This is a genomic window from Paenibacillus sp. Soil787, from assembly GCF_001429545.1.
Taxonomy (GTDB): Bacteria; Bacillota; Bacilli; order Paenibacillales; family NBRC-103111; genus Paenibacillus_E.
On record NZ_LMSP01000004.1, the window covers coordinates 115,344 to 173,014 of the forward strand.

Below are 57,671 nucleotides of genomic sequence, written 5' to 3' on the forward strand. Positions count from 1 at the left end.
ACGAAGGCAGACGTTTTACGGTCCGCATAGTTTTCCCATGGCCCACGGCCATACCATTTGATATTCCTCCAGGCAGCAGAGAAGTTAAAACTTAGACCGATTCTCGGAATGGTATCAATATTGGCATTGTTCACGACAGTGTTGGTAATTTCAATCCCTTTACCGCCAATCGCATAGTCAGTTCGTGTTTCAATGCACCCATGATACAGAGCATGAACCTGAATGATAACAGAGGCAGGCGCAGCATATACACGGATACGCTTGATCTCTTTCTGATTGGAGTCAAGCCCGAGGCTTCTCCATTCATCCGCATAGTTCAGCGTCTCGCCAGGTATACCGGCGTCTATCCCCGTTGGCGGGCGATAGAAATTGTTAGCTCCGCCCGTAAAGTAGTCCCGGTTATTGTATCTCACAGAAATGAATTCTGCCGTTTCTTTCGAGAAGACCACGTTCGTATTTTCATTATAAATATGAATTCGATCAGCGGTTTCTTCATATACCAGGCTTCCACTTTCAATATCTCCGGTATGCATTTCATAAACGGAATCATTCAACTCGATCTGGCATGCATACATACAGGTTCCCTTATTTGCATAATAGGTGTCCTCGTTTAAACAAGCATAGAAATTCAGGAACGCTTCTCCAGAAACCTTGGTTGGATCGTATGGTGCCTGAACACTATCCATTGATCCTGCTGACGTATTCAATTTGGGCAATGTACCGTTTTCGACAACCTTCCCGTCGCAAACAAGCTCCCAACCGATGTCCAGGTGGCTTAAGTCTCGATGCGTATAATGATTATAAATTCGATAACTTTTGTTATCATGAACATAATAAGGCCGTTCAAAGTAATCGATCTGGACGGGAGCTTGAACATATTTGATTTCATAGGCAGCCGGTTTCGGCGTTAAATCCGGAAATACAATGCCGTTCAGGCACATATCAGGGGAAGAATCAATAATCTCTTCTTGGAACCCGCCGCCATAAACATATTTTTTGTTCCCGGATTCATCATGCCTAACAAGCGCTTTATCCTGGAAATCCCAAATAAAACCGCCCTGAAACCGTGGGAATTTATGAATGAGGTCCCAAAATTCCTTGAAATTCCCGTTACTGTTGCTTTTCGCGTACGCATATTCGCACATAATAAACGGCCGCAAGTCTTCGCAGTTCGCCATGCAGTCCAGGATCCAATCCTTCTGAGGATACATGGGCGCCACGATATCGGAGATATTGGCCGGAGGATTCGAGGACTCATACTGGACATATCTTGTTTTATCATATTCCTTAATCCAGCCGTACATTGCAGCATGGTTCGCTCCGTAACCGGATTCATTTCCCAGGGACCAGAGAATGATCGACGGATGATTCTTATCTCTGAGCACCATCCGTGATGCACGTTCCATAAACGCATGGGTCCATTCGGGAGATGCGCTTAACTGGCCGCCGATGCCATGGGTCTCAATATTGGCCTCATCCACTACATAAATGCCCAGTTCATCACAGAGGTCGTACCATTCGATTGCATGCGGATAGTGACTCGTTCTTACCGCATTGATATTTAGCGATTTCATGATCTTGATTTGCTCACGCATATACTCCGTCGACACCACGCGCCCCGTTTCGGGACAAAAAGCATGAAGATTGGTTCCACGGATAATGAGGCGTTTGCCGTTCATTTTCAATATCCCGTTTTTATCGATGCTAACTTCGCGGAAGCCGACATTTGCACTCTCGATGTCAACGACATTTCCGTCAGGGTCGATCATTTCCAATACCAATTTATAGAGGTAAGGAATTTCGTCGCTCCACAGTTGGGGACTCTTAATGGTTTGTTTGACCTTCGCAGCATAGTTGTCTTGCAGGTAGGATCTGCAATCCGCAAACTTCGGCGTTTCAAATTGAGCGACCAATTTTTGATTGTGATCGTATAGAGACAGGCGCGTATGAGCTTCCCCGTAACAGCTTGCTTGATGATTAGGGTAAACCGTTACGGCTAATTCGGCATTGTCGTAATGACCCGAAAAGAGTGTTTCGATTTTATAATCATGAATGCGCATTCGCGGTTTGGCATAAATCAGAACATCTCTATAGATCCCCGATAGATGCCAGTAGTCCTGATCCTCCAGATAAGTACCTGCTCCAAATTGCATCACCTGAACGGCTAAATGGTTCTGTCCCATCTGGATGTAATCCGTAATTTCGAAAGAAGCGTTAAGCTTGCTGTCCTGCGAATAACCGACGAACTTCCCATTTAACCACAGATAAAAGCAAGATTCCACGCCCGCAAAATCAATAAATAGATCCCGGCCGTTAAAATGTTCGGGAATATCGAACGTTCGAACATAGCATCCGGTAAGGTTATCCTCTGGCACATAAGGCGGATTCAAAACAAATTCATCTTTCTTCAGTTGAATTTCGTGATGAGAGTCCGCCCCCTTCCGTGCAAAGGGATACTTGATATTGGTGTATACTGGTTTTCCATATTCGAAAAGCTCCCAGTTGGAAGGAACCGGAATATCATCCCAACGGGACACGTCATATTCAGGATGATAGAACTCATCGGTTACCACGCCTGGAGACGAAAATAATTTAAATTTCCACGAGCCGTTTAAGCCTTTTACATATTTGGACGTTCTGCGATTGCCGCTTAGCGCCTGTTCTACAGTTTCGTATACGCCGTACGGCTCATGCATGGGGTAACGATTCTTTTGAGTGATATGCGGATTCTCCCAGTCTCTGTTCAGCTTCATACGTATTGAATAATCCTCCCATCAATTGTTCTAAATGGTTGTACCATATAATCGATACCTTTATAATATAAGGATTAGTCATCGTATAAAATGTTAAATCTGGTAATTCATTTATCCAATTTGGTAGGTGTAGCGACGATATGAATTACGACGATATAAAGGAAAATGATGTCGTATACCGGTGTATCGGTGACGATTTCGACCAAGGCATTTTGTCATGCGGCTTTATGAGAAAAAGAACGGCCGAGCGTTCCCAATATGACTTTAAGATCGGATATTACAGCTGCTTTTTGATCCTTCAAGGCAGTGGACGATTTATCTCAGAGGACGGTACCGTTATTCCGATGCAAGCTGGGGATCTGGTTCAGCGTTTGCCCGAACGTTTGCACTCCACCGAAATTGAGCCAAATGGGGAATGGATAGAGTTTTATATGAGCGTAGGTTATCCTGTCTATCATTACCTAATAACGCTTGGAATTATCAATTCCGATAAAGAGGTGCAAGCAACGCGGGTTACGAGCGATTTTGTTTTTGATTTTGCTGCCTTGCTAAACAGCCTCAAAGGCGCTGAAGATGAAAGGCTCCCCTACTTGCTTATGAGGGCACAAGAGCTCATTATCCGATTGCACGACAGCGTACATTATACGGAGAGAGATCACAATGATCCTAAAATATCGAAGGCTTGCCAACTCATCGGCGGCTCTAATGATATCCATTATGATATGAAGGAAACTGCAGCAGCCGTAAATATGGGCTATGAGAATTTCAGGAAGCTATTTAAAGCCACGACCGGGGTTTCCCCTCAGCGATACCACATTGAACATTTAATGAAACAGGCAAAAATGATGCTCCTCTCCGGGCTCCCCATCAAACATGTAGCTGCTAGTCTTGGTTATGGAGATATTTACTCCTTTACCAAACAATTTACTAAATCGGAAGGAATGCCTCCAGGACGTTATATTCGTAACCGCCATAGCTGACAAGGCTTCACAGCCAATATGAGAAAAACTCCTATCGGAGTCCTTCGAGGAAGCGCGACCGCGTTTAAGAGGAAGTTTTTATCGCCAATTGGAAAGCCTGTTTTCGGTCACCGAAAACTTATACTTTCCACTGTGGTAACAAAGCCCCGAGAAACCGGGCTTTATGAGCATTTTCATTCCGGAAGTAATGATAAAACAGCAGGCTGATCGTAAAAATTCCGTGAGCCAATAATGCTCACGGAATTTAGATTTCACGAAGCTTAATCGTTTCAAGTAATTTCGATGGAACATTTGATAGAATAATCGCCATTCCATCTTTGTTGATTACTTTTTCAACGCCGCACCGACCGTTTTTTCGTATTGGTCGACTTCCCACTTCACAACATCATCGTAGCCCAGGCCTTTGGCTTTCGCGATCATTTGTTGCTTCAGGCTGCTAAATTCATTGTCGTCCTTCGCGAACATCATCTTCCAGGAGTACTCCTTGATGACTTTGCCCACTTCGCCGTGCTTCTGCTTGATATCGGACGGTTCCGACGCCGGCGGCTGTCCGTTAAAGAACGCTGGTTGCACGAGCGCTTGGTTGTGCTTGACGACGTAGTCTTTCATGGTCAACGAGCCCATTGTATCTCGCCAACTCTTCACGACCGGATCCGGATTGTGGTTTAGGTACGAGGTCCACAAAGTGTAATCATACGGTTCTCCGGTTTCCGGATTGGTCATGGACGTGGAGATCGTCGTGTTGTTGATTTGGTTCGTTCCGTCTTTGTACAGCCCGCCGCCATATTCATCAGGCAAATTGACGGAGTTGGTGATTGCTTTGTATCCGAAATCGGTCAGGGTCGGTTTGCCGTCTTTGATATCCCAAATCAAGCCCTTCGGTCCGTAGTTGGATTCTTCGATGCCCTCTGGCGTATACAACCAGTTAAGGAACTGCATCACGCGGTCCGGATACTTCGTCTTCGCGCCGATTGACCAAATGCGCTGGCCGCCGTAAGGCGAAAATCCGGAGGAGGACATTTGCTCATCGGCGAAAGGTACGAACTGGAAGCCTTTGCCCGCCGACGTATTCTCCGGCGAGTTATAGCTACTGCTTACCCAAGGGAATTGCGCGAAGAGAACTTGTCCGTCCTTGTACTTATTGGCCACGTCGGAGAACTTCTGCGTCAAGGAGTCTGGATCAAGCAGCCCCATCTTGTTAGCTTCAAAGTAGAATTTCAGGCCTCTCATGTAGTAACTGTTGTCGTCGAGCATGCCCTGCCATTTCGCTTCGTTGGCTTTCGTCAGGATCAGGTCGCTGTTGTTGAAGGAGTCTCCTTCTGCATAGCCGAACAATTGAGCCATGACCTTCGCGTTCATCGAATAGTTGCTGTCCCAATCCGACCACAGAGAGAACCCGTACGTCTGCTTGCCGGAATCGCTCTTCGGACTGAGCTGCTGCATTTGCTTGACGACTTTCAGATAGTCTTCCAGCGTCTTGATTTCCGGTTTACCCAGTTTTTGGTATAAATCCCAACGGAGCATCGGGCCGAACGTCATGTCGGCGCCTTCGCTCGGGCCGCTGCCGCTGCCTACGTTATGCCCTATACCGTAAATCCCCGTGCCGCTGCCGAATTGCTTACTGTTGGCGTCGAGCGCCTTACTTGCATATTTCGCGATATCTTTGCCGTATTTGTCAAGCATTCCGTCTTTCTTCCAGTCTAGCAGCATACCGGCTTTGATGGCATCTGTGTAGTCTCTTCCGCCGAGTCCTACAACAATGTCACCCAAATCGCCGGACGCCATCATCGTGCCGACTTTTTGCTGACCGCCGGCCAGGTTGGAGGCGATGATGTTCAATTTGATATTGAACTTGTCCTTGATCAGCTTAGCAAACCATCCTGGCTGATCTCCAGCATAGTTAGCCAGCGTCGAGAATACCGTCAGTGTGACTTCCTGCTGCTTCGAAGGATCGGTACTCCCCTTGTCACCGCTCGTGCTCGTTTGCGGATGCGAACTGTTGTCTGTCGTAGATTTGCCGCTGCCGGCGCTGCATGCCGACAAGAATACCAACATGGCACTCAGTGAAACAGCAATCACTGCCCATTTTTTTCCCCTAATCATGTGTTGGTTAACCTCCTTGTAATGTACGTGCAAAAAGCTTCTTTTTGTGATGTGGCCAAGAAACATGCCGTCTTTCGGCAAAAAAAAACGCTTACAAAACCCGCCCCACCTCCTTCACGGATTTTCGAAAACAATGAAGGGATCAACCCTTAACGGCCCCGATCATAATGCCTTTGACGAAAAAACGTTGGAAGAAAGGATATACGAGCAAAATCGGGATGACGACGATCATCGATACAGTCGTCCGAATCGAAGTAGCCGTCTGCGTGTTGGCCAAGTTGATATTGAGTGCCCCTTGGGTAGATTTCATCAAAGTTGCCAACGACGTCGCTTCGTTCATATACCGATACAGGATGAATTGCAGCGTGAACAGCTTCTGATTCGTGACTAGGAACAACGTGTCCTGAAACGAGTTCCATTGTCCGACGGCCGAGAAGATGGCGATGGTGGCCAGAATCGGCGTAATCAAAGGCATGATGATTTTATAAAAGATTGTGAAATATCCGGCTCCATCGATCTGCGCCGATTCCTGCAAGGCGATAGGCGTCGACTCGACGAAGGTTTTTACAAGAATAATGAAGAACGGCGAGACGATCCCGGGCACGACATAGACCAGGAAATTGTTGGTCAGGCCGAGATTGCGCATGGTCAAGAACCAGGGAATCAAGCCAGCGTTAAAATACATCGTCACGATCAGAAACCGATACCAAAATCTGCGTCCCCACATACCGTTCTTCGTGAACAAGTAGCCAAGAAAACCCGATGCAGCTACGGTCAATACTGTACCGATCAAGGTACGTCCTACTGACACGAGCGTGGCAGTAGCCAATCCGGGAATCTTGAATACTTCCGTGTAGTTGCTCAAATGAAACCCTCTCGGATAGAACATGACGAACCCTCTGCTGCTCAAGTCGTTATTGCTGATCGTATTGATAAACAAGTAATAGAACGGAAAGATACAAGCCAAAGTGAATAAGGCGAACAACGTATAGTTCAGGACGTCAAATATCTCAATCTTCTTCATCTTTTCCATGTCGACTCTCCTCTCTTTTCCCGATGATTTAGATGACGCCCTCGCCGCGAACCAGCTTCGACAAAACGTTGGCAAAGAACAACAGGAACAAGCTTACAATCGATTTCAGAATACTGACCGCCGTCGCGAAACCGAAGTTGGAGTTCGCCACCCCGATGTTGTAAACGTACAGATCGAGAACCTCGATATGGCTCATGTTCATTGCGTTCGAGAACACAAAGTACTGCTCAAGTCCATTATTGATGAAGTTTGCGATACCCAAAATGAGCAACACGAAGTACGTCGGAAGAATTCCCGGCACCGTTACGTGCCACATCAGACGGAAACGGCCTGCTCCGTCCACTCTCGCCGCTTCATATAATTCCGGATCGATCCCGGTAATCGCTGCAATGTACATGATCGCGCCCCAACCGAGTCCTTTCCATACGCCCCACAAAGTCATAACCAACCATGTATGGCTGTCCGAGGCAAGCAGGTTCAACGGACGGTCAATCAAATGCAAGCTCATCAGCAAATTGTTCAAGAAGCCGTTGTCGACGGAAAATAACATGAATGCGAAAGCGTACACCAGCACCCAGCTGATAAAGTTCGGTAGCGTCGTAATCGTCTGCACCATTTTCTTGAACCTCGTGTTCTTGATTTCCGTTAGGAAAATTGCAAAGATGACCGGCAGAACCGAAGTCAAAATGCCCAATGAACTGATCGCGAACGTGTTTTGTAGAACTCGGACGATTTCCTGCAGCTGAATCGGATTCGACACCATTGCGGTAAACCAATGCAAGCCCACGAACTCGGTCTTGGACAGCGGAATGCCGGGCCGGTAATCGTAAAAGGCATAGACCCAGCCGTACAGAGGCAAATAAGAGAACAAAAATACGAGTACAAGAAAAGGAAAAGCCATGAGGAATAATTTATATTTATTTTTAAAATGAAAGCGCTTTCCCACAACTGGGGCATAAGCGTGTTCGGACAGGTTCGTGTTCATCTTTCTCCCCCACTCAAAAATAATGTTTTCTTTCAATTGCTTACTTTTACTTGGATTTTTAAATCAGCTATCTTAGGAGGTCTGGAATTCCTGTTATTATGACATTTCCTCATCAACTCTCTCTCAGCAGTGGAACCTGCTTCAGGTTTTGCTCCACTGCGGGCACACTCTCAACCTCTTTGTCTTCGATTATAACGAAACCGCTTTCATCATAATACCCTTTAAATTTCACTAAAAATCCAGTCATAATTAGTGTTTTTCCGTGCCGGAAAATATTTAATCATGCCGATAGGAGTTTTTCTCAAATATCCTTACCGTTTGGCTATCAAACTCTCGTATTAGGACCTGTAAACGACCTTCCTCCATCTTTTGTTTGAAGTTGAATGAACCGTCAATGGTTAATCACTCTTCCTAATTGTTGCAAAAAAGCGTTCCAACAGGAACGTAAATCCCCCGCCGGAACGCCTTGCCATATTACTGAGCCGTGCCTGTGACGCTCGTGCCGCTTTTTACAATTGTGTACTTGACGATTGCGCCGCTCCAGAAGTGGAAAGTCAGAGTCACCGTTCCGTCAGTCGTTGCATTGAAGAAATTCGAGGTCAGCGTGATTTGACTGTTGGTATAGTCAGGTGAGAAGCAATAGTTAAATTCCTTGTAGGAAGTCCAGTTTTGCGGACCGGCGTTACCGCCTGCAGCGTACACGGCCTCCATCGTGGCAAGCTGGTCGCCGTTAAAGGCTGTGGGAATCGCAAAGCTGCTGGTGGCGCCCGATGCGCTTTGCAACACTGGCGTGTTATAGTAGCGCACATGGATCTTCCAGGCGGGACCCGAGTTGAAGTTGGCGGTCAATACCGCCTTCTCGCCCAGCGCGCCTGAAGCGAGCTTGGAGAGATAGCTTGCCTTGACGGATAAGGTACTGCCGCTTAGCGTATAGTCTCTGCCGGATTTCAATGTGGTGGTGCCGTTCTTGAGCGAGACGAAGCTGTTGCCGTTCAAGTTCAGCGCAAGGGATGCGTCCGTAACAGTTACGCCACTCTTCAGGAAGATCAGGTCCGTGTCCGCAGTGGACGAACGGCCCGTCAAGCTTTGCTTGATGATATTATATATGTCCGGATCGCTCCACTGGTAGGTCGTGCGGTTGAATTGCGAGCCGTTATCCCACAGCATATGGGTTACGCTTTTCGATTTGGCATACTGGAGGAAATACTCGAAGTATTTGAGCATTTCGCCGTGTTCGACTGTACCTGGGCCACTGTCGAAGCCGAGGAGTCCGTATTCGCCGACAACAACTGGAATTCCTTTGGCAACGAATGTATTGTAGACAGCGTCAAGGGAAGTGTTGATATCGTTTATCGTATCTGTGTCAAACTTGGTGTAGCCCGCAATGTTTACGCTGAACGGCCAGAATCCATAGAAGTGGATGGTGGCAATAATATTCGAATCGTTCAGGTTGGCGATTGTGCTGTTAAGCGAATCCAGATATTGTTGACTGGCATTGGTCGACAGCGTCGGCAGTACGAGGGGACGGGTGGCATTCGCGCCTCCGGTGCCCCGCACAATGTTGAAGAAGTCCGTATTCAGTTCATTGAGCAGGGAAAGTTGCGTTGTTGCAGCAAGATTGTTGCCGAAAAACGGCTCGTTGATGCTTTCGAACATCAGCTTGTTGGAATAGTTCTTAAAATTATTGGCGATTTGCGTCCAGATCGCTGAGTATTCGGCTACGACCTGGTCATGATTCGTATCCATGTTGTTGACCCATTGCCACGAGTCGTGGTGTACGTTGATCATGACGTACAGGCCGGCGTTAAGCGACCAGTCGATAATTTGCTGCACTCGGCTCATCCATGCCGGATCCACCGTATAGGACGGAGCAGGTCCCGTGTGCTGTACCCAGGTCACAGGAATACGGATGCTTTTGAAGCCCTGGGCGGCAATTTGTTGAATAAAAGCTTGGGTGACAACCGGATTTCCCCAAGACGTTTCGTCTGGGCCTGTCGCATCGAGGGAATTGCCCAGATTCCAACCGGGCTGCATGGCGTCGACATAGGTCTGCATATTGGTTGCAGCGGAGGCCGATGGAACGTATGCAAATAGAGTCAGCAACAAGAAGACAGACATTATTGCAGATACAATTGATTTTTTTGATTTCATTTTGACACACTCCTTTGATTATTGAATTTGGCACTTCGAATTTACCGAAACCTTTCCCGAAGCTGTAGTTGCTTTGGGAGCTTATATGTGCATCACCTCCTTTATGCATGCCGGATATTGCGCTTTGTCAAGTGGCAATCCTATAACGCATATTTTTCTGCGCGTGGAATTCCGCGCATCCGTCATCGGCCGAAGCTGTCCCTACAGGAGCTCCATCCTGCCCGTATACTACAAGCTTCGCCGCATGCGGAACGCGGAGCTTGCAAATGCCGCCAAGGCTTGTCACGAGCTCGGCTTCCCGCAGGTTCCCATTGCCGAGTGGAAGCACCTCGTTCCATTCGGATGCGGGCATCCTATACCACAAGCTCATCTTATTCATCCCCCACATCTCCTCTCGGAATTACTGAATACCGGATTTCGGAAGGAAACGGAAGCGGCTCAGTCCGATATCCCCGCCCAAACATAAGTAGACAGTGCGAACTCCCGATACTTCGTCCGCCTTGCAGGCAGCCGTCTCCCACATTTGCTGCCCTCCGGTCTCCCGAACGGTACACGTTCCGATAAGAGGGCCGTCCAACCCATCCAGTCTAAGCTCTATGCTACCACCTCCCTGATCGGCCGTATAACTGGCTTCGAAGCCGCTAATCCCTCCGCCGAAATCGACATCGTCAAATCGCAGCCAGCCTGCCTCGCCCGACAACCGGATGCAGCTCCCGCCTTCCCGGCATTCGTCCAGGTAGACACCTTCGTACTCGTCGTAATTCACTGCCGGAGTCTCCTTGGTCAAGTCGCGCGGAGGCACGGTATCTCCGTCTACCGCCAGCTTCTTCTGCACGCGGATATCTCCCGACGAGCCCCCGATCATGAGCGTGTACGTACCGGATTCGACGCAATAAGCGTCTCTGGTCACATCCCAGAATGCCAGCTCGGAAACCGGCACCGTAAAGCCGACGGTCCGTTTCTCTCCGGGAGCCAGTTGGATGCGCCGGAAGGACTTCAGCTCTTTGAGCGGCCTCTCCACGCGGGACGAATCGGCGCGCACGTACAGCTGGACGACTTCGTCTCCGGCCATATCGCCCGAATTTTCGACCCGCACACTGACCGAGATGTCCCTGCGTGAACCGGCACGCTCCAGACTCACGATCAGCTCATCGTAACGGAAGGTTGTATACGACAACCCGTAACCGAACGGATACAACGGCTCTCCATCAAAATATTGATAGGTGCGCTTCCCTTTCCGAATATCATAATCCATGATATCGGGCAGCTGCTCTACGGAGCGGTACCAGGTCATATTGAGCCGTCCCGCCGGGTTATAATCGCCGAACAATACGTCCGCCAAGGCGTTGCCCAGCTCTTGACCGGAATGCGAGGAATACAAGACGGCCGGAATGTGCTTATCGACCCAATTCAGGGCAAACGGGTAGCTGCCGATGACGACGACGATCGTGTTGGGATTTGCCTTGTATACCTCCCGAATCAGCCTCTCCTGGTAAGCGGCTAGCGTCAAGTCCGGGCGATCGATCTCTTCCTTACCGTTGATCAGCGGGTGGTTCCCGACGATAACAATCGCTGCATCCGACGCTTCAGCCGCCGCAACCGCCTCCTTCAGACCGTCCTCGACAACCTCCTTGCGCAAAGCCCCGCCTTCATCGCCGGGCAGCGACACAGGGCTCCCGTTCCAGCTCGCGAGCGACATCGTCCCATCCTGCCCCTCGACAGGTTGAAACACCTCTTTGACGAACCAGCCCCAAATGTCTTCAGCCGAAGCGGTCAAAGTCGTATCGTCGGTCGTCACATATTTGCCGTTCGAGAGCGCCTTCAGCGTGGCGCTGCCGAAGCCCCAGTCGGTCATCAAGAACGTCTCGGCGGAATCGGCGGCTGTCCGGTCCGCCTTCAATGCACCGTTCTCGTCCGGCGCGATCCCTACATATTTTCCCGTCACAGCGGAACGAAGGCGCACACGGTCGCATCCGTCGGCGAAGACGACGGAACCTTTGCTCATTTTGGCCCGAATGCCTTGAAGCGGAGTGACCTTATACGGATGGCTGCCGGAATACCAATCTCGGCATACCGCATCTCCGAGCGGCCCGATCACGGCGACTCGCTGTACGGCATCCCGGTCAAGGGGAAGTAGTTGATGCTTGTTCTTGAGCAGTACGACGGATTCACGGGCCGCTTCCAGGGAGAGAGCCGCATGCTCCGGCTTGCAAACCGTGTCATCCGGCATGCAGGCATACGGATTGCGCTCGTCTGGATCGAATTCGCCAAGCATGAAGCGCACCCGGAACGTGTTCTCCAAAGCCTGGACCAGGTCGCCATCCTCCAGCAGCCCCTCGGCGAGCGCCTCCCGTATGGCGGCGCAGGTAATCTCGGCATCGTCCGTAATGCTGTCGATGCCGTTCTTGATCGACGCCACGACAGCTTCTTTATACGTCTCGAAATAATGGTGATCCTTCACAAGGCCGATCAGATCTCCTGCATCGCTGACTATAAAGCCGTTCATCTCCCACTCGCCTTTGACGACCCGGAGCACATCGGGATGGAGAATGGCGGGCGTCCCGTTGATCGAGTTATATGCAGTCATCATCGACAGAGCCCCCCCATCACGGAAGGCCGGCTCAAACGCTTTCAAATAATATTCCCGCATATTGCGGGGGTCGATGCTGGCGGAGCAGTGCCCCCGATCCTTCTCGTTGTTGTTGCCGAGAAAATGCTTCAAGGTCGCAATCGCTTTGCGGTAAACGGGATGCGGACCCTGAATGCCTTTGACGAGCGCGGACGTGAGCTCACCCGTCAAATGCGGGTCTTCCCCGTACGCCTCCTCTGTCCGGCCCCACCGCGGGTCCCGCTCCATATCGACGGTCGGCGCCCATAGCGTCAGGCCGTTGCGTGCGGGGTCCCGCTGATAAAATACCCTAGCCTCGTCGCCGATAACGGAACCGATCCGCTCCAGCAGCTCCGGGTTCCAAGTGCAGGCAAGGCCGATCGATTGCGGAAAGGAGGTCGCCTCCCCCAGCCAAGCGATGCCGTGGGCAGCTTCAGTACCGTGCTTGTATGGTTTCACCCCCAGCCTATCGACCGCGGGTTGATATTGGCACATGAGCCCAATTTTCTCCTCGAGGGTAAACCGGGACACCAGATCGGCAACGCGATCTTCGATTGCCAGATCATGATTCTGAAACGGTAATGCTACTCCCTGAGCATTTGTCATCGCTGTCAAACCTCCATTTTAAGGTATTTAGAAATCGTCTTGACTCAATGCCGTGGCATTGAAATGGCCCAATTGCTCGGCCCCCTAAATTGCTTTGTTATAAACCGACAGATACCTTCCGATTACCGCAGTCGCTGTTGGAAATCGCTCGACGCTTACAACGGGTGAACCTGGTTTAATCGCGGCCGATCGCGAGGAGACATTCCCAGCCTTCCGCAAGATTGTTGCGGGCCCAATTCCAGTGGTCTTTGTTTTCATATTGCCGGAAGGTACATTCAATCCATAAGATCAGATCCAGATAAAAATCGTACATCACTCTGCGCCGCTGCTGGTTTTGGGTTGCGACGGCCAGCCCATAGCCCCTTGAGAACCCAACGGATCGGTTGAAGCGGCCGAAATAAACCTCCATCAGCGGGTCGCCCCAAATCGCTCTTTCGAAATCGATCAGCCCTGTTATTTTCCCATGCTCGACAAACACATTTCCATCCCATAAATCCCAATGCACAAGACGGGGCTGATCGACTTCGTGCAAAGCATCCAGATGCCGTTCGATTTCCGATTCGATAACCGTATCACCCGCTGGCAGCTCGACTCCGGCATCTCTGCTATCAGCCAGCACGCCCCGGATCATCCGTTGAAACGCTTCTGCCCAGGAGTCACTCCACGATTCTTGCTGCAGGAAATATCCGAATTTTTCTCCTTGCACTTCATTGATCAAGCGGCTATAGACGCCAAGCTCAAATTCGATCGCGTCCTTCTCTTCCTGGGAAAGCGTCTCCTTAATTTTGTTGTAAGGAACCCCCGAAAGCCGCTCCATAATAAAGTACTCCGCATTAATCAAGGTGTATGTATCGTCGTATGTAAGCACCTTGGGCACAGGCAGTGTACCGCTGTTGTCAAACAAGCGCAGCGCCTCGACTTCCGTACGCATCAAGCTTGCCTCATAACGCATCATTTTTGTTCCCTTGAACGGCGCCGCTTTTAGGATAACTTCGCGGTCGTCGCTTGTGATGATCGCGTATGCGCTGTTTGCCCACCCATCCGTTAGTTCTTTCGTTTCGACGACCCGGCTTCCGAAAGCTTGGTGAATAATTCGTTCCATATCGCTATCTATCAGCTTGGGTTTAATATTGCTTTCCATTTTATGTATAATCCTTTCATAAATTAAAATTATTCTTTATCTCTCAAATCGAACATGACTTACAATCGCTATGTCCTCCCATGAGTTATGTAGTACCTGGAATTAATTGGATATAAGCTAAAATACGATCAATATCATTGGATAAAATCCAATAGATTACTTGTTCAGTCATGAGATATCGTACTTTCATTGGATAAAATCCAACGGAATCCAAAATTCCCCATCTTAATTATCATTTGGAAGCAGTTTGATTGGAAAATATCCAATAGATCGTGTCATCTCTATGCGCAAATGAGTAAAACAGTGGATAAATTCCAATGGATCTTATGTCCTCCATATTCCACCCAAACAGACCTATTCGATATGAACCACCGGCTCATAATCGAACCAATCAAAGAGTGCCGGCGTACTCTGTCCTATTTCGCAAACGGCATACATCCCAATGACTACTCCCGTAAAGCCGCCTGCTACCTCCGTTGAGAGCAGATGAGTTTCTCCAGAGCCCAACTCAAGGACATCGGATTGATTGGGCTGAATGGAGAAAACAAACCATTCCGGCCTAGCCTCAATCTTTAGCACGACCGGGCCCGCTGCGCATTCGTGCGTGTGCTCCGTTCTCAATGATCCGACGGTCCGTCGTAATACGATCAACTTGCGTCCTTCCTTGAACTTTACGGCAAGATCATAATGATACCTTTCGTTCATGAATACGGTAAGTCCGGCTTCCTCACCTTCGCTTTTCGGTTCGAAATCTAGTAGGGCGGCAATGTTGCATGACATATGGCGCAGACGCCGGCCCACAAAAGCGGGTGCGCCGGCGTCGTCGAGCGACACCTTAGTCCCACGCAGCACCAAATTTCCCGGACTTTCGTGGAGCGACCTGCTTTCCGGAGTCGGATTCCGCAGAAACATCCAGTCAAAACCTAGCGTTGTTTCATCAAAATCATCTCTGATTGCCTTATGCGGCCACTGGACTTCCTGCAACTGCGGAGCCTCCATAACGGACTCGATACGCCCGCCGTTACCGATGATCGGCCAGCCGTCATCCGTCCATGACACGGGCGCCAAAAAAGTCTCTCTACCGAGATGATGCCGCATCGGATAAGAAACAGGCCTAATTCCCAAGAAAACCGCCCACCAGCTGCCGTCATGCGCCTGTACCAGATCCGCATGCCCGGTCGCGTGTATGCTGCTCTTCAAACTTCTATGAGACAAAATCGGATTATAAGGACACGGTTCATACGGCCCATAGGGGGCGCTGCTTCTCGCTATCGTCGCCATATGGCCGTATTCAGTTCCGCCTTCGGCGATCAGCAAATAGTAAAATCCGTTGATCTTGTAAAGATGAGGAGCTTCCGGGTACGCTCCGCCCGTTCCCCTCCAGATCAGACGGCTCTCAGTCAGCATGCTTCCGGTCAATATGTCAATCTCGCATTGATAAATGCCGTAGCCTTCATTGCCGTCGCAAGTGGATTGAAAGTATACACTGCCGTCTTCATCGAATAATAGAGAAGGATCGATGCCCTTCTGCGCGACAGGTATTGGATCGGACCAATGACCGTCAGGCTGCCTGCTTCGAACAAAAAAATTGCCGACCCCGCTCACATTCGTCGTTACCATATAAAACCAGCCGTCGTGATGGCGGATCGTCGGGGCGTAGATTCCTCCCGAGAGCCAAGTGTCTCCCAATGGCAACTGCTGCTCGGTTGTGAGACAATGTCCGATCTGGCGCCAATTGACTAGATCATTGCTGTGAAATAGGGGGACTCCAGGAAAATATGCAAAAGAGCTTGTCACCAGATAATAATCATCCCCGACCCGGCAGATGCTCGGATCGGGATAAAAGCCGGGAATGACCGGATTCGTATACGGCACGTAGATGCACTCCTTCTCGTTTCAAAGTTTGATTCATTTGCCTCTCAGTACCAGGATAAGAATGCGGCGGCAATGGCTGAACTCGCTTTTCCATTAGGGTGCGGATCGTCCCCTTCGGACATATATTCGGGCATAAGCAAGTTATCACACGGAGCGGCTTGAGAGAGCACTTTCGCTATATCGAATACGCGATCAACGCCGGCGATGTCATGGCTTCGTATTGCCTGATTCACCTGCCTCCAGGCAAGCTCCTGTGAGCCGGAGAAATTGAATGTGGGCACGGTACACAAGATCACGGACATACCGATGCGGCTGCCTTTAAGCTTGGCCACGATCGTTTGCAAATCCTCCAGCACTTGAGGAGCGCTTCGTCCGGCCATACCTATATCGTTCACCCCCAATGCTACGACGACCTCATCGTTGTGCTTGGCTTTATGCAACCAAGCTCCGTCGCTTGCCGCATCGTAGGCTCGCGCCCAACCTGAACCGATGTTCCATACGCTATGTGCCGGAGCAAGCCCCTCCGCAATGCGGGCAACCCAGTATTCATAAGTGTCCGGTCGCGTTCGAACGCCCTGGGTGATGGAATCGCCCAGGAACGCAAGGCGCTTTGCTCCCTCGCGTTCGCAGCCTATAAAATCCGGCAGCACCAGACAGTTTGCGGATATTCGGAAACCATCGGCTGACGTTTGGCCGGCGGCATGCCCAGGCGCATCGTAGGCAGGCACCAATGGTGCTTCCGTATTGTAAGGAAAGCTGTCGCCTGCAGCGAGTGTCATGATCGTCCACGAAAATACCAGATAATGCTCTTCCGGGATTGTGATCTCGGTGGCATCGCTCCAGAACGTTTCTCCCGGTAAAACCATCCTGGACATGGATGAATCGAACGTTACCGGGATTTGAGTGCCCTCTACAACACTTCCGCCCGGCAGTTTCCCGCCGTCAGCGATGTAAGCCGCCTCGATTTTCCACAAGCCTCCTGGCAGATTGGCTCTCGATTCGGAGCCGTCTGCCCATGTAGAATCCACCAGATTGCTGCACCAGAATTTCAGCTCCAATTTCCCGCATTCAGCCGTCTTGATGTAAGCTCTGTACGTATGCATAAAAACGGAATCGCTTTTCATGATAAAATTATTGGCCGTCGATAGAGCCGTCGCTGATGCATATGAACTCCACATGTTTAAGTGCCCCCAATTGTTTTCATGGCATTTGACAGCCCCAGCCGCCAAGCCGCTGACCCTATATTGTTGTTTCTCCATTCTATTTCGCACTTCCGAATAGCCTCGCGTAAATCGGTCTCATCACAGGGCCGCTTCTTTTCAGCGAATGGCCAAAGGACTATTCTGAACGATGGACAGCCATTCGCGGGCGATGAGTTCATGGCCGACAGCCGTCGGGTGAACGCCATCCCATATCCAATAGGCGGCATCCATGCCGGAAGAGGCCTTGTCGAACGCCTCTTGTAACGGAACGAATACCGCATCATATTCCTCGGCCAACTGACGAACGATACGGCTGTAGTCATCGATCCGTTTCCGCCACTCCTCCCATTTTTCCTCCGTACACCCGATTTTCAATATAAACGGCTCGCACAACACTAACCCTGCGGAAGGCAGCATCTCCTTCGTTTCTTCCAGCAAATGCCGGTACGCTCTTTCGAAACGGTCGCCTGGACAACCCGACAGGATCCGCCAGGCGTCGTTGACGCCGATCAGGATACTGATCATATCCGGCTTTAAGCGAATTGCATCCTCGTTCCAGCGGGCGTATAAATCCGAAACCCGGTTGCCGCTGACACCCCGGTTGATGAAATGCGGTTGGTTGCGGGCCAATTCGAAGCCGAGCTTGCTGGCAATGATAAAAGCGTAACCGTGTCCCAAAATGTGATTGGGATCCTCGTTGCGGTCCCGGTTGCCATCGGTTATGGAATCGCCTTGAAACAGAATCGTTTGTCGTGTTGGATTCATGATTGATTTTCCTTTCATTCTCGGATAAGGTTCTATTTCCCTGACTTAGCAGCCGGTTTCGGCAAGCTCTACAATCTCTACGGCGTATGGCTCCATGTCAAGCTCCGGTCCGATCCGTCTCTCGCTGAGAAGACTTGGATAAGCTTGACCGAGTGTTACCGTTTGCCGCTTCCGCGAAAGATTCAAAATGAACAAGTAACGCTTCTCTCTCTTCTTGCGAACCGAGATCTGAACGCCCTCCGGCAGATCGGGGAAAAGGCTTGCGCCCGCATCCGAAGCGACCTCCCGGAATAGGTCTATATAAAAGCTCTCCTCGGCAATCGTCCCCAAATAATACACCTTGCCGCTTCCAAGAGAATGAACTGCAGCGGCCGGTTTGCCGGCGAAGAAATCATCTTCGTACCATGCGATTGGTTCCGCGCCGGAAAGCTCCAGAATATCGCACCATTGCATGCATGTGTAGGTCTTCCCATTCTTCGCCCGAATCGTGTGGACGTCTTTGCCGATCGGGTCGTACTCGGATACATAAACTCCAGCCGCTTCGGACAGCGGCCCGGGCAGCGGCTCCATCCGACAAACATTGTTCATATTTTTAACGCCGGTGCGATTCGTTATAATTAAGGTAGCCCCGCTGCGGACACAATCCTCCAAATGGCCTGCCACGCGTTCATCCAGTAAATAGAGAGAGGGAGCGACGATTAGCCGGTATCCGCTTAAATCGGCTGTCGTATTCACCACATCGGTATGAACGCCCAGCTTGGTCAATGCGCGGTGATACAGCTTCAGATTGTCGAAATAATCCATCCCATCCGCCTGCGGCTGAATCTGAAGCGCATTGTATTGATCGTGCGAATGGAGAATGGCCGCTTCGCCATGCACCTCCGATCCGGTCAGCAGCGGAGAGAGGCTGTTCACTTCCCCGCACAGCTTGCTATATTCCTCGAACCGGCGGCCCGGAACGTTACTGTGGTCAATCAAGCCATGCCAGAATTGCTCGGCGCCGACTGGAGCGCTTCTCCAGCGGAAATGCACAAGCGTGTCGGCACCGCGCGCGATGCACTGCCAGGCGAACGCCCGAATAAACCCCGGCTGCGGCGTTCGCCACATCGGGAACCAGCAGCCGGGCGGGCCGCTGATCGTTTCCATGATCCAGAAGTTGCCCCGCTTAATCCCCCGGGTTAAGTCCAGTGTCAACGCCCCGCTGTATCCGTTCGTATCCGACTTTTCCGGACTTGTATTCGGATAATAGTCAAGGGAGGCAAAGTCCAGCGAGTCGCAGAGTTTGTAATAATCAAGGGACATCGGGTAGCTCCAAATATTATGGGTCACGAAATGACCCGGACACCGCTTCCGCAGAAGATCCACTTGCAGTTGTTGAAAACGGACGACAGAATCCGTTTCGAACCTTTTCCAGTCCAGTAAGTAAGACGGGTTTTTGAAGGAGGTACCGCCCAGCGGTGGCTTGATTTGCGGCCAACTGCTGTACTCCCCGCTCCAGACGACGGTGCCCCAAGCGCGGTTAAGAGCCTCCAAAGATCCGTACTTGTCCGATAGCCATTCTCGGAACCGCTCGCTGCAATTATCGCAATGACATTCGTTCAGAGCAAATTCGTTATCGATCTGCCAGCTGTTTACAGCCGGATGCTTCGAATAATGCGAGGCAAGCTTATCCACGATTTTCTCCGAATAAAGGCGCATGGAGGGACTGTTATAGCAACGGTGTCCGCGTATACCGGGATATCGGGGATGCAGCAAGGCATCAACGGGAAGCACGTCAGGATACCGCTCAACAAGCCAATTCGGCGGCGTGTTGGTCGGAGTTCCGATCACGACCTCGATGCCGCGTTGATGGAAAACGTCTATCGCGTCATCCAACCATGCGAAATCGTACCGTCCTTCCTCCGGCTCCAGACGCGACCAGGCAAATTCGGCTAACCGAACCAGACGGACTCCCGTCTGCCGCATCAGATCCGCATCCTGATCCCATATGGCCCGATCCCAGTGCTCCGGATAATAATCTACACCCATTTTCATCATAAGCTGTCCTCCACTGATTGCTAAGCTTAGCAATGTTTCATTGTAAACCGTTGTTTCCCGATTTCCGCACAAATCCTTATTTCGGCAGCAGGGAGTCCTGCCCAGCGCACGGGCGCAAGGCAGGACTCCTTTTTTCCCAAATCAATTCCGGCTTTTACGAAGCTGTGCCCGTAATGCCCGTGCCGTTCTTCGTAATCGTATACTTGATGATGGCGCCGCTCCAGAAGTGGAACGTCAGATTCACCGTTCCGTCGTTCACTTCATTGAAGAAGCCCTGTGTAAGAGAGATTTCATTGTTAGCATAAGATGGATTGTATGTCCGGGCGTATTCCTTGAACGAAGTCCAGCTAGCCGGACCGGCGTTGCCCCCGGTAGCGTATATGGCCTCCATCGTGGCAAGACGGTCGCCGTTGAAGGCAGTCGGAATCGCAAAATTTGCGGTGGTGCCTTCCACGTTTTGCAGCACTGGCGTGTCATTGTACAATACATGGAAGGTCCAATCTGCGCCCTTGTTAAATTGGGCTTTCAATACGGCTACCTCGCTAAGTGCGGCCGATTCAGTCAGCTTGGCGACATAACTTGCTTTGAGAGTCAGGACTTCGCCATTCAGCTCATAGTCCACGCCATTGACCAATTCGTATTTTCCATTTTTGATGCTGGTTAGAACATTGCCGTTCAAGTTCAGATGGACTACGGCGCCCTGATCCTGAGCACCTTTCTTGACAAAAACCAGATCGGATTCGCCAGTGGAAGAACGGCCCTTCAAGCTGGCCATGATCTGATTGTAAAGCTCAGGATCGTTCCACTGAAGCGTTCTGCGGTCAAACCGCCCGCCGTTATCCCACAGCATAAGGGCAAGTTTGTTCTCTATGGATTTAGAGGTGAAATACTCGATAAACTTCAACATCTCGCCATGCTCGGGCACACCTTCACTGATCGGCGTTTTCCAAGGTACAGCATCCCAGCCGAGCAGTCCGAATTCGCCAATGACAACAGGAATTCCTTTCGATACGAACGAAGTCGTTACATTGTTAATCATTGTATCGATATCTTTAATCGTGTCAGCCTCAAGCCTCGGGTAGCCCGCAATGTTTACGCTGAACGGCCAGAAGCCGTAAAAGTGAACCGTCACGATCAAATTCGGATCGTTCAGATCGGCAATCGTGCTTGAAAGCGAATCCACGTGCTCTTGCGAGTGATTCGTATTTAACGTCGGCAGCACGAGCGGACGAACGTCATTATTGCCTCCCGACGCTCTTACAATATGAACGAAGGATTTGTTGAGCTCATCAAGAAACGCGTGTTGCATCGTCACATCAACGTTCTCAAAAAACGGTTCGTTGACGCTCTCGAACATCAGTTTGTCGGAATGATTCTTGAAGCGGTCGGCGACTTGCGTCCATATCGCATTATATTTGGCCAATGCTTCGTCGTGATTCGTCGGCATCTTGCTGGCCCACATCCAGTTGTCGTGGTGAATGTTGATCATGACATACAGGCCCTCTTCCAGCGACCAGTCGACGACTTGCTGAACCCGGTCCATCCAATCCTTATTGATCTTATAATCCGGTGCACCACCCATCCGCCCGCTCCATGTAATCGGAATACGGATGCTTTTGAAGCCCTGCTTCCTAATTTCCTTAATGAAATCTCGAGTTACCTTCGGGTTGCCCCAAGACGTCTCGTCGCCATTATTTGGAGCATTCGTATTAAATGAATCAAATGTATTGCCCAGGTTCCATCCGGGCTGCATCGCGTTTACATAAGACTGCATTTTGGATTCGTTCGGGTTAGCAGCGGCCGAACTGACGGGTGAAAACAACGCCAGCAGCAGGGCAACGATCATTGCGACCGACAGATATGATCTTTTTGTGCGCATAGAAATTCTCCTTTGGTTTCATGTATTTGGATTGATTCTGTAGATGTTTTGCTTGTCGCGTATTTTACTGATGCATGCCTGAATATCCTCCTCTGCTTGGAATAATGGGCACTGCTGTCTTTCGAGGAAATCAATTCTCAGAGACACTTGTGACTGCACTTCGATGTTGTGTTTTTCATGCACCTCCTCATCGAATGCTTTATGTAAGCGGTGACATTTTTATTTTAACTATATGGCGGTTGTAATAATACTTCATAAAATCATCTAAAAATCATGTGAAAATTCAATATTTTGGATGCTTTCCTGTAAAATAACGCTTCACAACGGAATACGCCAGCTTCGGCCGGCGGTACCGGTCAACAATTCCTTTGCTGTTCTGTGTTCCGGCGCGGGTCAGCAGCCATCCCGTCCCTTCCGTTACTCTGCAGTCGCAAAATTGCCAGACCAGCATGCCGGACAAGAATGGGGCGGACGTATAAGCCGCCAAATTGCGCTCCATGATATCGGCCTGGCGCTCCTCCGTTCCTTTAACCCGGCTCGGGTCGCGATATCCGTAATAGCCGTCGGCCCCGAATTCGCTCATGATCATCGGCTTCCCCAGTCCGCCTGCCTGATCCGCCCAAAGTCTCGCCTGCTTGACCAGCTCTTGCGGATCTTCGTCTTCGTACCAGAGCGGATACAGGTTGAACGAGACGATATCCGCAAGATCGAAGCAGAGCTCGCGGTCGCGGTGATGCGAAGCAAAGCTTAGCAGTCGGGACGTATCCATCGCACGAATTTGTTCGAGCTGAGTCCTGTACATCTCCCGGCCTTCCGGCGTATCGCTTGCGCATTCGTTCAATATCGCCCAGATGATGATGCTCGGATGGTTGAAATGGCTTTCCAGCATCTCCCGGTTGCAATCCTCGCACTGCTTTGCGAACAAGGGGTGCTTCATTTGCTCCAGACTTAGGCCACGCGCATGATTTTCCTCCCAGACGAGCAGGCCGCGTTCATCGCACAAATCCAGAAAACGCTCGTCATTCGGATAGTGGCTGGTCCGTACGGCATTTGCACCCATATCATGCATCAATTCGATATCGTGCACCATGAGCGAGTAAGGTATGGCGGCTCCTGCCAAAGCATGATCCTCGTGCCGGTTGAAGCCCTTTAAAACAACGTCCTCACCGTTTACCTGAATACGTCCATTCAACGTTGTCACCGTGCGAAAGCCGACCCGCTCGATCAAATCGTCCACGGGAGCTTCCTGTCCTTCTGCATACAGTTGCACCTTCAATAGATACAGCTCCGGATTGTTCGCCGACCACTGGACAACGCCGGGGAACGGTTCCGTAATCGAAAGCTCGGCGATCTCGCCCGGTAATACGTCCACCTGGCCTGCGGCAATGTCCCGACCTGCCAGATTGATCTGCAAACGCGCTAGCCGCACACGTTTACCGATATTCCGCACATAGAAGCGAATCGTCCCCTGCCAGCCTTCAGCCGAACGGACTGGCGTAAACGCAATTCGTTCGATAAACATCTCGTGCAGCAGCTCAATCGCTACGGGTCGGATCAATCCCCCATATGTATAATAATCGTTCGGGACATGAAGTGCGGACGAGTCCCCGAACGAATTGTCCGCTATAACCGCAACCTCATGCGTGCCCGGTTCGACATCCGGAACGATGACGGCAAACGGCGTGTATGCATTATAATGATGTCCTGCCGGCTTTCCGTCAAAGTAAACGTCAGCTGTATGGCTCACGCCTTTAAAAACAAGCCGGATTGCGCCTTTCCGCGATATTTCTACCGTTCGCCGGTAGACGCCTTTCCCCCGATAGGTCGTAAACTGCGGATGCATCTCCCAGCACCCGGGCACTGGCATCCGGTACCTGTACACGGAAGGCAACCCCACAGTCCCGTCAATCGGTTGAAAATCCCAGTCGCCTTCCAGTTCTTGCACATCGCGTATTTCATTCGTTCGAAAAAGCCGCAGCATAGTTTCCCTCCAACTGTACTGACTCAGTCTTGCCCCAATTGCGCCGGCATGAGATAAGGGGCCGCCCTTCATGGCGGTCCCCTCTCAATCGGATCGTTTTTTTGATTTCTTGATTTTATAAGCAGCCAATGTCTCTTTGTCAGTTTGGGAGTATTCCTTCGATTTGTTCCGGGAAGACGGTGGTGTAATAGTTGCCCGTTGGGTCCTTCACGCCGTCACCATAGCTCGGTCCCATTCGGTACATATCTATACCGATAGTTTTCACAAAGTTTTTGCGGTCATTGACCTTCATCTTCGGTTCCATCCCGATTCCTCCCCCTTCTCCCTTGATCTTATTTTAACGCACCCGGACTGACGCCATAACCCGAGAAATTCATCTATAAATCATGTGAAAATAAGCGTTTTCAAAGCATTCAAAAAAAGAAGGAAGCCTAGTTATTCCGGTCCTTGTAACCGCTTCTCGGGCCCAACATGGCTGCACGGTTTCACCCCGAAGTGGTTTTGGTCGGCTTCATCTTATAGCGGGACGGTGATTCGCCTAGATACTTTTTGAATTTCAAATGGAAATAATCGGCGTTGGCATACCCGACACGCGCAGCTACCTGGTGCACCTTGAGCCCGTCGGCCAGCAAGTGCTTGGCGTTCCGGATTCGGACTTTGTCCAAGTAGTTGTGAAAGGTGTCGCCCGTGAAGCTTTTGAACATTTTCCCCAAATACCCGCTATTGTAATTGAATAGCTCGGCGAGTGTCTCAAGCTTTAAGCTCTCGGCGTAATGACGCTCCACGAAGTCGAGAATTTGCTTGACGGCAGACTCGCTGCTGAACGTGCTTATGCGTTCCGTCAGTCCGAGCAACCTGACTTCAAGCATCTTACGCAACGACCGAAGATCAGGCTGCTCATAGATTTCCGCGATTACCGAAAGGGCATCCTGTACGGCGGTGAAGGCGGTATCGCTTGTCTTCGACAGCTTGGTCAGCGCGAGCGATATCCATTGCGAGACGGCGGTTTTCATCGCTTGCTCCGCGCCGTCGTACGCGGCGATCGACTGCCCCCCTTCATCCAGAATACGCCGAACGGCGTCCTTGCTGCCGATATCGAGCGCATAAAATAGCTTATCCGCCAAAGCGTTTATATCGGGTCCGGTCGGCTCACCGTCTCTTGCGCCGTTCGCGGCAAAGTTGAGAGGCGGACGCTTAAGGATGACCGTCCGTTCTCCGCGGAACAGGAACTCTTCCTTCAGCAGCCGGACAGCCTGTGAATAGGATAGACTGATATCTGCGAGCTGATGCACCGGGTCTCCCGCTGCTGCGGAGAAGCCGCCATTCAGTCCCAGAAGCGATTCTTCCAAATCCAGATACATCGAAATAGCCTGTAGCTCAATCAGCGCCCTCTCATTCAGCAAAATGCCGACAAAGGGTTCTACGTCGAATACGATGCCTGTACCCGACGACTCAAAACGCTCTGCCAGCTTTCTCCTGACTTCCGCCCGACCGTTTGCATGACTGCCAAGCGGCGGATGCATCTTCAGGAGCATTACCCGATACGAACGCCAATCGAGCTCCGGTTCCTTCGGCGGTTCCATCGCCGTATGGTGACCCTCTTCATACATGAGCAGCGATACGATCTGATCCGCGAGCTGCTGCGCCGATGTCTGTTCCGTTTTTTGCAGCGATCCGGAGGCCTCTCTCAGCACTCCGCAGATCCTGTCAAGCTCTGCTTCGAATTCATCCGTATCTACTGGCTTGAGCAAATAGGCGTTCACTCCCCATGAAATCGCTCGCTTGGCGTACGAGAAATCGGCGTGGCCGCTTAAAATGATAAATTGGCATTCCTTATCGTTCTTGCGAATTTCTTCGATAACCTGCAGCCCGTCCATCCCTGGCATGCGGACATCCATGACCATAAGGTCGGGCTTCAGCTCCTGGTGCCGAAGCAGCGCCTCCCGGCCGTTACCCGCTTCCCCGATCACCTCGAAGCCGTGCCGCCGCCAGTCCACAATCGCCTTCAAGCCTTGGCGTATCGCATTTTCATCGTCTACGAGAACAACTTTATACATGCGAATCTCCTCCAATCGGTATCATGAAACGAATTTCCGTCCCTTTATTTTCTCGGCTTACGATGCGGAGTCCGGATTGCTCTCCATAGGTAAGGATAAGCCGCTGATGCACGTTGCGCAGGCCAATGCGATGGTTCTTCCCGTCTTCGGGGTCGTCCAGCGAACGGATCAGCGCATCCAGTCTTGCTTCCGGAATTCCGGCGCCATCGTCGGCAACAGTCACATACATGGCCTCATCCTGAAGCTCCGTCCGAATCCATACGAAGCCCGCCTCTTCTTTATTCTCAATCCCGTGGATCACGGCGTTCTCCACCAAGGGCTGCACGATGAGCGGAAGAATCTGGATTTCGCTTGATGCCGAGTCGAGCTCAAGCTCGTAGGAAAGCCGGTCCTCATAGCGGAATTGTTGAATGGCCAAATAACATCGGACCATGTCCAGTTCTTCGCCGAGTGCAATCGTGCCGCCTCCGATCTCGAGGCTCTTGCGCATCAGTTTCCCAAGCACCCTGACGATGTCGGCGATATCCGCACTCCCCCGCAAATGAATCTTCATCCGTAGCGACTCAAGGGCGTTGAACAAGAAATGGGGATTGATCTGGCTGGCCATCATTTTCAGTTTGATTTCTTTCTGTTTGATCTCCAGCTGTGCTTTTTGCCGATTCGATTCGGTCACTTCCTCCATCAACTCGCGGATATTGCCGACCATATTATTGAATTGCCGTGACAACTGGCCGATTTCGTCGTCACCATCAATCACGGAGCTGGCATGCAAATCGCCTAAAGCCACTTTATTGATTTGCTTGCTCAAGCGAAGGATGCGCTTTGACAACAGGGAGGAAAAAATATAGATGAACACCAAGGCGATTAACAGGCTCATGATGATAATGGAGAGTGCGAACATGCTGATCCGGTTCGCTCCCTTAATGATGCCTTGCACCGAAAACACGGATATGATTTTCAAGCCGTTACTGCTCACGTCCGGAATGAGGGACTCTATAATGAGCTTTGACGTTTCCCCGTTGTACTCGATTTGGTACGTGCCGCTCGGTTTATCCAGCATTTCCTGGGTGATGTGAAAGTCGCGAATATGCTTGCCCACGAGGCCCGTGTTTTTGGCCGCATCGATATATCCGTTCCCGTCGATGACCATCGTATCGAACTGCTCCTGCCTCAGAATTTCGTTCAGCTCCGTTTGGCTGATATCGATGACGAGCACGCCAGTCGTTCGGTAATTTGGAAAATAGACGCGGCGCACCAGGCTCAGATAAGCATTATTGCCTTTCGTTTCGTCTCCGATGTAATACCAGCCGATTTTATCCGAGTTCTTTATAGTCGCCTTGTACCATTCCGAATTCGCAATCGATGGCTCTGGCTGTAAATAGTCCCAGTTATTCAGCAGGGTCGGATTATCCACGTACAACCGGATGTTGGCGATTTCTTTATAAAGCCGCACGTATAGCTCGAACTCTTGATATTCTCTATAGGCCTCTACAACAGAATAGTTCGATTCGTAACGCTTATTGACGAGAGCTTCCAATCGCGGGTCCGTCGCCAACTTGTTAGAAATCTCGATCGACCGCTTCAATATTTCGCCGATTCGCGTCTTCACCTTCTCCACGTCGTTCGACGTTTGCTGGACCGCATCGTTAAGTGCCGTCTGGCGGAGCGATTGGGTCAGCAAAGCGCCCACGATCCCGACCGGAATAAAGACGACAAGGATGAATGAAATAATCAACTTCTTTTTCATGTGAATGTTGTTCGTTTTGTCTATCCATTTCATAAGCACCTCACCCCTTTGACAGCGTTTTCATTAATGTAAAACATATTTGTTTCATGCTTCTGCTGCGGGGCAATATTATTATTATAAAAAAACTTTCGAAAGTATCCTACCCAGCGAACTCATCGTAATTTCATGTCAAAATTAGATATTTATATTCTAACACAAAAAAGATCGGCGTTGCATTATGACCCGCCTACCTGCAGCATAAAAATACCCTCAATCTCGCCAAGCGGCAAGATCGAGGGCATTTTTTCGCCTTTTCTGAAACTTATCGACAAAGTCGATTGATTATCTTCATTTACTCGTTCCACAGCTTGACGCGGTCCTGAACCAGCTTCGTGTACATCTCGCCGAGCTTTTTCGCGCCTGCCTTATCCAAATCGTTCATAAAGTTTTGCCATACCGTATCGAATTGATCCGGCTTCGCCAATATTGCTTCTGGGACGCGCTTCTTCATGATATCTTCGCATTTCTGGAAGATGACGTCGGTATCGGATCCCGTCGGAATTGGGATATTCCAGGCTGCTCCCCAAGGCTTGACCGGGAACTCTTCCTTCTTCGGGAACAGGTCTTTCCACGTCTTCGCATTGTAATGCGAAAGCACATCCTTTGCTGCATCGGGGTAATTCTGGATGATCTGATCGACATTATTCGTCGTATACATGTTGCCGGTCGGATCGGTCACGCCGTCGCCCCATCTCGCGGAAAAGCCCCCGTAGTTCCCTATGCCGGTCGCTTTTTGCCAGTTTGCCGTGTCCTTCGTTCTGCGTTCGAGCTGATCGGGCGGAATGACGCGCTTGCCGTTCTCCACCTTGTAATCTACGCCCTCTACGCCCCAATTGTTCAGCACTTGCGCCTCGTCGGAAGCGAGCCAATCCAGAAACTTGATTGTGCGGACCGGATCCTTGTTGCTCTTAGTAATGGCGGTGCCCCATCCCGCCATATACCCTCTATCCTGGAAAGAATGGTCTTTAATGCTCTCGTTCATCGTAACCGGATAAAAGCCGTACGTACGATCGGACTTGCCGTCTTTATTCAGTGCTCCCACTCCGCCACCGATATCCCACGCCGCGTCAATCAAGCCGAGTACGCGGCCGGAGGCGATCTTCGCGTTGTACTGGTCGTATTTCTGCACGAAGCTTTCCGGATCCATCAGGCCGATATCGTTCATATGGTTCAGCCAGCGGAAATATTCCTTGTCTTCCGGACGCAGGTAATGCAGCGTCGCTTGGTACGTTTTCGGATCGATATAGAATTCGCCGTCGTCCTGAAGTCCCGTTGCATAGACAGCAGGATTCGTTACGGAAATCAGAATGCGCCAGTCGTCGGCATTGAGCGACAACCCGACCGTCGGTTTGCCGTCGATCGTCGGATGCTTGTCTTTATACATCTTGATCGCATTTTCATAATCCTGAAGCGTGCGGATTTTCGGATAACCTAGCTCCTTCACCACCGCATGCTGCAGGGCGAAGATGCCCCCCGCATCGAAATCCGTTTGATTCACGCCCCCCAGTGTCGGCAGCACATAGATGGCATGGTCATCATTGCTCCAACGCAAACGTTTCATATAAGGGCCGTATATTTTTTTCAGATTCGGCGCATATTTATCAATCAAATCCGTCAAGTCGATGAGCGCACCCGCATCCACGAGCTTGCCGGCATCGCCACTTGGCAGGATGAGATCGGGATATTGTCCGCTGGAAATCATGAGCGGAACTTTCTGATCCGTCGAGCTGAGGCTGAACTCCATCTTGAGGGAAACGCCCATTTTCTGCTGAATGATTTTGCCGACTTCGCTCTGCATGTCGTCCCAATTCGGATTATTGCCCGAAAACGCCGTTAGCGTGATCGGCTTATTGTCGGCAGCGCCTTTGCCAGCGTCGCCCGTTGCGGATTGGGCCGGCGCTTGTCCGGCATCGCTTGCCGGCGTCTTGCTGCAGCCGACGGCCGTGAATGTCATAACCCCCGCGAGCACGAGGCCCGCAGCCATACGAAATGGCTTTTTCATGTGGATGATCCTCCCTTATCTTCTTGAGTGAATGATTGTATGAGATCAGGTCGCCCTGCCCTTACTGCGTGCTTTGTTCGGCCTAGCTCTTTACTGCCCCCAGCGTAATACCCTTCACGAAATACTTCTGCAGGAACGGATACACGATCAGAATCGGAGCAGTCACCACGATCGTGATCGCCATCTTGATCGATTCCGGGGATACAGTCGCAATGCTGGCGACGGAGTTAATGTTATGGGCGTTGCTGACGTTCTGCGTGCTTAGCAAAATTTTCTGCAGCTCGAATTGCAGCGTCGTCAGGTTAGGCTTGTTGCTGTTGAACAAATACGTGTCGAACCAGGAATTCCAGTGGCCGACAGCGATGAACAGCGCGATAGTGGCCAGAACCGGCTTGCACAGCGGGAATATAATTCTCGTAAAAATGACAAAGTCGTTGGCTCCGTCCAGCTTGGCAGACTCCTGCAACGAATACGGCAGGCCGTCAATATAGGAGCGAATGACATAGACATTCCAGACGCTTAAAATAGCCGGGATGATGTAGATCCAGAATGTCCCGATCAGATGCAGATTCCGCATGAGCATGTACCCCGGGATCAACCCGCCGGAGAAATACATCGTCAGTACGAAAAAAATCGAGAACAGGCGTCTTGCCTGAAAATCCACCCGGCTGAGCACATAAGCGACCATCGCAGCGCTGAGCACGCCGACCGCCGTACCGAGCACCGTGCGGAGCACCGAATTTCGAAAGCCTGTGAGCAGCGACTGATACTTGAAAATTGTCGCATAATTCGCCCACGTAAATTCGCGCGGCCAAACGTAGATGCCGCCCCGGACCGTATCGGTCGAATCGTTCAGCGAAATCGCCAGCACGTTCAGAAACGGATAAATCGTGATGATGGCGACAGCAGTCATCAGCACAGACAGAAACAATTGGAAGCCAAACTCAGAGCGGTCGCCCACTGCACCGGTCATCTTCCTCCCTCCTTTCTCAAATGACGCTTTCCTTCGTAGCTTTGCGGTAGAGCGCGTTCGCCGTGAGCACCAGGGCGACGCTAACAACCGAATTGAACATGCCGACGGCGGTGCCGAAGGAATAGCGGCTGAGCCCGATCCCGTAATTAAGTGCATACAAATCGAGCACTTGCGAATAGTCCGCTACCAGTTGATTGCCAAGCAAGAACTGCTTCTCGAAGCCGATGCTGATTAAACTTCCAATCGACAAGATCAGCAGCACCATGAACGTTGAGCGTATGCCGGGCAGTGTAATGTGCCAAATACGGCGGAATCTTCCTGCTCCGTCGACGGTCGCCGCTTCGTAAAGCTCCTGGTCGATACCGGCAATGGCTGCTAAATAAATGATGGAGTTCCAGCCGGTTTCTTTCCACAGGTCGGAAGAGGTTATGATCCCCCAGAACAAATTGCCCTTGGCCATAAATTGTACAGGCTCCGAAATCAGATGGAGCTTCAACAGCAGCTCATTCACGATTCCCCCGTCGGTCGACAACATTTTCGTCACCATGCCGGCGACGACGACCCACGAAACGAAGTGCGGCAAGTAGGAGATCGTCTGCACGGACCGTTTGAACACCCGGCTCTTCACTTCATTGATCAACACCGCGAACAGGATCGGCACCGTAAAGCCCGCGATCAATCCCATGAGGCTCATCGCCAGCGTGTTGCGCAGCACGAGATAAAACTTCTCGTCCGTAAACAGCTCCTGGAAATTGTGAAGCCCCACCCATTTCTGCTGCAGAATCGACTTGCCCGGCTTGTAATTCTGAAACGCCATGAGCCAGCCCCAGATCGGCATGTAGCTGAACACGAACACCCAGATGACGAACGGGATAGACATCATGTACAGATAACGCTGCTGGAGGAATGTTTTCCAGAAGCCCCTCTTCCTGATCCGGCGGTCCGTCAGGAGGATTTCCCGGGATGTGAGCGATTCCATATCGTCCCTCCTTTTATTTGATACCATCATGATACCGTTTTCTTTCGGAGGCCGATACCTGGTAAACTGATTGCAAAATCATATGCAAACTTGTCATTTCTGCAACGGTTTTCCCTTGTAACGGAAGGGGATTCCTCCAGATACTTTTTGAAATTCAGGTAAAAATAATCGACATTGGCGTATCCGACGCGGGTCGCCGCCTGATGCACCTTAAGCCCGCTCTCGAGCAAAGCTTTGGCATTGTGGATACTTTGTCAAATAAGTATGAAACAAGTTGCCCGTATGGTTTTTGAACATCTTTCCCAGGTATCCGCTATTGTAAGTGAACAGCTCGCCGAACGTATCGAGCTTCAAATTCTTGGCGTAATGGCGTTCAACGATGTCAATGGCAGGTTCGCTGCTGAACGTGCACAAGTGCTTCGACAGCCCACACATCCTGTGCCCGCGCGTCTTCAGTAAAGTTCGAATATCCGTCTGCCCATAAATTTCCGCAACCATCGGAAGTCGATGACCATCGTATCAAAATGCTCCTGTCTCAGAATTCCGTTCAGCTCCGTTTGGCTGATATCGATGACGAGCACGCCGGTCGTTCGGTAATTCGAAAAATAGACACGGCGCACCAGGCTCAGGTAAGCACTATCGCCTTTCGTTTCGTCTCTGATGTAATACCAGCCGATTTGATTCGAGTTATTTATCGTCGCCTTGTACCATTCCGAATTCGCAATCAACGGCTCTGGCTGTAAAGATGAATGAAATAATCAACTTCTTTTTCAAGCGAATGTTGTTCGTTTTGTCTATCCATTTCATAAGCACCTAGCCCCTTTTTTGGCAGCGTTTTCATTAATGTAAAAAATATTAGTTTCGCGCTTACGCTATGGGGCTACATAATTATAATAAAACTTTCGAAAGCATCCTACCCGCGAACTCATCGAAATTTCATGTCAAAATTAGATATTTATATCCTAACACAAAATAGCTCGACGTTGCATTATGACCCCGTCTGCTTTCAGCATAAAAAATACGGTTCTGGTGCAAGGATTTAAAAAATTCGCAGTTACCCGACAAACTATACTTTATCTATGCCAAAACCAAATATCTGGTATCCGTGGGAACCGAAGAAGAAAATGATCCGTAATCTGCCTGAAATCCTCCAAGGATAAACGACTCCGTCGTCCTTCAGGGACGAGCGCGTTTGTCAAGGTAGATGCGAAGCAAAGTATAAAACTTATACTTTCTCTACTAAAATAAAGACCTTTATCAAAAATAGATTATTCTATTTTGATAGAGGTCTCAGTATTATAAAAGCTAATACATATGTTGAATAATTCTAACTCATAAGCGGTTCTGCGCGTTTGGACCCCGGTCAAATAGTGAGTTAACAATCTCCCAGTCGTTAAGAAAAGAGGAAATTGATTATTAATTTGCGTTTCAAACACACGTTCAGTTTTTTCCATCGCCGTTTCTTCAGAGAACGAATCACCCGTAATTCTATCAATGGGCTACCATATTGTATTTCATAATCCAAATCGATCCGATAATGATCGTAAGCAAAATAATCAATCCAAAAATGAGAGCTAATAAATTATAACGAGGCTTTTCCTCATCACGAAGATGCATGAAGAATATAAGCTGAACAACGAACTGCAGGATCGCCGCTGCAATCAAGATAATGTATGTGGCTGTACTCTCAAGCAGGTTGTACATCACAACAACGAGTGGAAGGATGGTGAGAATGATTGAAAGTAGGAAACCAGTTGCATAGGTTTTCAAAGAACTTGTATGGCGTACTCCCTTAACCGTGATATTTCCCATGGTTACATCACCCCCATCAAGTAAACGACCGTAAGAACGAAGATCCAAACCACATCAAGAAAATGCCAGTACAAGCTGACGATACTAACCTTCCGCTGAGTAACAGGCGTAATTCCGTGCCGCGACAACTGAATGATAACTGCAATCATCCAAACCAATCCGAGTGTTACATGGAGGCCGTGAGTACCGACCAATGTAAAGAAACCAGAAAGGAAGGCACTTGTACCTATAGCAGCTCCCTCATGAACCATATGAGCGAACTCTATAATTTCCATGACTACAAAACTTGCTCCCAAAAGAGCTGTGACCAGTAACCAAACAATTACGCCTCTTTGATTTCCTTTATTCATGGCCAGAACCGCCAGACCACTTGTAAAACTACTCGTTAATAGGATGAAAGTCTCCGCAATAACCCCTGACATTTGAAAAAGTTCATGGGAAGTCGGACCTCCGTTCGTGTTTCCTTGCAATACAATATAAGTGGCAAATAATGTACCAAACAGAATACAATCCGTCATTAGAAAAATCCAAAACCCAAACTGCCGTAAAGCTTCCAGATCGTGATGATTACCATGGTCTGAATGGGGATTAGACTCATAAGGAACCATTTTTGACAATGCCATTATAAGATCCTCCTTGCCGCAGCTTCCGTGCTTTCAATCTCTTCCACCGGAATATAATAATCCGTGTTATAAGTAAACGAATGTACGAGCATACAAATACCTATTCCGATAAAGCCAGGAATGGCCAACCACAGCCAATTGAATACCATACCAAAGCCAACAATGAACCAGAAGAACGATTTAATGAAAGGAATCGGAGAATTTTTGGGCATATGAATGGGCTCAATATTAGAGCGCCTTTGTAAAGATATGCCCTCAGCCTTCCTTTTCTTTTCCTCCCACCACTCATCTTGTGTGCTTACATACGGGAGAGTAGCAAAGTTATACAAAGGCGCTGGAGAAGGAATGGACCACTCAAGCGTACGTCCATTCCAAGGATCGCCTGTCGTATCTTTCTCCATAAATTTAATACTGTAGGCAATCTGCCATATTTGAAAAATAAATCCGATTCCCATCAAAAATGCACCAACGGTCGAAACCAAATTCAATTCCCACCATCCAGAATCCCAACCATACGTACTAAGCCGTCGCGTCATTCCCATTAAGCCAAGTACATATTGCGGCATGAAGCAGACATAGAATCCTAAATTCCAGAACCAAAAAGCCCATTTTCCAAGCTTCTCATTGAGCTTGAAGCCGAATACCTTCGGCCACCAGTAATAAAGCCCTGCAAAAAATCCAAAAACTACACCACCGATGATAACTTGATGAAAGTGAGCGATCAGAAAATAACTGTTGTGATATTGGAAATCTGCAGGAGCTACAGAGAGAAGCACCCCGGTCATTCCTCCGATAACAAAACAAGGTATGAATCCAATTGTCCAGAGCATCGGAGTTTCGAACGTGATCTGTCCGCGAAACATTGTAAACAACCAGTTGAATACTTTAACACCAGTTGGTATTGCAATTGCCATTGTCGTCAAAGCAAAAAACGCGTTGACATCAGCTCCGGAACCCATCGTAAAGAAGTGATGCGCCCACACAAAAAAGGAAAGAAGACTAATAAGCATGACTGCGTACACCATTGACTTATAACCAAATAGCTTTTTTCTGGAGAATGTCGCTACAATTTCAGAGAAAATACCAAACGCAGGAAGAACAATAATATATACTTCGGGATGTCCCCACATCCAAATCAGGTTAATATACATCATTGGATTTCCTCCACCGTCAAGCGTGAAGAAGTGGGCGCCAAGAAAGCGGTCCAAAAACAAAAGCGCTAATGTTACTGTCAAAATTGGAAAAGCGAATATAATAGCAATACAACTCGACAAGACGGACCATGCAAACATAGGCATCTTCATTAAAGTCATACCGGGGGTACGCATTTTTAGAATCGTAACAATAAAGTTAATACCTGTCATTAAACTACCGATACCTGAGATCTGGATTCCCCAAATATAGAAATTTTGTCCAACTCCAGGACTATGGGATAGCTCTGACAACGGCGTGTATGACAGCCAGCCTGCATCTGGCGAACCGCCGATGACAAAAGACAAGTTGAACAGCATAGCTCCCCAAAAGAACAACCAGAAACTAAGCGAGTTTAAAAACGGATAGGCTACATCTCGTGCTCCGATCTGCAAAGGTACTATGATGTTAAATAAGCCAAACATAAATGGCATGGCCATGAACAAAATCATGATCACTCCATGAGTCGTAAATACGGAGTTATAATGTTCCGGTGTTAGAAACTCCATATTGGGCATCGCTAATTGTACTCTCATAAGTAGGGCATCAATCCCCCCTCGAAAAAGCATCAGTATGGTACAAATAATATACATAATACCGATACGTTTGTGGTCAACGCTTGTAAGCCACTCTCGCCAAAGCCATGTCCATTTTTTAAAATATGTGAGTGCAAAGACGACAGCTATTAATGTTAGTAAGATACTAACGTCAGCACCATAAATAAGCGGATCGCCGGTGACGAAAAATGTTGATGCAAAATTCTTTATTTTATCCCACATCGTTAATGTCTCCCTTCCCAGTTAATGACCAGAATGCTGCATATGATCTTGTTTCATATCCATATCCATATCCATTTTCATGTTTGCTTTCGTATCTTCACTTTCGGTCACCTTTTTGGAGAGACCGTGATTGTGAGATGTTGCATACGTGGTAACAATTCGTTCAAATAACTTTTCCGGAAACGAGGAATAGGACATCGTATCCGTTACTCCGGGTTTGGCAAGAGCTCTATACCCATCTAATGTTAGAGCCTGTTTCGAATTCTTAACGTCTTGAAACCACGTATCGAATTCTTCTTGAGTGGCCGCTTTCGCCATGAATCTCATACTCCCGAACTCACGTCCACTGAAGTTTGCCCCCGATCCGAAATACTCGCCTGTTTCATCCGATTGTAAATAAAGAGCCATATTCATTCCCGACATTGTATACATTTGTCCGCCCAACTGTGGAATCCAGAACGAGTTCATCGGCGCGTCTGCTGTGAGCTCAAAACGAATCGGTGTATCCTTGGGAAATTGCACGTAATTGACAGTTGCAATACCTTGTTCGGGATACATAAACAACCACTTCCAGTCAAGAGATGCCACTTGTATGGTTATCGGTTTTTTATCAGACACAAGTGCTTTGGACGGTTCTAACGAGTAAGTCGACCGCACTGTGACTACTGCAAGTACAATAATAATTAGAATTGGAACACCCCACCAGATGACTTCCAACTTCGTACTATGCTCCCATTCTGGCGTGTATTTTGCTTTGCGATTTACCTTTTTGCGGTAACGCCATATAATCCATGCCGTCAATATAAGAACGGGTATAATGACAATCAAGCACAATAAAGTGGATATTATCATTAAATCAAGCTGTTGTTTTCCAATCGGCCCTTTGGGATCCAGAATGATGATTTTTTCTGTGCAACCGGCCGTCAAAGCTGAGATTATGATCAGCATTAACAAAGCTGCAAACCGACTGAAAGTTTTGTTCTTGTTCATCTTTTATTCATCCCCTAACCGTAGCTCTTAATCTCAGATGCTAGCTCAGGTTATATCTTAGAAAAAAAAGAAGATATTGTCGCCATCCAATTACAGATTCTCTGAGCCATCCATGTTCAACATAATGAAACAAATCCTTCATCATTTTGTCACTCACGGTATATAGCAAAACTCAAAAAAAACCCGTGGATTGACCGAAGTTTCGTCTCGGCATCCTCGAGCTTTGTGTTTTGGAGAAGTGAAGCATAGACTATTTACACTTTTACCACCTTAATATTTCGAACCGTAGGATCTTCTGTGCCTTTAACCGGCAACCCTACTTCCAGATGTTGAGTGATATAATCGATAATCTCACATGTTATTATTTCCCCTGGAATTAATATTGGAATCCCCGGCGGATAGACATACACAACCTCGGCCATGATTCTTTCTACCGAATCTTCCAGCCGGACGCTTTCCGTTTTAGAATAGAATGCCTGTCTTGGCGAAATGTTTAAAGTAGAAAGTTCAGGAATCAGAATCTTTTTGGTTACTACTTCATGCGAGGCAATTTCACGTCCAATTTGACACATATGCCCTAGCGCATTAATAAGAGTTTCAATATTCACTGCCGTATCGCCAATTGTAACTAAGCAAAGAATATTATATAAGTCACTTAATTCAACCTCGATATTGTAATTCTTCCGCAACCATTTCTCAGCTTCGTATCCAGTAATACCCAGTTTCCTAACATGGATACACAACTTCGTCGCATCGTATGAATAAGCAGCTTCAGAACCGAGTATTTCTTCACCGAAACAGTAAAGTCCAGGTATCTTGTTAATTTCTTTTCGGGCAAATGAAGCTAACTCAAGGGCTTGTCCCGCCATATAACGACCTCTAAAAACCAACTGTCTGCGAGCAGTGTCCAATGAAGCCAACAAAATGTAGGACGTTGAGGTCGTTGTTAACATGCTTAGGACTGTTTTGACCCTTTGAATATTGATCAGCTCACCTTTAACATTGAGAATTGAACTTTGAGTCAAGGATCCCCCCAATTTATGAACGCTTGTAGCAGCCATATCCGCACCTGCTTCCATGGCCGATAGAGGGAGATTTTCATGAAAGTGAATTAGAGTACCATGTGCTTCATCAACCAAAACAGGAATGTTATAACTGTGAACTAGACGAACCATTTCTTTCAACTGAACACTAACTCCATAATAGGTTGGATTAATGATTAATACTGCTTTTGCATCGGGGTGACTTTCCAATGCCAATTTCACCGTTTGTATGGTAACTCCGTGTTCGATACCAAGTTTCAAATCCTTATGGGGAGATATGAAAACAGGAATTGCACCGGAGAGAATGATAGCTGTTAAAATGGATTTATGCACATTGCGTGGAATGATAATTTTGTCCCCTTCGGAACATACGGACATGATCATGGTCATGATCGGAGTACTTGTCCCTTGAACCGAGAAAAAGCTATAATCCGCACCAAACGCTTGAGCAGCAAGTAACTGCGCTTCCTTAATTACTCCCTCAGGTTGGTGAAGATCGTCAAGCGGAACGATATTAATTTGATCAATCGAAAGAATATTCTCTCCCACGAAATCTCTGAATTCCTGATCTATTCCCTGCCCTTTCTTGTGCCCCGGAATATGAAATTGTATCGGGTTGTTTGCTGCATGCTGAACCAGTGCTGTAAACAACGGCGTTTCATGTTGATTCAAGCTACTCATCCCCTCGTTGACCGCCAATTGAATCATCATACCGATATATAATTGCCTTGTAACCATCCACTTATCTACAAATTGTCTCATCCAAGTTCAATCATTTGGAACATTGTTGTCAAAGATCGGCTATATTCTTATCCCTTTACTTCTAAAAGTAACTGATATACTAAAGATGCTTTAAACTTCATACTTTCGGCAATACTTAATAAAGGTGATGAGGACATGTGGAAGCCAGACCGATCAAGTAAAAAACCGATCTACCAGCAAATTACTGAATTCATGGAACGTAGAATTTCATATGGGGAATTTCCAGCTGGAAGCTTGCTGCCATCAGAAAGAAAGTTGGCAGACCATCTTGGAGTAAACCGTAGCACTGTTGTTCAAGCTTATGAAGAACTACGCGCCTCCGGTTTAGTGGAAAGTGCAAAAGGAAGTGGTACAAGAGTAAGTAAGCATAAATGGGGAATAGTACCTAAACAAACGCCAAACTGGAAACAATATGTAGAGGGTGGCACTTTTTTACCGAATCTTCCTTTCATTCGCCGTATTCGGGAGGAGATTAGAAAAGGAAATACGCCTATTGATTTTGCTAGCGGTGAATTATCTACCGACTTATTTCCAAATGGCATTGTACGTGACATATTGCAAAAGCAACCGTTTCAGGAGCAGCTTGGATACGACGATCCTCAAGGATTCGCCCCTCTTAGGGAAAGCTTAGTGACGTTTCTTGATCAACATCATCAGATCCATAGCACGGATTCTTCCATTTTGATTACTTCGGGGTCGCAACAATCATTATATTTGATTACACAATGCCTACTTAGTCCTGGAGATGCTGTCGCTATTGAGGATCCTTCTTATTGTTATTCATTACCCATGTTTCAATCCGCGGGATTGCGATTGTTTCGCTTACCCATGGATGAAAACGGCATAAATCCTGAGGATATTATCCCTTTATATCGTCAGCACCGAATCCGGATGATCTTTGTGAATCCTAACTATCAAAATCCTACGGGTAGTGTCATGGCGCCTGATCGCAGAGTAAGATTGCTGGAGATCGCTACTGAACTAGGGATTCCTATTGTGGAAGACGACCCTTTCACCCTTACAGCTTTTGATGGAAATCCTCCCCCCACTTTGAAATCGTTAGATACGACTGGCAATGTGTTATATATAGGTTCTCTCTCCAAAATTGGCGCTTCAGGATTACGAATTGGTTGGTTAATTGCCCCTCAAGCTGTTGTTAACCGCTTAATGGATGCTCGGCAGCAAATGGATTTTGGCTTAAGCACGATCCCACAATGGGTAGCAAACCATTTTATTAAGGACGGACACTTTGAAAATCAAATTATCCGGTTACGAAAGGCCTTATTTCATAAAAGGAATGAAATGATTCAAGGTCTAGAACAAATTATGAGTGATTCTATAACTTTTACACCGCCCCAAGGTGGACTAAATATGTGGTGCAAAATCAATCGTCAAGTCGATGATTTTAAGTTACTTGGAGAAGCTATCAAAAGAGAAGTACTGTTCGTACCTGGAAGTGTCTACGGTTCCGATCATAATTGCATTCGATTAAGCTTTGCGAGACCAAAGCTAGAAGAGATTATTCCGGGATTAAACCGATTGAATGAAGCCATAAAAATAATATTACATACATAAAGCTTCCATTATAATTTCTCGGATATTCATACAATATTTATCCGCATATAGGCCCATCCAATTCATAACGAAGACTACCATCCAAGTTCAACAGATTGATATATTTTCTTCATTTTTTCTATAAAAAGAGAGGCTCTTCATTTACATACCATAGGGGGGTATGCTATATTGTCGGGGTAACGAATATTTTACTATTAGGAGAGATCATCATGGAAGTTGCAATTTTGCTTTATGAGGGAATCACAGCATTAGATGCCATAGGACCATATGAGGTATTTGCTGCGGTACCGGGCAGCAATTTGAAGTTTGTTGCCAAGAATAAAGGATTAATCAAACTGGATTCGGGAATGGGTAATATGTATGCGGATTACAGTTTTTCCGAGATTACTTCAGCTGATATTCTCATCATCCCCGGTTGTCGCCCGCCTAACTATAAGGCACCAATGAATGACAGTGAAACGCTGAATTGGATTCGCCAAATCCATGAGACAGCGCAGTGGACAACGACTGTGTGTAACGGTTCTCTCATATTGAGCGCTGCAGGTTTGCTAAATGGAATCAAAGCAACCTGCCATTGGGGATCGTTTGAACTGCTCCGTTCTCTTGGAGCTGTCCCAACTGAAGAGAGAGTCGTTCGCCATAATAAAATAGTAACATCAGCTGGTGTCTCTTCCGGTATTGATATGGCTCTTCAGCTTGTTGCGTGGGAATATGGAGAGGACATGGGCAAAATGGTTCAGCTGATTTTGGAATACGATCCTCAGCCACCTTTTGATACCGGGTCACCTTCGAAAGCACCCGCTCCGCTAGTCGAACAAGTAAAAGCAATATATGATCATCTTGCAGAGCAGTAAGAAAAAGAAGCCTTTTTCCCAGTTTTAGTTGGGTTCAGGGGCTTCTTCGTTTAACGACAAGTGAAGAATTTATTGGTTTCAACAATTGTTTCACTTTGTGCGAAGATCCTCTTTTGGATATTAAAATACCATTATTTGAAGCTACAATGATCAAATCATCGACATCGATTAACGCAATAGGTATTCCATCCGAAAGAACCACATTGTTGATCGATTGCAATTGAAAAATTTCTGATTCTTTCATAAGCTCTTCCGTAGATTGCTGATTATACTTGGCAAGGTCTTCGAAAGAACCAATATCAGACCATCCCGTTTGCAGCAGCACCATTTTAAGGCGCTTACTATGTTCAATAACTGCTCTGTCGATGCTCATTTCAGGGATGCAATCCATATCTGGATAATAGAATTGATTTGAAGAAAGCTCGATCCGTTTCTGATAAATATTTTTAATGCACTCCCAGGTAGAAGGAGCGTGTTTTTGGAGCTCTTCTAATAGAATTCCGGCTTTGAAACAATAAATTCCACTGTTCCAATACCAGTTCTTCTCTGACAGAAAATCAACAGCCTGATCAACTCTTGGTTTTTCACAAAAGGAAATGACCTCTTCGCCTTCAGCACGAATGTAACCATATTCCTCATAGGATCGAGTTGGAATAATACCGATTGCTGCTAGATGATTCTCATTGGCAATTTCAATAGCACGCCATATCGTTTTATCATACTCTTCCTGCTGCTCAATCCAATGATCAGCGGGAGTCACTAGGACGATTTCGTCCGAAAGGAGTCCGAAACAAGCCAATGCAATGGCCGCTGCAGTATCACGTGTACTAGATTCCCATAAGAATTGGTTGTGATTGCCTTGAACTTCTGCTGATTGTTTAAGAGTTAGAGCAGCATGCCGCTTGTTTGCAACGACAATCGTATTCTTACCGAATAGCCGGTTTCTTTGGATCGATTGTTGGAACATAGAGGGATGATTAGCAAATCTAAGAAACGGTTTAGGGCATTCCTGATTGGATAAGGGCCATAATCTCCTGCCATTCCCACCGCAGAGTACAAGGTGAATCATGGTCACTCTCCCCCTCCTCCATCTTGGCTAGTATCTGATTAACGCTGAACCCCATACGAATCCAGCACCGAATGCAACCATAAGTATGAGGTCTCCGCGTTTTATCCGCCCATCCATTGTTGCTTGATGTAACGATATCGGAATGGTAGCTGAACAACTATTTCCATAATATTGAATCGTCTTGATGATCTTGTGTTCAGGCATGCCCAGATTACGAGCAACCGCATCGATAATCCGTTCATTTGCTTGATGAGGGATGACCCAATCAACGTCTTCAGGCCTCAAGCCGTTATTTTGCAAAATTTCTTCTGCACCGCTAGTCATCGACTTAACCGCCAACTTAAATACCTTTGAACCGTCCATCACCATTTTCGCCTTATGCTCATCTGAAGCAGGATGTCTGCTTCCGCCTCCAGGTACAAACAAAGCTTCAAAAGCCCCACCGTCCGCATGGAGTAAGGTTGAGAGTATTCCTGTTCCCCTGGTCTCTTCGCTCCTGGAAACAATGACTGCGCCTGCTCCGTCACCGAACAATATGCTGGTATAAGGATCTGTATAATCGGTCAGTTTAGACAAAGTATCTGCGCCAATGACTAAAATATTTTTGTGCTTGCCAGCCTTAATGTACATCTCTGCGATTTGAAGCGAAGACAGGAATCCAATGCAGGTGGCGTGTATATCCATCACCCCAATGCTGCTGCAGCGTAAACGATGCTGAATTTGGCTCGCAACGGGCGGTAGAATATGATCTGGCGTTTCTGTGGCGACTAGGATCATGTCGATGTCCGAAGGATTGAGACTTGCATCCTCCAATGCGCCAATGGCTGCTTTATAGGCAAAATCGGAGGTCGCTTCTGAATGATCCGCGACTCTCCTCTCTTTAATGCCTGTTCGACTTATTACCCATTCGTCTGACACCCCGACCATCTTTTCCAAGTCAGCATTGGTCAATCGCTTTATAGGTATGGAAGACCCTACTCCATGGATCGTTGCGTCGTACATTTCCGCTCACCTCATTCGATGTATGCTAGGATATCAAGGATTTGGACATATGAAGTACCTGCGCAGCAAGAGTTTCCACACGCTCCACCACAGATGAATCTACAATACGGTTATTAGAATCAAAATGTTCACGGTTTAAGTACACATAATCTGGAGCCGTATAGGCGCGGAAATAGCCTGCAATTGGCTTCAGTTGATTTTCAATCACAAGATAATGCTGATAAGTTCCTCCGGTACCTACAAAACCGATCACTTTGTTGCGAAAAGCCGATGGAGGTACGAGGTCGAAAAGATTTTTTAATGGCGCTGCAAGAGATGCTTGAAAAATAGGGGTTCCGATGATAAAGCAATCCGCTGACAAAACAGCATGAATCACTTTCTGTGTATCTTCGTTATAGTCTTCCGTTTGACGCCCATCGCAAAACTCTACGTTATATTCTTTTAAATCTAATAGCTCCGTCTCCAATTGTACGTCCAGCAATTTCGCATGCTCGACAACATGCTTGACAGCGGAATATGTTTTTTCTCCAATAATCGTTCCCGAAATGCCCAATAGCTTCATTCTGCTCATCCCCTTAATACGTAGGTTAAATCAGCAAGTCATACAGGTGTGTCTTAGAGCGCTTCATAAAATCTCTGCGTCTTGCTGCAGCCGTCATTTCAGGCTCAAATCTTTGGATTAGCCATTCAGCCGCCTGCCCGGTCTCCAAATTAACCTGCCGATGTAAAAACAATAGACTCACCGATGGCGTGAAGGGTTTTGCATAAGCTAGCACTGCATCGTTCTCGAATGCCCGTATCCGCTTCATCCATAAGTTCCCACTCATTTCGGACGTTCCACTGATCGCGATTATATCCGCCCCTTGTTTAGCTAAAATCCTGTAGGATTCCGGAAGCTCTGCATCCATTTCAGTCAAAAGCCCTACTCTCCCGAATGGCAGCTCGAAAGTGCGAAAGCCCTCTGAATAGTTGGACATTTTCGAATCAGCCGAATAACCATGAACCTGCTCATAGGACCCTATTGTCCCCTCAGGCCCCACAAGAACTGCGATTGTTCTCAAGGAATTCCTTAGCGTGGCAACGATATACCCATCGAACATAACCGATAGCTGCTGTAGTTGAATGAAGACCTTAGCTTCCATCCCTTCTAAGGAGCCCGAATCACACAGCACTTCCAGCTCGGGCAATACAAATAGTCTGTTTTTTGTAGATAATTGGCCCGTTGCCAATTCCAGGTCGGATTGAAGCTCATGAAAGAATGAATCCTTCCATTGGGTTTGGCGCATTGTGCAAACAACGATCTCGTAAGGCAAAGGCTCGATAATCGACCTTGTTTGTCCTTCATTCCACAAATAAGGTTGGAGCAGAAGCTCCTGATATGCGTAGGTCCTTCGATTTTCCAGCAGTCTCTGTCTAGCTTGGCGGTCAAGATTAACTTCCCCATAAATGATCCCTTCCCCGTCTAAAAGGAAATGCCCGACATCGCCATTCGGATTAATGATCCCGCTCCCACCTGTAAACTGAGCACCTCTCTCGGTATCCGAGCGATTTGAGGCAATCCAGAACAAACCATTCTCCTTGGCGCGAAGGCACCACGTCTTGCTCGGGGGATTATTCGAAGCCCCAACCCAATTCGTCGGAAAAGCAATGATATCCGCTCCCTGCAAGGCAGCTATTCGAGAAGGCTCAAAGTACATGGCGTCCATGCAGATCAAGAGGGCGATACGCCCAATTTCAGTTTCAAACACTGGAATTCCGTCATTACCTTCTCTAGCCCACCTTGGGTCTGCGGCAAAAAGATGTGTTTTACGATAAGAGCCTACTATACCCTCAGGTCCGATCAGTACAGCGGAGTTGTAATAAGCCCCGGTACTAGGATCAACCTCCGGCAATCCGATAGCCACATAGCATTGATACTTTTGGGTAATCGAGAATAGGGTATCCGTTGTTGGACCTGGAATCGTCTCCACATAAGGTGAAATTTCTTTTCTGTCATTCCACACATAACCGCTGCTTGCCATTTCTGGAAATACGATCAGCTTCGCGCCTTGTATGGCGGCTTCGATTAGCATATCAGTCATACGGTGGCGATTGTTCTCTACATCTCCGAGTATCGGGTTAAATTGCACAGCTGCTGCTTTGAAACTGGAGAATATACTCTCTGTTCTATCCATGCTGCCCCACCACCATCGTTTCATTGGTCCAATCAATCAGAGTAGCTGTTTCATCCTCCTGCTGTACGATGACACGTTTATCTGTGGTCAGCTCTCCAATAACAACAGCAGCAATCCCTTCCTGCGCAAAAAGTGCTGTGATCTCGTCCGTCTTACTCGGATCGGCCGAAACAATAAAACCATAACCGGGAAACATGCGGAGCCAACGCTCCAGATCAACCTCATCAGGTTTAGGGATGCTATCGAGATGAATAACTGCCCCACAGCCCGCATTCTCAGCCAGCATCGCGATTGTGCCTACGATTCCTGCATTGCTAATATCTCTTGCTGCGGTTGCTAGTCCCCGCTCTGCAAGGGTCGGCATGATCCCGAATTTACGCTGCAGTTCCTGAGCTTCTTTATTGGTGGTGCAGTCCCATTGGAGATACTGCTTGACAGGCTTGCCATTCAGATCAATCGCTATCATGAGGGATTGTCCTGCTTTCCCCTGTGTAGCCCTTAGTAAATGGCTTGCTTTGCCAACAATCGCGGTCGCCACCCCTTCAGATTCCTCAGGCAGATAATGGCCGCCGACCATAGGGACTCCGAGCTTGCTGCAACCTTCTGCCATCCCTTCTGCGATTAGCGCCGCTTTCTCGTCATCAGGCGCACTGAGCATATTGACAACCGCCAGTGGACGGCCGCCCATCGCATAAATATCACTTACGCTGACAAGCACCGCACAGTAACCAGCCCAGCGAGGTTCATCTTGGACAAGCTTAGGAATAATGCCATCGCAAGATACAAGCAAATACCCATCGTTCGTCACTAATATAGCCGCATCGTCTCCGATTGGATCCAGCATCTTCTCGGGATCCCAATCAAACATCTTGAGGGGCGCTTGAATGTTTTTCTTGCGGCTAAAGCCCTTAGATACAGCAATACGTTCAACGAGATTCTGTAATTCGCCCATGGGACATCAACCTTCTCTCGTAAAATTCGATATGTTTCTCAGCAGCCTTCGCCCATGTATACTGAGAAGCCGTTTCATAACCATTCATGGTCATTAGTCGGCTACGATCCTTCTCCGATACGGCCTCCGTCATTTTCGCAGCAATAGCTGGAATGTCCTCGGGATCCGCAAGCAGCGCGTTATAGCCATCTCGCATAAATTCCTGAAACACATCAATCGTTGATGCGACGACTGGCGTCCTGGTTGCCATTGCCTCCAACAGAGCAAGTCCCCACCCTTCTTTTTTCGAGGGCTGTACATAGCAATCGGCTAACCGATAGAACTCTTGAACTGTTTCGTTATCCGGAGAACCGATGATCCGAACGGCTTTCTGAATGGATAATGGCATAGAGCGAAGCAGGTCATTGAAATGCTCCAGGTAATATTTATAATCAAAAAGTGTCGATCCTCCGACAATCAAAAGCTCAGCATCGGGAATTGTTTCTTTGACTCGTTCGAATGCTAATAAGGTACTAATCGTATTTTTCCGCGGCTCAATACCGCCAATGGTGAGAAAGACTGTCTTTCCTAGAAGACCGTATTTGACTTTCAATTCAGCCTGATCCTGTTTACTTTGAAAAAAGCGGCTCTCCACGCCGTTGTGGATAACCGATGATGAACGACCGTAATCGAACTGCAGCCTTTGCTGCCAAGCTTCACTGACTGTGACAAGCGACTCCGGCAGCATAACAGACTTTTTCTGACAATCTATTAACGCTGGCGTCGTGAAATCGTCGAGATGATGAACAGTTCGAACAAAGAACGGGATGCGCCCCTGCGTCATCAGACGATGCAGCGCATTTGCACTTATGCAGTCCTGTACATGATGAATGTCGAACGCTTCTAATGATTCTTGCGACAACCCTTCCTCATACGTGTCGATGTAACGAAGAATCCTGCTTTCAAAAGCTTCATGCTGCTGAGCGGCGAACGGAAACACCTTTGTTTCTGTTCGTACAGGCCGGAAAAACTGCCCTTCTCCGCTCACGCCAAGAGCGAATACCGTCACGGAACAACCTTGTTCCTTGAGCGCTTCAGCCAAAGCTAGTGTATGCACAACGCCGCCTCTGGGCTTTGTATTATAAGTATAGAGAGCAATTCTCATCTTACGGCCCTCCTTGAATTCATCTCTTTATGCGCCTAAAGCTCCGATTGATAGTGGTGTAATAGGCATAAGTCCAGCGGCTTTAACAACATTGTTAACGCTATCCTCCGCTCCTCCGATTGGACGGATATGGATCCCCTTAATGCCCTCGATACTGCGAAGCTGAGTGATCAATTCGGCTGCAATGGCAATACCTTCATCCTTGGATTCGGAAGCGGCAAGCCGGGCATGGAACGATTCGGGTATGACAATGCCTGGTATTTTTAGCGCTGTATTCACATGATCGGCATTTCTCAGCGGCAGCACACTTGCCATGATTGTTGCTCTTTCATGAAGACCGCGTCGACGAGCCTCAGCCATCCACTCTTCGATCAAATCAATATCGAATACCAATTGGGTTCTTACAAAATTAGTGCCATTGTCCACCTTCGATTCAAGACGGTCGATCAGCTCTTTGATCGGTTTTCCGGCAATGTTTTCAACCGTACCGATTGTAAAATTGGGTGCTTCCTCCATTTGGGTACCGTCAAACAGCTTACCTTCATCAACCATTTTCCGAACATAACGCACGAGCTCCATGGTTTCCAAGTCATAGACTTCCTTGGCGTTGGGCTCTGTGCCTACTTTAGCAGGGTAACCGCCAAGAATAGTAATGTTCTTAACGCCTATCGCTGCAAGACCCAACAAATCGCTTTGTATGCCCATTCGATTACGATCCCTCAGGTTAATTTGCACGATCGGTTCAACACCGACTTGACGGACGAAGAAAGCTCCGACCACGGGGGATAAACGCGCAATGGCGAGCAAGTTATCACTGAGATCTACGGCATCTACATATCCTCTATAGCGTACCGCCTGTTCAACTAGCGGACGAGGATTCCAATTGCGGGGCGGAATCAATTCCGCAGTAACCAAAAAATTATCGGGTCGCATGGACGACCCGTGACCCAAATTAATAGTCATATTCACTCACCTATTCTTTATTTGTATTTTGAAAACTTTTAAATTTGGAAGGTGCTCAAAATAAATGCTCCCGCACGCGAATATTCAATTAAACAATCCTGTAGATCAAGTGGATGTACGGGTATTGAGCCTTCTACCAAATCTTCTTCACGAAGCCCATGCAGTCCTAGACCGAAACGGCATACATACACTTTTCCGCCTTCTTTGATGAATGTCGTCAATCCTTCATTTACATTCATTTGTCCTCCGAAAGCAGCTTGACCTACGGTTGGAAACCCTCTTGTTGCAAGTGCATTAATGGCACCTGTGCCGTAGAAATAAATAGCCGTTTCATAGCCCTTGCGTTGAGCACGGGTCGCTTGCAGAATCGCCACATAAGATAAAGATGATTCATGTGCAATACCATGGATAAGAGCAAGGAACTTTTCGCCTGGATTCGCTTTGTAATCGGGGAACACCTTTGTTCCTCCATAAAGTTTGGTGCCGTTCGGTAAAGACGGGTGTGGAATCTCGTTCATTGATTGAATTTCTAGTTCTGTGAATTGTGCCATTGCTCATCTTCCTTCCGATTTTTAAATTTTTATATGGTGAAGAGGGTTAACCTCTATGCCAACTTCGTAAAATATTGCTCTTGTGCGTTGCCCCAGAAAATTCTTTCTTTAATTTCATCCGAAATTCGGGCACCTTGAATTTTCCAAAATTCGCTTTCATAATCACTCCATGGTTCATCACAACCAAACATGATGCGATCAGCGCCAATACCGGTTTTATCCACTTCTTGAAGGAGATTCCTTACGGCAAATCCGATCGCCCAGCTCGTATCGAGATAAACCTGGAAGCCGCCTTCGATGAGGTCCTTCCACTGGGAGAGCAGCCGAATATGGCCGCTAACTCCCCCACCCATATGTACCAGATGGATTTTCATATCTTTGCCCCAACGCTTAATCAGTTCGAAAAATCCCAATATATCAGACCCTCCGCCTGGACTCGTATGAAAGTGAATAGCAATATCCTTCTCCATGGCGGCTTGGAAAATCTTCTCATGCTGTCTAAGCGTAGGCTCATCCCATTTGCGGGGATCTGCTGTTCCACCAAGTAGATAGCTCATCTTTAGTGCCCGAATCCCTGGTTCATGAATGAGCTGAAGAGCTTCATCTGTCAAATCGCTGTTCTGGGGCAAGCCCGAAACCCAAAGCGCTCCAGCTACATTCCCTGCTCCTTCTTGGCACAGCTGAACGACTCTCTTGTTGTGTGAAAAGGGCTGTGCCTGGACAGGTATGCCATAGTTAGGAATAATCAACGTCTTTTCAATGCCACGGCATTTCATAAAATGATTTAATTCTTCGGTCGTCATCGGACCCGGCTCAGCTGGAGAAATCGGCACCTCAGATTCGTAAAATGGCCAAGGCGGCAAATCGCCAACATGATTATGCACGCTGTATACGTTTCTTCCAAAGCCCATTGTTAGCGGTGTTTCTTGTTCAAGAACCGGCTCGTGACCGTACGTAGACACTGAATCAGATCCTGCTGCTTTGTTTATGTTTCCGTGCATCATGCACATGTAAATTCGCCTCCATGATTTGATGAGGAAGTCCTTGAGTAAGCGTGGACGCCCCCACTTTGGTCCATCCCAGTTTTTCAAATAATTGAACATTTTGCTCCTGAACCTGAGCTCTGAAACAAGGGACTTGCCGCTGCTTCATTTCCTGAACCGCAGCCTCAATCAGGTATACACCTATTCCTCGAATCCGGTACTGCTCATGAACCGCAAGCCTCCCCCCCCACCATAAAGAGGGAGTGTTCAGATCCGGATAACATCTTACTGTTCCCACAAGGATTGTTCCTTGCTTCCATATATTGATCGTGATCGAGGAAGAATCGTTCTCATCCGCATCACTCTCTTCAAACAGCTGCTGCTCCTCGACGAACACTTGCCGGCGCAGCGCCAAGGATGCTTGCGTTTCAAATTCAGTTTCAGCGATGCGAATCTCATAATTTTTCATTACTCAACTCCCTAACCGAGCCATCTTCTCGAAAGAAGGAAGCGCTGAGCAAGCTCCGCATTTTGCACATCCCGCGCTGCTGCCTGACGAAGATAAGCTTTCATCTGCAAGAATATCGGCAACATGCCGATACATGGTCTCCATATATTCGCTGGATGGTGGAGGCGAGTTTTCCAGCATCGTGCCTCGAAGCGGCCGTAAAGGAACGACGAACGGGTAAACACCAAGCTCGGCGGCGCGCTTGCAGCCTGCAAGCGTCTTCTCCATACTTTCACCCATACCCAAAATGACATAGGTACTTACCTGATTGCGGCCAAACACCGCTACAGCCTTCTCGAATGCTGCATAATAAGTCTCTAATGTAATGCTAGATTTAGAGGGCATCATCTTGCGACGCACATCTTCATCGAACGATTCCACATGAAGCCCGATCGTATCTGCTCCCGCATCTTTAAGGAATCGGTATAAACTATCATCCGTAGGGGGCTCACATTGAACTTGTATGGGGAGCTTGCTGACCTTACGAATCGCTCTTACGCATTCTGCCAAATAGAGCGCCCCCCGATCAATCTCATTCGGTGTACCTGTCGTTAATGTAATATGTTTAATGCCATCTAGCTTCTCCGCAGCCTGAACAACCTCTGCAAGCTGCTCGGGCGTTTTCATGGCAACCGTATTTCCCGCTTCGAGCGACTGCCCAATGGCACAAAATTTACACCGCCCGCTAGGAGCCCAGCGAATACAGCTTTGAATGACCGTGCTCGCTAAGACGTCCGCTCCATGCAGCACCGCAATATGGTTGTAAGGGATACCCTCTTTGGTCTTGAGATCATAAAAGCGAGGTCTCGCGATCGGATCCACATACATGAGTGTTCTGCCTTCATACTGCAAGGAAAGTCCGGATTGTGTTTGTACTAAGGAATAAGGGGAATGTTCAGCAGGACCATTAAGAGTTGGCAGCATAACTGCTTGATCTCCCAGCATAAATGCACGATCATCAGAAGGACCTGCTCCTCCGCGTCTTCCTCCCTCTATTAATCCGGAAGTGCGTAATCCTTTATTTTGAAGATCTACTAACCAGTTGGCATCGTCTGGAACGTCTGGCGTGTCATCAACAGATTTGATTTGCTTCACAGGATTCATTTCGCCCCACCCCTCCATGTTACTTTTCTTTACATTATTTTGTTTCGCAATCTCAATGTCATGTTATATTTCATATCATATCGAAAGAAATACTCCCTCACCTCATCCACTTCGATGTTTTTTTTGCCATCCACTGCAATTCTCATCGTCCATCCACATAATCACCCTTCAGAAAAGTATTGATACATATGGATATGTGAGTTAATATGACATAAACAGGATTGTTCGGAGGTGCATGATGAGTTGGTTACCAAACAAATTAAATGGAATTCCTATTTATAAGCAAATCTCGAATTATATGGAATCCCGAATAATGAATGGCGAATACCCTTCTGGCAGCACGTTACCCTCTGAACGTCATTTGGCAGCTGAACTCCATGTTAACCGCAGTACGATCGTATCTTCTTACGATGAACTACACGCGATTGGGCTCGTTAAACGGGTTAAAGGGATTGGCACCGTTGTCAGCATCGACAATAAAGCAGGGGGTGCCTCTAAACGCCTTCCAAACTGGGAAGCGCATGTGAAAAGCGGGGTATTTCAATCGAATAATCCCTTGAATCAGCAAATATATAAAATCATCCAATCGAACGAACATCATATAAACTTTGCCATTGGCGAGCTAAGTCCCGATTTACTCCCGATTCGATTGATGCAAGAGGTTCACAGATCCATGGAAATTAGTGAGTTTTTGGGCTATGAGCATATGCAGGGCAATATAAAATTGCGGGAGGCCATCTCTTCTCATCTCAAAACTTATCGAAACGTAGAAACGAATGCCTCATCGATCTTAATTACTTCAGGTGCCCAACAAGCTCTGCATTTGATTATCCAGTGTCTTCTAAAGCCAGGGGATTCCGTTGCTATAGAAGACCCGTCTTATGCCTATTCCTTGCCTATTTTTCAATCTGCTGGTCTCAAAACATTTCTGCTGCCGAGCGAACAAGAAGGAATAGACCCTGAGCAAATTGTTTCTTTATACAAAAAACACAGAATTAAGATGGTCTTCCTGAATCCCATTTTCCAAAATCCAACAGGAACTACGATGTCCTATGAAAGACGGAAAAAGGTATTGGAAATTTCCACCCAATACGGAATTGCGATCGTTGAAGACGATCCCTATAGTGTTACTGGATATGACAATGAGCCCATACGCTCGTTAAAATCCATGGATCAAGACGGTTCAGTTCTCTATATCAGTTCATTGTCCAAAATTATCTCCTCAGGACTGCGAATCGGCTGGATTGTAGGACCCCAAGCCGTCATACAGCGATTGACTGACGCTAAGCAGCAAATTGATTTTGGCCATCCGAGCTACCCGCAATGGATAGCTGCGCAACTGCTTTCCTCCGAAAGCTTCGAAACACATATCCAGCACTTACGAATCGGGTTGAAACGGAAGCGAGATTTGACTATGCAAGCTTTACAATCTGCATTTAAAGACAGCATTGAGTACGTGATTCCAAGGGGTGGGATTCATCTCTGGTGCAAAATGAAGGAGGAATTGAACGAGCAGCATTTGTTTAAAGAGTGTGTCCAGAACGGAATCGTATTCGCTCCAGGAAGCACACTTGGAACTAGCGATAGGTACATGAGGTTTACCTACAGTCGTATCGATGACCACATGATTGAGGAGGGAGTACGTAGATTTGCAGAGGTAGTCAGGCTTTTCCAATAAGAAAAGTTAGTTTGGATAATTTTCCCAATATACATTATTTTATTCCTCTCTGTCGTTGTTTGATGAGCTGCTTCTACGTAAACGTCAAATAGTCCCTACCCTTTTGAAAGGATAGGGACTTCTTTATGCCACTAACTCAACTTCTCACCCTGAAATACCTGCGGGCGGCAGATTTAGAAACGCTTAGACATTCAAATAATCTTTCTGACAATGAATACAAATCTTGGATTGAAGCCGCGATTTCTTCTGAAGTAGAAGCTTGAATTTCAAGCTCTCGCAGCCTCAATAGCTGCATTCAACCCTAAAAGATTAGTTTGATTAGACACTTCTTTGATAAAATCTGTTATTTTTTTAAAGACTGAGCATGACTCGTGGCTTGTTCGTAGTCAAACACAGAAGAGAAAAAATTCTTGTTTAAGATCTGAACCTATAGGTTCTTTCCCGCCCCTATCGTTTTGGCGTACATCATACGATGGTAACGTTGTTCGAATCGGCTCATTCCTTCTGACCAATAGATTCCTCAACCCGCCACGCCTTATCAAAGTAAGAGGTGCGCTGCTTTCCTACCGCATCTTTCCAAGTGTAGGCGGAAACATAGCATCCTCCCTGCCAACGGATAATGGGAACCTCAATTCGACTTAGCGCTCCTACAGAATTTTCTGGGTAAACTGGCCCTAGCGCACGGACCGGGACATGGCGTTCATGCCCCGGTCTGTCACGGTTTCATCACTTCCACTGCAATCGCGATTGACTTGTGGCATTATGGCGTATTACGGCTTGATCAATTACTTAACATCACTTCCATTACTTTCGAAGCGGTTAAAGCCTTATTATTGATTCGGAAGTCTTCCACCTTCCCGCGTTCCAGCCGTTGCCGATTGCATCATATGCCGTCGTTCCGCTGGACAGGAAGTTCCGCAATCGTAAATGCAGATTACTCATTCATGACCTGAGTGATTTGCGAAGCACTTAAAGCATTGTTATAGATGCGGAAGTCGTCCACCAGTCCGTTCAGATAAGGGTCGGTGGAGAATTGGGAGCGACCGATGTAATTCTGTGTGGTTTCACCGAGATCGGATGGTTTAAACATTGAGCTATTGCTCCCTACCTGCACACCATCGACGTAAAGCGTTCCCGTTGAATTGCCCAGGGTAATGGCAATGTGGTGCCATCCGCCCGTTGGCAGCGCCGCCGTCCCGTCGATGACCTGCTCAGTTGAACCGTTAACTTTCATTGCGAAGCGGATCTTGTTGTTGTTGCTGACCCCGTTTTGCGGCGACAGGTACATGTAGTTGGTCGTTCCTGTACCGAAATCGAAGATCCGCATCCAGTTGCTCACGGCATTCAGATTCACCCAAGCCGTTATCGTCATGTTGCTATAACTGGAAATGACGCCCGATGGAATTGACACATATTGACTCGTCCCACTCAGACTCACGGCATTGCTGCTGTTCCTTCCGGCTGCCCAAGTAGCGCCGTTCACCAATGTGCCGTTCCAGCCGTTGCCGGTCGCATCGCTTGCCGTCGTTCCGCTGGTCTCGTTAAACGGAAGCTTCGTAAACAGAAGCGCAGTCTCCCCGTTCATGACCTGCGTAATATTAGAAGCAGCTAAAGCACGGTTATAGATGCGGAAGTCCTGTACCATTCCGTTCAGATAAGGATCGGTGGAGAATTGGGAGCGGCCGATCCAATTCTGTGTGGTGACGCCGAGGTCGGATGGTTTAATGGTCATTGCGGTATTGCTGCCTACCTGCTGGCCATCGACGTAAAGCATTCCCGTCGAACCGTTCAGGGTAACCGCCACATGATGCCAGCCGCCCGTTGGCAGAGCCGCTGTCCCGTCGATGATTTGCTCGCTTGAACCGTTCAGCTTGATGGCAAAGCGAATCTTGCTGGTAGCCGCGTTCTTCGGCGACAGGAACATATAGGAGTTCGTTCCGGAACCGAAATCGAAGATCCGCGACCAGTTGCTCACGGAATTCAGATTCACCCAGGCCGCTACGGTGATGGCGTTATCGCCGGCAACGACGCCGGATGGAAGTGCGACATACTGATTCGTTCCATTCAGACTCACTGCGTTGCTGCCGTTCCCGCCAGCCGCCCAGCTTGCGCCGTTCACCAATGTTCCGTTCCAGCCGTTGCTGGTTACATCGTATGCCGTCGTTCCGCTGGTCTGGTTGAACGGAAGCTGCGCCATTGTCTGGTTATCGCCTCCTGTGCTGCCAAACACCTTGAAATCGGCGATACTGGCCGAATAACCGCTTGGCACTCCAGTAACTGTAATCTTGACATACCGGGTGGTGCCGGTAAAGTAATCGCTTTGAACCTGTTCCGTATTGTTATTGCCGCCCTTATCGATTCGCGCGGTCCAGTTGATATTATCCGGTGATGTTGAAAGCGTATAATTAAACAGCACGCCGCTATTTTGCCACATTACCTGGGTACCGCCGGTAATATTCACGTTGGAGCCAAGGTCCACAGTCAACGAATGGCCGCCATTGCTGTCAGCGGCAGTCCAGTAGGTCGACGTGTCTCCGTCGTTCGCATTGGAGGCCGGATTTCCACCCAGCGAGCTATCCGCTGTTATGGTCTTGCCGAGCGCCAGATTGGTCGGGTCTCCAAACAGCTTGAAGTCGTAGAAGCTGGCCCAGGCACCGCTTGGCACTCCGGTAACGGTAATCCTGACATACCGGGCGTTAGCCGTAAAGTAATCATTCTGAACCTGAGAAGTATCGGTATTGCCTGTCTTGTCAACCTGCATAGTCCAGTTGGTATTATCCAGAGAGGTTTCAATCTTGTATTGATAGGTAACGCCGCTCTGTGCCCAGCTCACCTGGGTACCGCTCGTGATTTTCTTGGCATAGCCAAGATCCACCGTGAGCCAATGGCCGGTATTCCCATCGTTAGCGCTCCAAAGGGTTGCAGCGTTGGCGTCGATTCCGCTGGACGCCGGGTTGCCTGACTTCGAGCTGTCCACAGTTACGGCCTGTCCGAGCGCCAGATTGGTTGGGTCGCCAAATACCTTGAAATCGTAGAAGCTTGCCCAGGCGCCGATTGGCAGTCCGGTAACGGTAATCCTGACATACCTTGCGGTACCCTGAAAGGCATCGTTTTGAACCTGATTCGTATCGGTATTACTGGTCTTATCAACCTTTAAGTTCCAATTGACGTTATTATTGGATGTTTCGATCTTATACTTATAGGCTGCCCCGCTCAATTCCCACATCACCTGGGTACCGCCGGTGATATTCATGGGTGAGCCGAGGTCTACTACCCACGAATGGCCGGTATTTCCATCATTCGCAGTCCAACGGGTCGTCGTGTTGCCATCGTTCCCGCTGGAAGCCGCGTGCCCGGACTGAGAACTATCCGCAGTAGCGGTCTTGCCTCGTGCGATGTCAACGGGCGTCGTGAAAGGAATGGCAGTCGGTGCTGGTACAGTCCCTCCGGTCGTTATGAAGTTAATGTTGCTGGCATAGCTTCCGATCGCAAAATTACCAGCGCTGGCACTCAGAACGACATTCCCGTTCACTTTCAAATTCTCAAACGTCACGTTTTGAGTCAACTGGTTTGTAAATTTGCCGTAAATATTGTTAGTATTGGCATTAGTTCCGGTATAGCTGATATTCTTCAAATAGACGTTGTTAACTCCACGCCCGTACGCAAGGCCATAGCCGTTATTCTTAAACGTAAGGATTTCAATGAATCTTCCCTGATTTTCATCTTCTATTGTGATATCCGTGAATGTCGATTTGTTAACCAAAAGGCCATCGCTGGCAGTTAAAGAGATATACTTACTTCCATTTTTCTGCCAGATGGTCAGATTCGAGAAATTGAGATCTTCAATTGTTTCGCCGCCACCAGGCTTTGTTGGATCGCCATGAGTACCGACATTGATCGGATGGGCAACATCGGGCATCAGGAAAGAGTTCGTGACACTGATATGGGCGGTATTGCCCGAATAATTGTTGCCGCCAAAATTGCGTGCTCCGTATATGGCAATCGCATCATCGCCTGT

43 protein-coding genes and 2 pseudogenes (2 of these 45 cut by a window edge) are annotated in these 57,671 nt (G+C 48.2%); 5 read left to right on the plus strand and 40 right to left on the minus strand.

Features of this window, described 5'->3' with window-relative positions; genetic code table 11:
* A protein-coding gene (locus tag ASG93_RS07690; protein WP_056830520.1) for a glycoside hydrolase family 2 TIM barrel-domain containing protein crosses the window boundary here: on the minus strand, positions 1–2,753 show its 5' portion. Its footprint begins 349 nt before the window's first position; only the first 2,753 of its 3,102 coding nucleotides appear in the window; it begins with the start codon at positions 2,751–2,753; the stop codon falls past the left edge of the window.
* A 140-nt stretch (positions 2,754–2,893) separates the two neighbouring features.
* Between ASG93_RS07690 and ASG93_RS07695 the strand changes: the two genes are divergently transcribed.
* Complete coding sequence (locus ASG93_RS07695) at positions 2,894–3,733, plus strand: helix-turn-helix domain-containing protein (protein WP_056830522.1); 840 nt, start codon at positions 2,894–2,896, stop codon at positions 3,731–3,733.
* 324 nt (positions 3,734–4,057) lie between these two features.
* Here ASG93_RS07695 and ASG93_RS07700 read toward each other — a convergent pair whose 3' ends face one another.
* The 20 genes and pseudogenes from ASG93_RS07700 to ASG93_RS37105 all read right to left on the minus strand — a co-directional run bounded on the left by ASG93_RS07700 (position 4,058) and on the right by ASG93_RS37105 (position 32,105).
* The gene (locus tag ASG93_RS07700) at positions 4,058–5,836 is read right to left on the minus strand and encodes an ABC transporter substrate-binding protein (protein WP_082614773.1); all 1,779 of its coding nucleotides are present in this window, start codon (positions 5,834–5,836) and stop codon (positions 4,058–4,060) included.
* A gap of 142 nt (positions 5,837–5,978) precedes the next feature.
* Positions 5,979–6,869: a carbohydrate ABC transporter permease gene (locus ASG93_RS07705; RefSeq protein ID WP_056830524.1), complete on the minus strand. Its 891-nt coding sequence runs from the start codon at positions 6,867–6,869 to the stop codon at positions 5,979–5,981.
* A 28-nt stretch (positions 6,870–6,897) separates the two neighbouring features.
* Entirely contained in the window at positions 6,898–7,854 is a 957-nt protein-coding gene (locus ASG93_RS07710; RefSeq protein WP_056830526.1) for an ABC transporter permease, read from the minus strand.
* A 474-nt stretch (positions 7,855–8,328) separates the two neighbouring features.
* The gene (locus tag ASG93_RS07715; protein ID WP_056830528.1) at positions 8,329–10,005 is read right to left on the minus strand and encodes a cellulase family glycosylhydrolase; all 1,677 of its coding nucleotides are present in this window, start codon (positions 10,003–10,005) and stop codon (positions 8,329–8,331) included.
* Between the two features lie 127 nt (positions 10,006–10,132).
* Entirely contained in the window at positions 10,133–10,384 is a 252-nt protein-coding gene (locus ASG93_RS07720) for a hypothetical protein (RefSeq protein ID WP_056830529.1), read from the minus strand.
* 21 nt (positions 10,385–10,405) lie between these two features.
* Positions 10,406–13,219, minus strand: a complete 2,814-nt coding sequence (locus ASG93_RS07725) for a glycoside hydrolase family 3 protein (protein WP_056830531.1) — start codon at positions 13,217–13,219, stop codon at positions 10,406–10,408.
* Positions 13,220–13,394: 175 nt separating this feature from the next.
* Positions 13,395–14,360: an aminoglycoside phosphotransferase family protein gene (locus tag ASG93_RS07730; RefSeq protein ID WP_056830533.1), complete on the minus strand. Its 966-nt coding sequence runs from the start codon at positions 14,358–14,360 to the stop codon at positions 13,395–13,397.
* Between the two features lie 354 nt (positions 14,361–14,714).
* Positions 14,715–16,235, minus strand: coding sequence for a glycoside hydrolase family 43 protein (locus tag ASG93_RS07735; protein ID WP_056830535.1), 1,521 nt, complete (start codon positions 16,233–16,235; stop codon positions 14,715–14,717).
* Positions 16,236–16,279: 44 nt separating this feature from the next.
* Positions 16,280–17,413 (minus strand): SGNH/GDSL hydrolase family protein, encoded by a 1,134-nt coding sequence (locus ASG93_RS07740; protein ID WP_056830537.1) that lies wholly within the window; start codon positions 17,411–17,413, stop codon positions 16,280–16,282.
* A gap of 141 nt (positions 17,414–17,554) precedes the next feature.
* Entirely contained in the window at positions 17,555–18,202 is a 648-nt protein-coding gene (locus ASG93_RS07745; RefSeq protein ID WP_056830539.1) for an SGNH/GDSL hydrolase family protein, read from the minus strand.
* A 45-nt stretch (positions 18,203–18,247) separates the two neighbouring features.
* A complete protein-coding gene (locus tag ASG93_RS07750) occupies positions 18,248–20,239 on the minus strand; it encodes a beta-galactosidase (RefSeq protein WP_156410838.1) in 1,992 nt (663 codons plus the stop codon).
* A 154-nt stretch (positions 20,240–20,393) separates the two neighbouring features.
* Positions 20,394–22,118: a cellulase family glycosylhydrolase gene (locus ASG93_RS07755; RefSeq protein WP_056830541.1), complete on the minus strand. Its 1,725-nt coding sequence runs from the start codon at positions 22,116–22,118 to the stop codon at positions 20,394–20,396.
* Positions 22,119–22,401: 283 nt separating this feature from the next.
* The gene (locus ASG93_RS07760) at positions 22,402–24,099 is read right to left on the minus strand and encodes a glycoside hydrolase family 2 protein (protein WP_056830543.1); all 1,698 of its coding nucleotides are present in this window, start codon (positions 24,097–24,099) and stop codon (positions 22,402–22,404) included.
* A 99-nt stretch (positions 24,100–24,198) separates the two neighbouring features.
* Positions 24,199–24,394, minus strand: a pseudogene (locus tag ASG93_RS35710) (ABC transporter substrate-binding protein); the annotation flags it as partial.
* A 190-nt stretch (positions 24,395–24,584) separates the two neighbouring features.
* Positions 24,585–26,156 (minus strand): response regulator transcription factor, encoded by a 1,572-nt coding sequence (locus tag ASG93_RS07765; protein WP_056830546.1) that lies wholly within the window; start codon positions 26,154–26,156, stop codon positions 24,585–24,587.
* Positions 26,149–27,936 carry a sensor histidine kinase gene (locus ASG93_RS07770; RefSeq protein WP_056830548.1) on the minus strand — a complete coding sequence of 596 codons (1,788 nt, stop codon included), beginning with the start codon at positions 27,934–27,936 and terminating at the stop codon, positions 26,149–26,151. Before ASG93_RS07770 ends, ASG93_RS07765 begins: the two co-directional genes overlap by 8 nt.
* 298 nt (positions 27,937–28,234) lie before the next feature.
* Positions 28,235–29,944 (minus strand): ABC transporter substrate-binding protein, encoded by a 1,710-nt coding sequence (locus ASG93_RS07775; RefSeq protein ID WP_056830550.1) that lies wholly within the window; start codon positions 29,942–29,944, stop codon positions 28,235–28,237.
* A gap of 82 nt (positions 29,945–30,026) precedes the next feature.
* Complete coding sequence (locus ASG93_RS07780) at positions 30,027–30,917, minus strand: carbohydrate ABC transporter permease (RefSeq protein ID WP_056830553.1); 891 nt, start codon at positions 30,915–30,917, stop codon at positions 30,027–30,029.
* A gap of 16 nt (positions 30,918–30,933) precedes the next feature.
* Positions 30,934–31,896 carry an ABC transporter permease gene (locus tag ASG93_RS07785; RefSeq protein WP_056830555.1) on the minus strand — a complete coding sequence of 321 codons (963 nt, stop codon included), beginning with the start codon at positions 31,894–31,896 and terminating at the stop codon, positions 30,934–30,936.
* 26 nt (positions 31,897–31,922) lie between these two features.
* Positions 31,923–32,105 carry a hypothetical protein gene (locus ASG93_RS37105; RefSeq protein ID WP_162262837.1) on the minus strand — a complete coding sequence of 61 codons (183 nt, stop codon included), beginning with the start codon at positions 32,103–32,105 and terminating at the stop codon, positions 31,923–31,925.
* Between the two features lie 25 nt (positions 32,106–32,130).
* Between ASG93_RS37105 and ASG93_RS07790 the strand changes: the two genes are divergently transcribed.
* Positions 32,131–32,355 carry a hypothetical protein gene (locus tag ASG93_RS07790; protein WP_156410839.1) on the plus strand — a complete coding sequence of 75 codons (225 nt, stop codon included), beginning with the start codon at positions 32,131–32,133 and terminating at the stop codon, positions 32,353–32,355.
* Here the strand turns inward: ASG93_RS07790 and ASG93_RS07795 are convergent.
* The 6 genes from ASG93_RS07795 to ASG93_RS07820 all read right to left on the minus strand — a co-directional run bounded on the left by ASG93_RS07795 (position 32,349) and on the right by ASG93_RS07820 (position 39,015).
* Entirely contained in the window at positions 32,349–32,624 is a 276-nt protein-coding gene (locus ASG93_RS07795; RefSeq protein WP_056830559.1) for a cache domain-containing protein, read from the minus strand. The genes ASG93_RS07790 and ASG93_RS07795 overlap by 7 nt on opposite strands.
* A gap of 763 nt (positions 32,625–33,387) precedes the next feature.
* Positions 33,388–33,708 carry a cytochrome o ubiquinol oxidase subunit IV gene (gene cyoD / locus ASG93_RS07800; RefSeq protein ID WP_056830560.1) on the minus strand — a complete coding sequence of 107 codons (321 nt, stop codon included), beginning with the start codon at positions 33,706–33,708 and terminating at the stop codon, positions 33,388–33,390.
* A 2-nt stretch (positions 33,709–33,710) separates the two neighbouring features.
* Positions 33,711–34,331 (minus strand): cytochrome o ubiquinol oxidase subunit III, encoded by a 621-nt coding sequence (cyoC, locus tag ASG93_RS07805; RefSeq protein WP_056830562.1) that lies wholly within the window; start codon positions 34,329–34,331, stop codon positions 33,711–33,713.
* Positions 34,331–36,301, minus strand: a complete 1,971-nt coding sequence (locus tag ASG93_RS07810) for a cbb3-type cytochrome c oxidase subunit I (RefSeq protein WP_056830564.1) — start codon at positions 36,299–36,301, stop codon at positions 34,331–34,333. Before ASG93_RS07810 ends, cyoC begins: the two co-directional genes overlap by 1 nt.
* Positions 36,302–36,322: 21 nt before the next feature.
* Positions 36,323–37,291, minus strand: coding sequence for a ubiquinol oxidase subunit II (gene cyoA / locus ASG93_RS07815; protein WP_056830566.1), 969 nt, complete (start codon positions 37,289–37,291; stop codon positions 36,323–36,325).
* Positions 37,292–37,545: 254 nt separating this feature from the next.
* Complete coding sequence (locus ASG93_RS07820) at positions 37,546–39,015, minus strand: aminotransferase class I/II-fold pyridoxal phosphate-dependent enzyme (protein WP_056830630.1); 1,470 nt, start codon at positions 39,013–39,015, stop codon at positions 37,546–37,548.
* A gap of 216 nt (positions 39,016–39,231) precedes the next feature.
* On the opposite strand from ASG93_RS07820, the gene ASG93_RS07825 reads away from it, so the two are divergent.
* Complete coding sequence (locus tag ASG93_RS07825; RefSeq protein ID WP_056830568.1) at positions 39,232–40,671, plus strand: PLP-dependent aminotransferase family protein; 1,440 nt, start codon at positions 39,232–39,234, stop codon at positions 40,669–40,671.
* 209 nt (positions 40,672–40,880) lie between these two features.
* Positions 40,881–41,525, plus strand: coding sequence for a DJ-1/PfpI family protein (locus ASG93_RS07830; protein ID WP_056830570.1), 645 nt, complete (start codon positions 40,881–40,883; stop codon positions 41,523–41,525).
* A 34-nt stretch (positions 41,526–41,559) separates the two neighbouring features.
* On the opposite strand, the gene ASG93_RS07835 is transcribed toward ASG93_RS07830, so the two are convergent.
* The 11 genes from ASG93_RS07835 to ASG93_RS07885 are packed head-to-tail and all read right to left on the minus strand — an operon-like array spanning position 41,560 to position 51,975.
* Positions 41,560–42,594 carry a mannose-1-phosphate guanylyltransferase gene (locus ASG93_RS07835; RefSeq protein ID WP_056830572.1) on the minus strand — a complete coding sequence of 345 codons (1,035 nt, stop codon included), beginning with the start codon at positions 42,592–42,594 and terminating at the stop codon, positions 41,560–41,562.
* Between the two features lie 27 nt (positions 42,595–42,621).
* A complete protein-coding gene (locus ASG93_RS07840; protein ID WP_056830574.1) occupies positions 42,622–43,596 on the minus strand; it encodes a 3-oxoacyl-ACP synthase III family protein in 975 nt (324 codons plus the stop codon).
* Positions 43,597–43,621: 25 nt separating this feature from the next.
* On the minus strand, positions 43,622–44,158 hold the full coding sequence (locus tag ASG93_RS07845; RefSeq protein WP_056830576.1) for an NADPH-dependent FMN reductase: 537 nt from the start codon (positions 44,156–44,158) through the stop codon (positions 43,622–43,624).
* Positions 44,159–44,183: 25 nt separating this feature from the next.
* A complete protein-coding gene (locus tag ASG93_RS07850; RefSeq protein ID WP_056830578.1) occupies positions 44,184–45,770 on the minus strand; it encodes a nitrilase-related carbon-nitrogen hydrolase in 1,587 nt (528 codons plus the stop codon).
* A complete protein-coding gene (locus ASG93_RS07855) occupies positions 45,763–46,722 on the minus strand; it encodes a sll0787 family AIR synthase-like protein (RefSeq protein WP_056830581.1) in 960 nt (319 codons plus the stop codon). Before ASG93_RS07855 ends, ASG93_RS07850 begins: the two co-directional genes overlap by 8 nt.
* A complete protein-coding gene (locus ASG93_RS07860) occupies positions 46,697–47,866 on the minus strand; it encodes an MSMEG_0565 family glycosyltransferase (protein WP_056830583.1) in 1,170 nt (389 codons plus the stop codon). Before ASG93_RS07860 ends, ASG93_RS07855 begins: the two co-directional genes overlap by 26 nt.
* A gap of 27 nt (positions 47,867–47,893) precedes the next feature.
* Positions 47,894–48,829: a methylenetetrahydrofolate reductase gene (locus ASG93_RS07865; RefSeq protein WP_056830585.1), complete on the minus strand. Its 936-nt coding sequence runs from the start codon at positions 48,827–48,829 to the stop codon at positions 47,894–47,896.
* A gap of 38 nt (positions 48,830–48,867) precedes the next feature.
* Entirely contained in the window at positions 48,868–49,380 is a 513-nt protein-coding gene (locus tag ASG93_RS07870) for an MSMEG_0572/Sll0783 family nitrogen starvation response protein (RefSeq protein WP_056830587.1), read from the minus strand.
* Between the two features lie 53 nt (positions 49,381–49,433).
* On the minus strand, positions 49,434–50,390 hold the full coding sequence (locus tag ASG93_RS07875) for an amidohydrolase family protein (protein WP_082614775.1): 957 nt from the start codon (positions 50,388–50,390) through the stop codon (positions 49,434–49,436).
* Entirely contained in the window at positions 50,347–50,832 is a 486-nt protein-coding gene (locus tag ASG93_RS07880) for an MSMEG_0567/Sll0786 family nitrogen starvation N-acetyltransferase (RefSeq protein WP_056830588.1), read from the minus strand. The genes ASG93_RS07875 and ASG93_RS07880 overlap by 44 nt, the downstream gene beginning before the upstream one ends.
* 3 nt (positions 50,833–50,835) lie before the next feature.
* Positions 50,836–51,975, minus strand: a complete 1,140-nt coding sequence (locus ASG93_RS07885) for an MSMEG_0568 family radical SAM protein (RefSeq protein ID WP_056830590.1) — start codon at positions 51,973–51,975, stop codon at positions 50,836–50,838.
* A 238-nt stretch (positions 51,976–52,213) separates the two neighbouring features.
* Between ASG93_RS07885 and ASG93_RS07890 the strand changes: the two genes are divergently transcribed.
* Positions 52,214–53,653, plus strand: a complete 1,440-nt coding sequence (locus tag ASG93_RS07890; RefSeq protein ID WP_056830592.1) for a PLP-dependent aminotransferase family protein — start codon at positions 52,214–52,216, stop codon at positions 53,651–53,653.
* 269 nt (positions 53,654–53,922) lie between these two features.
* Here the strand turns inward: ASG93_RS07890 and ASG93_RS33960 are convergent.
* Both ASG93_RS33960 and ASG93_RS07895 read right to left on the minus strand, forming a co-directional pair.
* Positions 53,923–54,015: pseudogene (locus ASG93_RS33960) on the minus strand (methyl-accepting chemotaxis protein); the annotation flags it as partial.
* Positions 54,016–54,587: 572 nt separating this feature from the next.
* Positions 54,588–57,671: the 3' portion of a LamG-like jellyroll fold domain-containing protein gene (locus ASG93_RS07895; RefSeq protein ID WP_156410841.1), read on the minus strand. It continues 939 nt past the right edge of the window; the window shows 3,084 of its 4,023 coding nt (coding positions 940–4,023); the start codon falls outside the window, past its right edge; it ends in the stop codon at positions 54,588–54,590.

Excerpts from the sequence above, each read along its gene's own strand:
- ASG93_RS07695 (WP_056830522.1), top strand. The coding sequence starts at position 2,894 with ATGAATTACGACGATATAAAGGAAAATGATGTCGTATACCGGTGTATC.
- ASG93_RS07700 (WP_082614773.1), bottom strand. The coding sequence starts at position 5,836 with ATGATTAGGGGAAAAAAATGGGCAGTGATTGCTGTTTCACTGAGTGCC.
- ASG93_RS07705 (WP_056830524.1), bottom strand. The coding sequence starts at position 6,869 with ATGGAAAAGATGAAGAAGATTGAGATATTTGACGTCCTGAACTATACG.
- ASG93_RS07710 (WP_056830526.1), bottom strand. The coding sequence starts at position 7,854 with ATGAACACGAACCTGTCCGAACACGCTTATGCCCCAGTTGTGGGAAAG.
- ASG93_RS07715 (WP_056830528.1), bottom strand. The coding sequence starts at position 10,005 with ATGAAATCAAAAAAATCAATTGTATCTGCAATAATGTCTGTCTTCTTG.
- ASG93_RS07720 (WP_056830529.1), bottom strand. The coding sequence starts at position 10,384 with ATGAATAAGATGAGCTTGTGGTATAGGATGCCCGCATCCGAATGGAAC.
- ASG93_RS07725 (WP_056830531.1), bottom strand. The coding sequence starts at position 13,219 with ATGACAAATGCTCAGGGAGTAGCATTACCGTTTCAGAATCATGATCTG.
- ASG93_RS07730 (WP_056830533.1), bottom strand. The coding sequence starts at position 14,360 with ATGGAAAGCAATATTAAACCCAAGCTGATAGATAGCGATATGGAACGA.
- ASG93_RS07740 (WP_056830537.1), bottom strand. The coding sequence starts at position 17,413 with ATGTGGAGTTCATATGCATCAGCGACGGCTCTATCGACGGCCAATAAT.
- ASG93_RS07745 (WP_056830539.1), bottom strand. The coding sequence starts at position 18,202 with ATGAATCCAACACGACAAACGATTCTGTTTCAAGGCGATTCCATAACC.
- ASG93_RS07750 (WP_156410838.1), bottom strand. The coding sequence starts at position 20,239 with ATGATGAAAATGGGTGTAGATTATTATCCGGAGCACTGGGATCGGGCC.
- ASG93_RS07755 (WP_056830541.1), bottom strand. The coding sequence starts at position 22,118 with ATGCGCACAAAAAGATCATATCTGTCGGTCGCAATGATCGTTGCCCTG.
- ASG93_RS07760 (WP_056830543.1), bottom strand. The coding sequence starts at position 24,099 with ATGCTGCGGCTTTTTCGAACGAATGAAATACGCGATGTGCAAGAACTG.
- ASG93_RS07765 (WP_056830546.1), bottom strand. The coding sequence starts at position 26,156 with ATGTATAAAGTTGTTCTCGTAGACGATGAAAATGCGATACGCCAAGGC.
- ASG93_RS07770 (WP_056830548.1), bottom strand. The coding sequence starts at position 27,936 with ATGAAATGGATAGACAAAACGAACAACATTCACATGAAAAAGAAGTTG.
- ASG93_RS07775 (WP_056830550.1), bottom strand. The coding sequence starts at position 29,944 with ATGAAAAAGCCATTTCGTATGGCTGCGGGCCTCGTGCTCGCGGGGGTT.
- ASG93_RS07780 (WP_056830553.1), bottom strand. The coding sequence starts at position 30,917 with ATGACCGGTGCAGTGGGCGACCGCTCTGAGTTTGGCTTCCAATTGTTT.
- ASG93_RS07785 (WP_056830555.1), bottom strand. The coding sequence starts at position 31,896 with ATGGAATCGCTCACATCCCGGGAAATCCTCCTGACGGACCGCCGGATC.
- cyoD (WP_056830560.1), bottom strand. The coding sequence starts at position 33,708 with ATGGGAAATATCACGGTTAAGGGAGTACGCCATACAAGTTCTTTGAAA.
- cyoC (WP_056830562.1), bottom strand. The coding sequence starts at position 34,331 with ATGGCATTGTCAAAAATGGTTCCTTATGAGTCTAATCCCCATTCAGAC.
- ASG93_RS07810 (WP_056830564.1), bottom strand. The coding sequence starts at position 36,301 with ATGTGGGATAAAATAAAGAATTTTGCATCAACATTTTTCGTCACCGGC.
- cyoA (WP_056830566.1), bottom strand. The coding sequence starts at position 37,291 with ATGAACAAGAACAAAACTTTCAGTCGGTTTGCAGCTTTGTTAATGCTG.
- ASG93_RS07820 (WP_056830630.1), bottom strand. The coding sequence starts at position 39,015 with ATGAGTAGCTTGAATCAACATGAAACGCCGTTGTTTACAGCACTGGTT.
- ASG93_RS07825 (WP_056830568.1), top strand. The coding sequence starts at position 39,232 with ATGTGGAAGCCAGACCGATCAAGTAAAAAACCGATCTACCAGCAAATT.
- ASG93_RS07830 (WP_056830570.1), top strand. The coding sequence starts at position 40,881 with ATGGAAGTTGCAATTTTGCTTTATGAGGGAATCACAGCATTAGATGCC.
- ASG93_RS07835 (WP_056830572.1), bottom strand. The coding sequence starts at position 42,594 with ATGATTCACCTTGTACTCTGCGGTGGGAATGGCAGGAGATTATGGCCC.
- ASG93_RS07840 (WP_056830574.1), bottom strand. The coding sequence starts at position 43,596 with ATGTACGACGCAACGATCCATGGAGTAGGGTCTTCCATACCTATAAAG.
- ASG93_RS07845 (WP_056830576.1), bottom strand. The coding sequence starts at position 44,158 with ATGAAGCTATTGGGCATTTCGGGAACGATTATTGGAGAAAAAACATAT.
- ASG93_RS07850 (WP_056830578.1), bottom strand. The coding sequence starts at position 45,770 with ATGGATAGAACAGAGAGTATATTCTCCAGTTTCAAAGCAGCAGCTGTG.
- ASG93_RS07855 (WP_056830581.1), bottom strand. The coding sequence starts at position 46,722 with ATGGGCGAATTACAGAATCTCGTTGAACGTATTGCTGTATCTAAGGGC.
- ASG93_RS07860 (WP_056830583.1), bottom strand. The coding sequence starts at position 47,866 with ATGAGAATTGCTCTCTATACTTATAATACAAAGCCCAGAGGCGGCGTT.
- ASG93_RS07865 (WP_056830585.1), bottom strand. The coding sequence starts at position 48,829 with ATGACTATTAATTTGGGTCACGGGTCGTCCATGCGACCCGATAATTTT.
- ASG93_RS07870 (WP_056830587.1), bottom strand. The coding sequence starts at position 49,380 with ATGGCACAATTCACAGAACTAGAAATTCAATCAATGAACGAGATTCCA.
- ASG93_RS07875 (WP_082614775.1), bottom strand. The coding sequence starts at position 50,390 with ATGTGCATGATGCACGGAAACATAAACAAAGCAGCAGGATCTGATTCA.
- ASG93_RS07880 (WP_056830588.1), bottom strand. The coding sequence starts at position 50,832 with ATGAAAAATTATGAGATTCGCATCGCTGAAACTGAATTTGAAACGCAA.
- ASG93_RS07885 (WP_056830590.1), bottom strand. The coding sequence starts at position 51,975 with ATGAATCCTGTGAAGCAAATCAAATCTGTTGATGACACGCCAGACGTT.
- ASG93_RS07890 (WP_056830592.1), top strand. The coding sequence starts at position 52,214 with ATGAGTTGGTTACCAAACAAATTAAATGGAATTCCTATTTATAAGCAA.